Source organism: Microbulbifer magnicolonia (genome assembly GCF_035117725.1).
Lineage (GTDB): Bacteria > Pseudomonadota > Gammaproteobacteria > Pseudomonadales > Cellvibrionaceae > Microbulbifer > Microbulbifer magnicolonia.
Genome location: NZ_JAYEFD010000001.1, coordinates 977445 through 1033643, shown reverse-complemented (window position 1 = coordinate 1033643; position 56199 = coordinate 977445). Strand labels below are relative to the sequence as shown.

At 60.4% G+C, this 56199-nt stretch carries 54 protein-coding genes (2 of these 54 running past the window's edge); 34 read left to right on the top strand and 20 right to left on the bottom strand.

What is annotated here, in order from left to right; translation table 11 throughout:
• Together RRF64_RS04550 and RRF64_RS04545 are read left to right on the top strand one after the other, a co-directional pair.
• Positions 1 to 2525: the 3' portion of a TrlF family AAA-like ATPase gene (locus RRF64_RS04550; protein ID WP_323844638.1), read on the top strand. It extends 226 nt beyond the left edge of the window; only the last 2525 of its 2751 coding nucleotides appear in the window; its start codon lies off the left edge, out of view; the stop codon is at positions 2523 to 2525.
• A 93-nt stretch (positions 2526 to 2618) separates the two neighbouring features.
• Positions 2619 to 3392 (top strand): FRG domain-containing protein, encoded by a 774-nt coding sequence (locus RRF64_RS04545; protein ID WP_323844637.1) that lies wholly within the window; start codon positions 2619 to 2621, stop codon positions 3390 to 3392.
• Positions 3393 to 3682: 290 nt separating this feature from the next.
• Here RRF64_RS04545 and ppnN read toward each other — a convergent pair whose 3' ends face one another.
• From ppnN to RRF64_RS04520, 5 genes are all read right to left on the bottom strand, one after another.
• On the bottom strand, positions 3683 to 5056 hold the full coding sequence (gene ppnN, locus RRF64_RS04540) for a nucleotide 5'-monophosphate nucleosidase PpnN (protein ID WP_323844636.1): 1374 nt from the start codon (positions 5054 to 5056) through the stop codon (positions 3683 to 3685).
• A gap of 401 nt (positions 5057 to 5457) precedes the next feature.
• Positions 5458 to 5949: a cytochrome P460 family protein gene (locus tag RRF64_RS04535; RefSeq protein ID WP_323844635.1), complete on the bottom strand. Its 492-nt coding sequence runs from the start codon at positions 5947 to 5949 to the stop codon at positions 5458 to 5460.
• A 339-nt stretch (positions 5950 to 6288) separates the two neighbouring features.
• Positions 6289 to 6720: a DUF1810 domain-containing protein gene (locus tag RRF64_RS04530; protein WP_323844634.1), complete on the bottom strand. Its 432-nt coding sequence runs from the start codon at positions 6718 to 6720 to the stop codon at positions 6289 to 6291.
• Positions 6721 to 6783: 63 nt separating this feature from the next.
• Positions 6784 to 7512: a pseudouridine synthase gene (locus RRF64_RS04525; protein ID WP_323844633.1), complete on the bottom strand. Its 729-nt coding sequence runs from the start codon at positions 7510 to 7512 to the stop codon at positions 6784 to 6786.
• Between the two features lie 7 nt (positions 7513 to 7519).
• Positions 7520 to 7906: a YchJ family protein gene (locus RRF64_RS04520; RefSeq protein ID WP_323844632.1), complete on the bottom strand. Its 387-nt coding sequence runs from the start codon at positions 7904 to 7906 to the stop codon at positions 7520 to 7522.
• A gap of 95 nt (positions 7907 to 8001) precedes the next feature.
• Here RRF64_RS04520 and RRF64_RS04515 point away from each other — a divergent pair, with 95 nt between their 5' ends.
• The 3 genes from RRF64_RS04515 (at position 8002) to RRF64_RS04505 (ending at position 9913) form a co-directional block, all read left to right on the top strand.
• On the top strand, positions 8002 to 8706 hold the full coding sequence (locus tag RRF64_RS04515; protein ID WP_323844631.1) for a GDSL-type esterase/lipase family protein: 705 nt from the start codon (positions 8002 to 8004) through the stop codon (positions 8704 to 8706).
• A gap of 244 nt (positions 8707 to 8950) precedes the next feature.
• A complete protein-coding gene (locus tag RRF64_RS04510; RefSeq protein WP_323844630.1) occupies positions 8951 to 9430 on the top strand; it encodes a GmrSD restriction endonuclease domain-containing protein in 480 nt (159 codons plus the stop codon).
• A gap of 180 nt (positions 9431 to 9610) precedes the next feature.
• Complete coding sequence (locus RRF64_RS04505) at positions 9611 to 9913, top strand: hypothetical protein (protein ID WP_323844629.1); 303 nt, start codon at positions 9611 to 9613, stop codon at positions 9911 to 9913.
• Between the two features lie 63 nt (positions 9914 to 9976).
• On the opposite strand, the gene RRF64_RS04500 is transcribed toward RRF64_RS04505, so the two are convergent.
• The gene (locus tag RRF64_RS04500; RefSeq protein ID WP_323844628.1) at positions 9977 to 11602 is read right to left on the bottom strand and encodes a hybrid sensor histidine kinase/response regulator; all 1626 of its coding nucleotides are present in this window, start codon (positions 11600 to 11602) and stop codon (positions 9977 to 9979) included.
• 156 nt (positions 11603 to 11758) lie between these two features.
• On the opposite strand from RRF64_RS04500, the gene RRF64_RS04495 reads away from it, so the two are divergent.
• The 4 genes from RRF64_RS04495 to RRF64_RS04480 all read left to right on the top strand — a co-directional run bounded on the left by RRF64_RS04495 (position 11759) and on the right by RRF64_RS04480 (position 15448).
• Positions 11759 to 12073: a helix-turn-helix domain-containing protein gene (locus tag RRF64_RS04495; RefSeq protein ID WP_323844627.1), complete on the top strand. Its 315-nt coding sequence runs from the start codon at positions 11759 to 11761 to the stop codon at positions 12071 to 12073.
• Between the two features lie 117 nt (positions 12074 to 12190).
• Positions 12191 to 13624, top strand: a complete 1434-nt coding sequence (locus RRF64_RS04490; protein ID WP_323844626.1) for an amidohydrolase — start codon at positions 12191 to 12193, stop codon at positions 13622 to 13624.
• Positions 13621 to 14922, top strand: a complete 1302-nt coding sequence (locus RRF64_RS04485; RefSeq protein WP_323844625.1) for an amidohydrolase family protein — start codon at positions 13621 to 13623, stop codon at positions 14920 to 14922. Before RRF64_RS04490 ends, RRF64_RS04485 begins: the two co-directional genes overlap by 4 nt.
• 136 nt (positions 14923 to 15058) lie before the next feature.
• Positions 15059 to 15448 carry an MAPEG family protein gene (locus RRF64_RS04480; protein ID WP_323844624.1) on the top strand — a complete coding sequence of 130 codons (390 nt, stop codon included), beginning with the start codon at positions 15059 to 15061 and terminating at the stop codon, positions 15446 to 15448.
• 127 nt (positions 15449 to 15575) lie between these two features.
• Here RRF64_RS04480 and RRF64_RS04475 read toward each other — a convergent pair whose 3' ends face one another.
• The 3 genes from RRF64_RS04475 to RRF64_RS04465 form a co-directional block, all read right to left on the bottom strand.
• Entirely contained in the window at positions 15576 to 15878 is a 303-nt protein-coding gene (locus RRF64_RS04475) for a YebG family protein (protein WP_323844623.1), read from the bottom strand.
• Between the two features lie 467 nt (positions 15879 to 16345).
• Positions 16346 to 16963: a LysE family translocator gene (locus RRF64_RS04470; protein ID WP_323844622.1), complete on the bottom strand. Its 618-nt coding sequence runs from the start codon at positions 16961 to 16963 to the stop codon at positions 16346 to 16348.
• Positions 16963 to 17565, bottom strand: a complete 603-nt coding sequence (locus RRF64_RS04465) for a DUF924 family protein (RefSeq protein ID WP_323844621.1) — start codon at positions 17563 to 17565, stop codon at positions 16963 to 16965. Before RRF64_RS04465 ends, RRF64_RS04470 begins: the two co-directional genes overlap by 1 nt.
• A gap of 198 nt (positions 17566 to 17763) precedes the next feature.
• On the opposite strand from RRF64_RS04465, the gene RRF64_RS04460 reads away from it, so the two are divergent.
• From RRF64_RS04460 to RRF64_RS04440, 5 genes are read left to right on the top strand one after another with little or no spacing between them, the layout of a single operon-like run.
• Positions 17764 to 18051, top strand: a complete 288-nt coding sequence (locus tag RRF64_RS04460) for a hypothetical protein (protein ID WP_323844620.1) — start codon at positions 17764 to 17766, stop codon at positions 18049 to 18051.
• Between the two features lie 54 nt (positions 18052 to 18105).
• On the top strand, positions 18106 to 18930 hold the full coding sequence (locus RRF64_RS04455) for a DUF6249 domain-containing protein (RefSeq protein ID WP_323844619.1): 825 nt from the start codon (positions 18106 to 18108) through the stop codon (positions 18928 to 18930).
• Positions 18931 to 18954: 24 nt separating this feature from the next.
• On the top strand, positions 18955 to 19509 hold the full coding sequence (locus RRF64_RS04450; RefSeq protein WP_323844618.1) for an RNA polymerase sigma factor: 555 nt from the start codon (positions 18955 to 18957) through the stop codon (positions 19507 to 19509).
• Positions 19502 to 19891, top strand: coding sequence for a hypothetical protein (locus RRF64_RS04445; protein ID WP_323844617.1), 390 nt, complete (start codon positions 19502 to 19504; stop codon positions 19889 to 19891). Before RRF64_RS04450 ends, RRF64_RS04445 begins: the two co-directional genes overlap by 8 nt.
• A gap of 10 nt (positions 19892 to 19901) precedes the next feature.
• Positions 19902 to 20315: a GNAT family N-acetyltransferase gene (locus RRF64_RS04440; RefSeq protein WP_323844616.1), complete on the top strand. Its 414-nt coding sequence runs from the start codon at positions 19902 to 19904 to the stop codon at positions 20313 to 20315.
• A gap of 208 nt (positions 20316 to 20523) precedes the next feature.
• On the opposite strand, the gene RRF64_RS04435 is transcribed toward RRF64_RS04440, so the two are convergent.
• On the bottom strand, positions 20524 to 20991 hold the full coding sequence (locus tag RRF64_RS04435) for an LEA/WHy family protein (RefSeq protein ID WP_323844615.1): 468 nt from the start codon (positions 20989 to 20991) through the stop codon (positions 20524 to 20526).
• A 101-nt stretch (positions 20992 to 21092) separates the two neighbouring features.
• Between RRF64_RS04435 and RRF64_RS04430 the strand changes: the two genes are divergently transcribed.
• Both RRF64_RS04430 and RRF64_RS04425 read left to right on the top strand, forming a co-directional pair.
• A complete protein-coding gene (locus RRF64_RS04430; protein WP_323844614.1) occupies positions 21093 to 22262 on the top strand; it encodes a dipeptidase in 1170 nt (389 codons plus the stop codon).
• A gap of 153 nt (positions 22263 to 22415) precedes the next feature.
• The gene (locus RRF64_RS04425; protein ID WP_323844613.1) at positions 22416 to 23390 is read left to right on the top strand and encodes a mechanosensitive ion channel family protein; all 975 of its coding nucleotides are present in this window, start codon (positions 22416 to 22418) and stop codon (positions 23388 to 23390) included.
• Between the two features lie 150 nt (positions 23391 to 23540).
• Here the strand turns inward: RRF64_RS04425 and RRF64_RS04420 are convergent, their stop codons facing one another.
• The 5 genes from RRF64_RS04420 to RRF64_RS04400 form a co-directional block, all read right to left on the bottom strand.
• Complete coding sequence (locus RRF64_RS04420) at positions 23541 to 24644, bottom strand: NADH:flavin oxidoreductase/NADH oxidase (RefSeq protein WP_323844612.1); 1104 nt, start codon at positions 24642 to 24644, stop codon at positions 23541 to 23543.
• A 417-nt stretch (positions 24645 to 25061) separates the two neighbouring features.
• On the bottom strand, positions 25062 to 25805 hold the full coding sequence (locus RRF64_RS04415) for an SDR family oxidoreductase (RefSeq protein WP_323844611.1): 744 nt from the start codon (positions 25803 to 25805) through the stop codon (positions 25062 to 25064).
• A gap of 300 nt (positions 25806 to 26105) precedes the next feature.
• Complete coding sequence (gene maiA, locus RRF64_RS04410; RefSeq protein WP_323844610.1) at positions 26106 to 26735, bottom strand: maleylacetoacetate isomerase; 630 nt, start codon at positions 26733 to 26735, stop codon at positions 26106 to 26108.
• 190 nt (positions 26736 to 26925) lie between these two features.
• Complete coding sequence (locus RRF64_RS04405; RefSeq protein WP_323844609.1) at positions 26926 to 27912, bottom strand: fumarylacetoacetate hydrolase family protein; 987 nt, start codon at positions 27910 to 27912, stop codon at positions 26926 to 26928.
• A 53-nt stretch (positions 27913 to 27965) separates the two neighbouring features.
• Positions 27966 to 29096 (bottom strand): homogentisate 1,2-dioxygenase, encoded by a 1131-nt coding sequence (locus RRF64_RS04400; protein ID WP_323844608.1) that lies wholly within the window; start codon positions 29094 to 29096, stop codon positions 27966 to 27968.
• Between the two features lie 283 nt (positions 29097 to 29379).
• Here RRF64_RS04400 and RRF64_RS04395 point away from each other — a divergent pair, with 283 nt between their 5' ends.
• The 6 genes from RRF64_RS04395 to RRF64_RS04370 all read left to right on the top strand — a co-directional run bounded on the left by RRF64_RS04395 (position 29380) and on the right by RRF64_RS04370 (position 36757).
• On the top strand, positions 29380 to 29892 hold the full coding sequence (locus RRF64_RS04395; protein ID WP_323844607.1) for a MarR family winged helix-turn-helix transcriptional regulator: 513 nt from the start codon (positions 29380 to 29382) through the stop codon (positions 29890 to 29892).
• Between the two features lie 29 nt (positions 29893 to 29921).
• Positions 29922 to 31112, top strand: a complete 1191-nt coding sequence (locus RRF64_RS04390; RefSeq protein WP_323844606.1) for an amino acid aminotransferase — start codon at positions 29922 to 29924, stop codon at positions 31110 to 31112.
• Positions 31113 to 31190: 78 nt separating this feature from the next.
• The gene (locus RRF64_RS04385) at positions 31191 to 32582 is read left to right on the top strand and encodes a class II 3-deoxy-7-phosphoheptulonate synthase (protein ID WP_323844605.1); all 1392 of its coding nucleotides are present in this window, start codon (positions 31191 to 31193) and stop codon (positions 32580 to 32582) included.
• 43 nt (positions 32583 to 32625) lie between these two features.
• Complete coding sequence (locus RRF64_RS04380; protein ID WP_323844604.1) at positions 32626 to 33420, top strand: class I SAM-dependent methyltransferase; 795 nt, start codon at positions 32626 to 32628, stop codon at positions 33418 to 33420.
• A gap of 65 nt (positions 33421 to 33485) precedes the next feature.
• Positions 33486 to 34166 carry a glutathione S-transferase family protein gene (locus RRF64_RS04375; protein ID WP_323844603.1) on the top strand — a complete coding sequence of 227 codons (681 nt, stop codon included), beginning with the start codon at positions 33486 to 33488 and terminating at the stop codon, positions 34164 to 34166.
• 365 nt (positions 34167 to 34531) lie between these two features.
• Entirely contained in the window at positions 34532 to 36757 is a 2226-nt protein-coding gene (locus tag RRF64_RS04370) for a M3 family metallopeptidase (protein ID WP_323844602.1), read from the top strand.
• 128 nt (positions 36758 to 36885) lie between these two features.
• Here RRF64_RS04370 and RRF64_RS04365 read toward each other — a convergent pair whose 3' ends face one another.
• Positions 36886 to 38496, bottom strand: a complete 1611-nt coding sequence (locus tag RRF64_RS04365) for an amidohydrolase (protein WP_323844601.1) — start codon at positions 38494 to 38496, stop codon at positions 36886 to 36888.
• Between the two features lie 214 nt (positions 38497 to 38710).
• Between RRF64_RS04365 and RRF64_RS04360 the strand changes: the two genes are divergently transcribed.
• Positions 38711 to 38917 (top strand): DUF2905 domain-containing protein, encoded by a 207-nt coding sequence (locus RRF64_RS04360; protein WP_323844600.1) that lies wholly within the window; start codon positions 38711 to 38713, stop codon positions 38915 to 38917.
• A 460-nt stretch (positions 38918 to 39377) separates the two neighbouring features.
• Here RRF64_RS04360 and RRF64_RS04355 read toward each other — a convergent pair whose 3' ends face one another.
• Positions 39378 to 39863 (bottom strand): Lrp/AsnC family transcriptional regulator, encoded by a 486-nt coding sequence (locus RRF64_RS04355; protein ID WP_323844599.1) that lies wholly within the window; start codon positions 39861 to 39863, stop codon positions 39378 to 39380.
• Positions 39864 to 40320: 457 nt separating this feature from the next.
• On the opposite strand from RRF64_RS04355, the gene RRF64_RS04350 reads away from it, so the two are divergent.
• On the top strand, positions 40321 to 43845 hold the full coding sequence (locus tag RRF64_RS04350; RefSeq protein WP_323844598.1) for an indolepyruvate ferredoxin oxidoreductase family protein: 3525 nt from the start codon (positions 40321 to 40323) through the stop codon (positions 43843 to 43845).
• Between the two features lie 52 nt (positions 43846 to 43897).
• Here RRF64_RS04350 and RRF64_RS04345 read toward each other — a convergent pair whose 3' ends face one another.
• A complete protein-coding gene (locus RRF64_RS04345; protein ID WP_323844597.1) occupies positions 43898 to 44572 on the bottom strand; it encodes a ChrR family anti-sigma-E factor in 675 nt (224 codons plus the stop codon).
• A gap of 7 nt (positions 44573 to 44579) precedes the next feature.
• The gene (locus RRF64_RS04340) at positions 44580 to 45197 is read right to left on the bottom strand and encodes a sigma-70 family RNA polymerase sigma factor (RefSeq protein WP_323844596.1); all 618 of its coding nucleotides are present in this window, start codon (positions 45195 to 45197) and stop codon (positions 44580 to 44582) included.
• Between the two features lie 176 nt (positions 45198 to 45373).
• Here RRF64_RS04340 and RRF64_RS04335 point away from each other — a divergent pair, with 176 nt between their 5' ends.
• The 8 genes from RRF64_RS04335 to RRF64_RS04300 all read left to right on the top strand — a co-directional run bounded on the left by RRF64_RS04335 (position 45374) and on the right by RRF64_RS04300 (position 51665).
• Complete coding sequence (locus RRF64_RS04335) at positions 45374 to 45799, top strand: nuclear transport factor 2 family protein (protein WP_323844595.1); 426 nt, start codon at positions 45374 to 45376, stop codon at positions 45797 to 45799.
• Between the two features lie 3 nt (positions 45800 to 45802).
• Positions 45803 to 46579: an SDR family NAD(P)-dependent oxidoreductase gene (locus tag RRF64_RS04330; RefSeq protein WP_323844594.1), complete on the top strand. Its 777-nt coding sequence runs from the start codon at positions 45803 to 45805 to the stop codon at positions 46577 to 46579.
• Positions 46579 to 47829, top strand: coding sequence for an NAD(P)/FAD-dependent oxidoreductase (locus tag RRF64_RS04325; protein WP_323844593.1), 1251 nt, complete (start codon positions 46579 to 46581; stop codon positions 47827 to 47829). The genes RRF64_RS04330 and RRF64_RS04325 overlap by 1 nt, the downstream gene beginning before the upstream one ends.
• Before the next feature lie 10 nt (positions 47830 to 47839).
• Positions 47840 to 48613, top strand: a complete 774-nt coding sequence (locus RRF64_RS04320) for a DUF1365 domain-containing protein (RefSeq protein WP_323844592.1) — start codon at positions 47840 to 47842, stop codon at positions 48611 to 48613.
• Positions 48610 to 49887: a cyclopropane-fatty-acyl-phospholipid synthase family protein gene (locus RRF64_RS04315; RefSeq protein WP_323844591.1), complete on the top strand. Its 1278-nt coding sequence runs from the start codon at positions 48610 to 48612 to the stop codon at positions 49885 to 49887. The genes RRF64_RS04320 and RRF64_RS04315 overlap by 4 nt, the downstream gene beginning before the upstream one ends.
• 1 nt (position 49888) lies before the next feature.
• Positions 49889 to 50404, top strand: coding sequence for a DUF2878 family protein (locus RRF64_RS04310; protein ID WP_323844590.1), 516 nt, complete (start codon positions 49889 to 49891; stop codon positions 50402 to 50404).
• Complete coding sequence (locus RRF64_RS04305; protein ID WP_323844589.1) at positions 50397 to 51101, top strand: hypothetical protein; 705 nt, start codon at positions 50397 to 50399, stop codon at positions 51099 to 51101. Before RRF64_RS04310 ends, RRF64_RS04305 begins: the two co-directional genes overlap by 8 nt.
• A gap of 168 nt (positions 51102 to 51269) precedes the next feature.
• Positions 51270 to 51665, top strand: coding sequence for a glycine zipper family protein (locus tag RRF64_RS04300; RefSeq protein WP_323844588.1), 396 nt, complete (start codon positions 51270 to 51272; stop codon positions 51663 to 51665).
• A 395-nt stretch (positions 51666 to 52060) separates the two neighbouring features.
• Here RRF64_RS04300 and putA read toward each other — a convergent pair whose 3' ends face one another.
• On the bottom strand, positions 52061 to 55219 hold the full coding sequence (putA, locus tag RRF64_RS04295) for a bifunctional proline dehydrogenase/L-glutamate gamma-semialdehyde dehydrogenase PutA (protein WP_323844587.1): 3159 nt from the start codon (positions 55217 to 55219) through the stop codon (positions 52061 to 52063).
• A gap of 156 nt (positions 55220 to 55375) precedes the next feature.
• Here putA and RRF64_RS04290 point away from each other — a divergent pair, with 156 nt between their 5' ends.
• Both RRF64_RS04290 and RRF64_RS04285 read left to right on the top strand, forming a co-directional pair.
• The gene (locus tag RRF64_RS04290; RefSeq protein WP_323844586.1) at positions 55376 to 55885 is read left to right on the top strand and encodes an Lrp/AsnC ligand binding domain-containing protein; all 510 of its coding nucleotides are present in this window, start codon (positions 55376 to 55378) and stop codon (positions 55883 to 55885) included.
• Between the two features lie 62 nt (positions 55886 to 55947).
• Positions 55948 to 56199, top strand: partial view of a DMT family transporter gene (locus RRF64_RS04285; protein WP_323844585.1) — the start only. 663 nt of this gene lie beyond the right edge of the window; 252 of the gene's 915 nt are visible here — the first part of the coding sequence; the start codon lies at positions 55948 to 55950; its stop codon lies beyond the right edge, outside the window.

The following is a 56199-nucleotide window of genomic DNA, read 5'->3' as shown; positions in this document are numbered from 1 at the left end:
GCCACTCAATTTACGTCTTTCCGGGCGTGGAAGTCACGGCCAACTCAAATATCCATGTTTTAGGTATTTTTGATCCAAGCGCGACGTCCGCAGATATCAATGGTGTGGTCGGAGCTTCTAAATTTCGTGGCACCAAAGGTGATAGTGACTCCGTCGCTGAAGAGAGTGCTGAAAATGTAATTAAAGAAATATTGGCTGCAAGGGGCGTTGCGATCCCTGCACATATCGATATGAAGGCGGGACTTTGCCAGCAGACGTCAGCTTATACTATTCAGCAGGTGTGTGAGTACGCAAATGCCGTGGAGATAATATTTCCCGAGCAAGAAAGGGATGCTGCTCCTTTATCGAGGTATAGCAATTTAGGAATTAATCTGCCTTCAGTTATTGGCTCAGATTCGCATCTCCCGAGTCAAGTTGGAAGAGCCTATACATGGGTTAAGATGGCAACTCCGTCAATAGAGGGTTTAAAGCTAGCCCTAGTCGATGGTTCGTCTTCACTTATCAGGTCTGACCGGGAAATTTCTGATCCTAATCATGCTTCAAGTACGCTTCTCCGTTTAATAACCATAGAGAATGCAAAATATGCTGGTCGCGCGTCGCCATTAACTGTTGAGTTCAATCCTTGGTTAAATTCAATAATTGGGGGGCGAGGAAGCGGTAAGTCGTCTGTCCTTGAGTTTATACGAATAGGGATGGATAGAAGTAGAGACTTGCTTAGCTTAAGTCCTGAGAATGAAATACGCCGTTCCTTTGAAAGTTTCATAAAGGTGTCTGAGTCGAGAGACTCTGAAGGTGTGATGTTAGCGGATACAAAAATAAGCTGTGTTTACACAAGGGATGCTGATCACTACCTGCTTGTTTGGAAGAGTGGGAACCCAGCTGTTGAGATTTTTCGCCACAATGGGACAGATTGGGTTAGTGAAGAAGGAGATGCGCACTCTAGGTTTCCAGTTAAAATATTTAGCCAAAAACAGATTTTTGATATGGCTAAAAATCCAAACACTCTTTTAAAATTGATTGACGAGTCCTCGACGGTAAGTTTTCAGCAGTGGAAGATGGAGTGGGACGAGAAGTGTAGTCACTTCCTTACCTTACGCAGTCAGCAAAGAGAGTTGCAGGCTAGGCTGTCTAATAAGAGTACTCTCCTTGGCCAGTTGTCTGATGTTGAGCAGAAAATAAAAACCATAGAAACTTCAGGCCATTCAGAAATTTTACATGCTTACCAGGCGTTTAGGATAAAGAGGTTAAATGTTGATCAGTATGAGGCGGAATTTGAAAAGCTAAAAAATCAAGTTGAATCAATAGTTGATTCCGTATCTGTGCCAAATTTAGATTTGTCCGTTTTTGACCCCGCTTCTACTAGCGAGCAAGAATTGATTAACCGGCTCGAGGGGTTGGCAGTATCTGTTGCATCGTTCAAAGCGGATGTAAAAGTATCAGTTGCTTCTGCTGGTTCTGGATTGGCCGACTTTAGAGGTTGGTATTCCGGGTCTGACTTTAATCAATCTCATGTTGCGGTAAATGAGCAATACGAGAAGCTAATTGAAGACTTGGCCGCTCAGGGGATAAGTAGCCCTTCCGATTATTCGAAGTTGATTAGTGATAGAGAGGCGATTAATCAGTCTCTTCGAAGTATGAATGCAGTCGAGGAGCAATTGGGTGAGCTTGATTCCCAGATTAATGTCGCGTATCAAGAAATTATCGAGAGTAGAAAACGATTAACTCAGAATCGCATAGATTTTTTACAGCAGTATTTGACCGGAAATTCTTCAATTCAGGTGGAGCTTTCACCTTTTTCTGATATTGACAGGTTAGAAGAGTCGTTCAGAAAAATAATTGGGCGCTCAGATGGAGCATACTCTGCAGAACTCTTTGATTTGGAAAGGGAGAGTGGATTCCTCTTCCGTCTGAATAAAAATCTATCAGAAATTCCAAGTTCAACGCAGCCAAATAATCTTGACTCGGGCTTGTCCATAGTTCACTCGTTTAAAGCGGAGCTGTTTAATTATTCGTCTGGTGAGATTTTTGGTAACAGGCTCGGAAAAAGATTTGTTGACTATATGTCACAACTTTCGCCTCATAGCTTTGATGTGGTGAATACTTGGTTCCCTGAGGACAAGTTGACTATAAAGTTTAATGATGGGAATAGATTCAAAGACGTTTTGCAAGGATCTGCCGGTCAAAAGGCGTCAGCTATACTTTCTTTCTTGTTATCTTATGGGACAGAACCTCTAATCTTGGATCAGCCTGAGGACGATCTTGATAATGGATTGATCACAAATTTGATCGTATCCAAGTTGCATGAAAATAAGAGCAATCGGCAAATAATCGTTGTTACTCATAATCCCAATATTGTTGTGAATGGTGATTCTGAATATGTAGTGGCCCTAGAAGATCGTGGGCAAATTAATGCTGTTGCATCAGGCGCATTGCAGGAGAGCAGTGTCAGGAAGAATGTTTGCGAGATTATGGAGGGCGGAGAAATGGCTCTCCAACAGAGATACAGGCGCATGTTCAATGTTTAGTGTGAAGGCTGCCAGAAAAATGCCAACACAAGAAGGGGTTTCTGGATTGCTCCTGGTTAGCTGCGCTAGGCGGATTTGCGGGTCATGTAAGTTATGATTGAATATGAAATAGAATCTGTAGATCAGTTTCATAAGTTCTTTCGGGGCTATAGAAGCCATGACGGATTTGGAGCTTGGTTTAGAGGGCAGGCAGATTCTGAGTGGGCGCTTCTCCCTAAAGCTGGGCGAGAAGACTATCTTTTACCGCATAATCGTGATTTGGGGCGCTTTAGGGAGTGGCTCTCTACAGCGTTGGCTTATGAAACGTTACCGGATGACTTTTTAGAAAGTTTGGCCTTGTCCCAGCACCATGGATTAGCTACTAGACTGTTGGACTGGTCTAAAAATCCTCTAGTTGCTGCATTTTTTGCTGTTAGCGAAAATAGTGAAAAAAACGGCGCCCTTTATATTTTGGAGTGCCCTGATGATTTTTTTGTCCCCGGTCTAGATGTTGAGGAACTTTCGAATTATGACGGCGTGAGAGGATACATCCCGAGGGCAATCACTGGCCGGATCTTGAATCAGCAGGCGCTTTTTACCGTCCACTGCCCACCCGAAAGAGGAATTGAAGTTTGTGGGTCACGTATCAACAATAGCGAGCCTAACCTCAGAAGAATGGTCATTCCTGCTTCTCTAAAGGGGGAGATCCTAGACATGCTTAATGACTACGGCATAGCGGAGAATACGATTTATCCTAGCTTAGACGGACTCTCCGATGCGGTAAACCGGAAGACTAAACGCATATCTCAGCGGGCGCGAAACCGGTTGGGAGAAACTGCACATGGACAGGCTAACGTCTCTGTCTCAGGTTTGTCAGAGCTTTCGTGACGGTTAGCCTCCACTGTTCTGACGTGGTCAGTTGATTTTTAGTGGTCTGGCTTCTACACGCTGTGTCTACACAAGTGGTAATGGCAGCGTGTCTGTTGAAATTAAAAATCCTTTACAATCAATGGGTTGCTGATATCCGGTTGCTCGGAATCAGGGGCGCACTGAGTATCGAGGGTTCGAATCCTTCCGGCTACGTCATTAAAGAAAAGAACTCGGCGTGAGTAAACGGGGTCAGGAATAACCCGATGTCAATGTTTTACTCTGATCCGAACAATTTTGCGTTTTAACCATTAGCCAGCACTAATCCGATAACAGGGAATGTATGCCTTACCAGGCAGCTTCATTCTCTGCTGCTTCACAAAAGACTCCAGCAAAGTATCAATACTGCGCATGATTGCCGGATCACCGCGCAACTCATAGGGGCCATTTTTTTCCACGATACGAATACCTTCATCCTTGACGTTGCCGGAAACGATGCCGGAGAACGCGCGGCGCAGGTTGGCAGCCAGCAGGTAGGGTTCCTGGTTTTTGTGTAATGCGAGGTTGTGCATATTCTCGTGGGTGGGGGCAAACGGCCGCTGGAACTCTGTCGACACTTTCAGTTTCCAGTTGAAGTAATAGGCATCGCCAGTCTCTTTGCGGTGCTGCCGCACCTCCTGGATGCCCGCGGCCATTTGCCGCGCGACCTCCTCAGGGTCATCGATAATGATCTGGTACCTTGACCTGGCTTCTTCGCCTAGGGTCGAGGTAATAAACTGGTCGATGCGAGTAAAGTAGTCTGCGGCGCTGGCCGGGCCGGTGAAAATCACCGGGAAGGGTTGCTCCTTGTTTTCTTCGTGCAGGAGTATGCCCAAAAGATAGAGAATCTCTTCGGCGGTACCTGCGCCGCCGGGAAAAACGACAATCCCATGGCCGGTGCGCACGAACGCCTCCAGTCGCTTCTCGATGTCCGGCATGATAACCAGCTGGTTGACGATTGCGTTCGGTGCTTCTGCCGCGATGATGCCCGGCTCGGAAATGCCGAGGTACTGGCCGTGCCGGTCGCGCTGTTTCGCGTGGCCTATAGTGGCGCCTTTCATCGGGCCTTTCATTGCGCCCGGACCGCAACCGGTGCAGATATCGAGATGTCGCAACGCGAACTCGTAGCCTACCTTTTTGGTGTAATCGTATTCCTCGCCTGAAATGGAGTGCCCGCCCCAGCACACCACCAATCTGGGAACGCGGGTCCGGTCAAAGGTGCCGGCATTGCGCAGTATATGGAATACTGCGTCGGTAACCCCCTGTGCAGATACCAGATCGTAGCGCGGGTCGCCGGTGATTTCGCTGTTCACGTAGATGATGTCGCGAAGTACGGCAAAAAGATGCTCAGCGATACCGCGGATCATCTTGCCGTCTACAAAGGCAATGGCGGGGGCGTTTTTTACCTGCAGTTTTACGCTGCGTTCCGTCGGGACAACGAAAATATCGAAGTCGGCATAGGTTTCCAGAAGCTCCTTGCCGTCGGCCATAAAGCCGCCGCTATTGAGTACGGCCAGGGAGCAGTTGCGGAAAGCCTGATATTGAGGGCCGCGGCTTTCGTGGCTGAGCTTATGGATTTCGTACTTGGACAGAATGTCGAACTGCCCGGTTGGTGACACTTGTGCATCGATGAGATCCGTAGACATGCAACCCTCAAGTAGCGCTGAAAGATTCTACATTACAGGAAGTGCTGTGTAAGGGCTATAGAAGTGCCATGCTGGCCCCTGAGTCGTTGGACACTATAGCCATCGCGCTGGTAGCCAGAGCGGCAGCCGGACGGGCCATGCCTCGGGGGCGCCAAGGTGCCCATAGAATTACTTACACTCTCTTTACTTACACTCTCAATTATTTGCACACTCGCCCACGGCAGCTTCCACCGATTTTCTGGCTGAGCGGGCTGAGGTTGTCCCCGGACTTACAAATCATGGCCAACTCAGTGAACTGATTTTTTTGGCTGTTCGGGAACTTTATTTTCCATTTTTATGTTCATGTTTTCCTGCAGTACAGAGTACGGGGGCATGGCAGCGTATTTTGTACTCTCACATTATTACTGGCGGTAAGTGCTAAATACATAATCTGCGTGCTTCTGAGGTTCATGGCAAGAAAAGCACATGGTCTTTGGGTCTGTGACCACTCTTTCCCGGCTATCTCCCTTGAATCCCTCAAAACCCCAGCCGCCAGTATCCTTGAATTTCGTTGAGTCTTTCACCATTACCCCAAGAACCTTTCGATCGCCCTCCACAATAGCGTTGTTATCGGTCTTCGCTTCAAGAAGATCAAATATCAGCACAGCACCATCAGGATAGCTGACACCGTCTTTCATAGCCTTCAATGCACTGTCATTGGCATAGATATGGTGTATACCACCAAAGGAGCCATAGAGGGGATGTCCTGGCTGGATCACCATGGCCTTTACGTGGGTCCAATCTCGATACCCTTCAGGATACCCAACCTTATTCTCCTTTGACCATGTAATACCCGTCGAGAAGAAGCCCAGGGTAACCGCTATGGCCATAATGCCAATTAATTGTTTCTTCATCGCCGCATCTCCAGTTAAGTAATGGCAGCCCAGCGCCGTGGCAACCGGCGCCGGAGCGACGCGGAGGGAGCCAGAAGCGCCACACCCTCTTGGCATCCGGTTGGCCGCCCGCGGACGCTATCGGGTGGACACCACTAAAAATAGAATATCCGGCTTGGTTCAGGGGCTCGGCAGGAGTCATTTCGCCGAGCATGTCGTGATCTTGCTCCTTATGGAATTCGAGCATCCATGTTCAACCCTGCCGCAAACTGCGGATTGTTATTGCTGTGCATGGATCGGGAGGTTGGGCGGGAAGCCGGCGCCATCTCTGAAAAGGCGCAAATAATCTTGGCAGTTCCGTTACGCTGACTTGTGGAGAATTTCCAGCGTGCGCGAATCCTTCTGTCCCCGAAAGTATTTGTCGAGAACCTCATCGAACACGCTGTTGCCGTTCTTAGCGGCGGAGAACAGCGTCATCGAGGACCTGAGTTTCATATCGTCCGGGCTGCCAAAGATTTCATGGGCCGACAGGCCTTCCAATTGCAGCAGCTGCGCGCAGCACTCTCTTAATCGGGGGCCGAGAACAGGGTGGTGGAGGTAGGCCCGCGCTTCATCGAGGCCGCTGATCGCATAGCGCTGCGCCATGGCACTGAACCCCAGGCCGGTGATCTGTGGAAACACATACCACATCCAGTGGGAGCGCTTCTGCCCGGCAGCAATTTCCGCCAGCGCGGCATCGTATTTACGGCTCTGGGCTTCGACAAAGCGCTCCAGATTATAGGGATCTCCCACCGTTGCCTCCCTGTTTCCACGACTGAGTTGCAGTGCAGTATAGGCCCTCGCCGTGTTTCGGCCCTATTCGGGCAGCTGCCAGCCAAAATTTTCGATCAACGATAGAAAACAGCCCCGTGGCGGCGCGACCAGTTTCAGGCGCTCGCCAATCACCGGGTGATCCAGCTCCAGGCTCAGGGCGTGCAGCAACAACCGGCCGCAGCCGAAATGCTCGGCAAAAAAGCGGTTGTGCACCGACTTGCCGTACTTGGGGCAGCCGATCAGCGGGTGGTGGATATGTTTGAAATGCCGGCGGATCTGGTGGCGGCGGCCGGTCTTCAGTTCAATCTCCACCAGGGAGTAGCGGCTGCTCGGGTAGCGGTCGACTTCAAACGGCAGCTCGATGGTGCCCAGGCGGCGAAACAGAGTGACCGCCTCCTGCCGCGGCAACTCGGTTTTGGGGCGCTTGCGCTGGTGCTTGAAGTCGGCGACCGGCGGCAGCGGGTAGTCGATGACGCCCTCTTCGGGGCAGTAGCCGCGGCAGATGGCGATATATTTCTTTACCGATGCGTCGCCTTCCAACTGCGCCTGCACCTGTGCGGCTATGCCGCCGCTCTTGCCGAATACGATGACACCGGAAGTCGGCTTGTCCAGCCGGTGGATGGGGTACAGATGGCAGCCGGTCAGGTCGCGCAGGTACTGCAGCAGGAATCTTGTCTCGTGGTGATCGATCGCGGATCTGTGCACCAGCCATCCCTCGGGCTTGTAGGCGGCCACGAGGTAGTCGTCTTCATAGATCAGTTCCGGCTGCATGCTTGTGTTACGGCCAGCCGGGCAGCGGTTCCACATAGACCCAGCGCTGCTTGTGCAACTTGAACAGCGAGACCTCGTGCATCGAGTGCTCGATATCGTTTTCCAGGTACCACGCCTTGAACTCCACCACCGACTTCTTCAGCCCGGGTTTGCTGCGGATGACCTCCAGTCGCGTCCACTGGGTCTGCAGATCGTCGGCGTCCAGGTCAGGGCAGGTATCCGGATGCCAGGTCTTGCGCAGGTAGGGCAGGTCGCCGGTCGCGAAGGCGCTGAAGCGGCTGCGCATCAGCGCTTCCGCGGTATTTGGGTAGGCCTGGCCGGACAGGTACAGATTGCAGCAGCTGCCGAAAGGCTTGCCGGAGCCGCAGGGGCAGGATTTGCTGGGTTCAAGCATGGACGGGGGCCGGTTACTGGGGTTTGGGGCGATGCGATCAGAGTCATATTGTGGCAGGCTTGGCGCCAGCAAACCAACGTATTTGGGGAGGTTCTATGTTGAAACTGCTGTCGAAACCGCTCGCCCTGCTGGGCACATTCCTGTTGTTTGGCGCCACCGTGGCGGCCGCGGCGGACATTGCCTACGGCAGCCCGCTGAAATTCGCCGGTGAGGTGGCGAACTTCGCCAGGATTGACGCGCAGCAACCGAGCGAGCCGGGCGGGGTGGTGGTAACCGGCAGTTCCAGTGTCCGCATGTGGCGTCCGCGGATCCAGCGCGATTTGCCGGGCATTCGGGTGATTCCCCGCGGCTTCGGCGGCAGCAATATGAACGATCTGTTCTTTTACTCGGAGCAGCTGATCTCGAAATACCAGCCGCGGGCGGTGGCCATCTACGAGGGCGACAACGACATCGCCCAGGGCATAGCGCCGCGGCAGGTGGCCGACAAGTTTTTGGCATTGGGTGACAAGCTGCGCAGCGAGAATCCGGATCTGCGCATCTACTTTATCGCCATCAAGCCGAGCCTCGCGCGCTGGTCACTGTGGCCAAAAATGCAGCAGACCAATCGCTTGATCGAGGCCCTGTGCGACGAGCGCGAGGGCTATTTCTATATCGATGTGGCCGGCGCGCTGCTGGAGAACGGCAGGCCGAAGCGGGATATATTTATCGGCGACGGCCTGCACCTGAATGAAAAGGGCTACGAGCTCTGGGCCGAGGCGGTGGCGGCAGTACTGGAGAAGCTCGAGCGCGGCTACGAATAGGGTTCTCTGTACATTTTTCGGTCGCAGGTGCCTATTGCCTGCGGCTTCTTATCCGAGTGAATTGGTCGATATTCGAATAAATTAAAGTTGTGTACGATGGTGCCAGGCATTGGTTGGCAGTCGTCGTATGGGTATTCGATCAATTCTTCGCTACTTTTTAGGTTCCTTCTCCTTAGGTTCCTTCTCCTTAGTTTCCCTCTCTTTGGTTTTCCTCTCCCCGCTGGTCTGGGGGTCCGCACAGGCCATGCCTTACAAGCGCGCCGAGTGGCTGCCGCGCTGGTCGGACTTCGACGGCGATTGCCAGGATACGCGGCACGAACTGTTGATCCGCTACTCGCTGGCGCCGGTTACCTACACCCGCGCGGATGGCTGCAAGGTGGCAACCGGCCTGTGGCTGGATCCCTACACCGGCAATTTCTATCTGCGGGCGTCCGACCTGGATGTGGAGCACATAGTGCCGCTGAAGTGGGCGCACGACCGCGGCGGCGCCCGCTGGAGTCGCGAGCGCAAGCGTCGGTTTGCCGAGGACCCGGACAACCTGTGGCTGGTGGACGACGGCCGCAACCAGAGCAAGGGCGACCGGGGGCCCGACGAGTGGATGCCACCCTACGCGCCGGTGAGCCGGATCTATGTGCAGCGCTTTATGGCCATAGTGCAGAAATACGGCCTGCAGCCCAGCCTGGCCGAGGCCTCCAGCTTCCAGGCGCTCGCGGCCGGTTCCTAGCAGGCCCTCGACTTTGTGGGAGCCTGCCCTGCAGGCGAAGGGGGCGCTGGCCCGGCCGGTGTCATATCGCCTGCAGGGCAGGCTCCCACGGTGCCGAGACAATGGCCGTGTACTGGAGGAAAAATGCGCCTCCTGCTGCTACGCTTAACTCGAGTCAGAGTTTGATTTGCGGGTGAGGTTATGAGGCGGTGGTTGCTCGCCTTGGGTCTGCTTTTGTCTGTCTCCAGCTACGGTGAGACCACGATTAATATCGGCCCCGAATCGGAAGGGGGATCGAGCCCTTACCTGAGTTTCTGCCAGCTGCGCTTTTATGAGGAAGAGGATGGGCGCCTGTACTGTAACTGGGCGGTCAATTTCAGGTATGCCTGCTTTGTCAGCTACCCCAGCAACAAGATTCTGCAGGCGGGTTCGAAGATCTCCGAGCCCGAAGTGGTCGGCGAGTGCGACGACGGCGAGCCGGTGATCAAGCTGTTCCACTACTGAGGGGAGAAGGGCTGGTTTCGACTGGCTGTTAGCCAAACACTCGCTTGCGCAAGTCTGAGGCGCCTACCCCGGCAGTAGCCCCTCCGCTGTCAGGCTATCGATTTTTTCCTGCAGCTTTTCGTAAGTGAACGGCTTCTGGATACAGTCCAGGATGCCGTCAGCGAGTATTTCCTGCACCTTGCTGTCGACGCTGTAGCCGGAGGAGAGAATCGCCCTGATCTCGGGATTGATCTGTTTCAGGAAGGCAAACAGCTGCTGTCCGTCCATGCCCGGCATGATCATATCCAGCAGCACCAGGTCGATATTGCCGAAATTCTCCCGATAGTAACTGATCGCCTCTTCGGCACCGGCGAAGGTCACCACCCGGTGGCCGTGCATTTCGAACAGCGTTTTCGAGTAGCTGCGCACTATCGCCTCGTCGTCCACCACCATGATGCGGAAACGCCGCCCGCGAGCGGCCGGGCGCGCCGGCGAGCTGGCGTGTTTGGCGCAGTCCTTGGTGATCGGCAGGTAGAGATCGAAGCTGCTGCCTTCGCCCTCGCTGCTGCGGCAGTGGATCGCGCCCTTGTGCAAATGGGTGGTGCCGTGCACCGCGGCCAACCCGAGACCGGCGCCGCGCCCGCTCTCCTTGGTGGTGAAGAAGGGCTCGAAGATGCGGCGGCGCACCTCCGCCGGCATGCCGGTGCCACTGTCGCTGATATTGATCAGCAGGTATTGGCCCGGCTGTATCTCGAAATCGGCGATGGTCGTCACCCGGTCGATGGCGATATTGCTGGTGGCGAAGCGCAGGGTGCCGCCGTTCGGCATGGCGTCCTTGGCATTGATGCCGATATTGAGCAGGGCGCTTTTCAGCTGTGCGGCGTCGCCTTTTACGTGCGGACGGCTCGCATCCAGGCGCTGTTCGACACGGATGCGGCGATCGATGGTGCGCTCCAGCATCGCGCAGACGTCGCGGATCAGTTCGTGGGTGTTGCAGTCGCACAGCTGGTAATTGCCTTTGCGGGCAAAGGTGAGCAGCTGTCTGGTCAGCTCGGCGGCGTGGTGCGCGGTGGTCAGAATATGGGTGGTGTACTCGCTGATGCGCGGGTCTGTGGTCAGCTGCTGGATCACTTCGGCGTAGCCGCTGATGCCGTGAATCATGTTGTTGAAGTCGTGGGCGATACCGCCGGCCAGCTCGCCGATGGCCTGCATCTTCTGCGCCTGGCGCAGCTCCTCCTCGAGCAGCCGCTGCTTGGTAATGTCGGTGCCGATGCTGAGCACGCCGATCGCATTGCCCCGCTCATCAGTCAGCAGCTTGTTGGTCCAGGCGACCCAGACCCGCTCGCCGCTCCTGGTGATGTTCTCGTTGACGTTGTAGCGGTGCTCCTCCGGGTGGTTGCAGATGTGTTCCATCAGCGGGCGCAGGTCGCGGCCGGAGCTTTCGCTGGCGGGAACTATGGTGCCGATCACATGGCGGCCGAGGATTTCCGCCTCGGTGTAGCCGAAGAACTGCTGGGCGTATTCGTTGAAGAAGGTGATGATGCCGTCTCGATCCCAGCGCAGGATGATGGAGTTCGCGTGCTCGACCAGCTCGCGATAGCGCTCTTCGCTCTTGCGCAGGGCCTCGTAGATATGCCGGGAGTCATGCGACCGGGCGGGGAGGGCGGCGGCCTCCCAGGGAGGAGCCAGTGTATTCTTTCCTGGTGCCATCTATCCGTCCTGGATATTTTTTCACCAGAAATTGCATCACGAAGCCATTGGGAAGTCCACCGCGAAGGCGAGCGTTTTTTGGGGAATGCTGCACATTCTTACTCGTTCTAAATCGATTTATAATTTTCCGTTCACGCATGCTGGAATTTGCTGAAGATGGACTCGAGCGAGCGACAACAAAAAGTACTGGCGCAGCTGGGCGAGCATTTCCGCCGCCTGCGCCTGGCCCGCAATGTCTCCCAGGAGGCGCTGGCAAGCGAATCCGGTGTGGGGCTCAGTACCCTGAAGCGCCTGGAGAACGGTCGCGGCTGCAATCTGCTTGCACTGGTGCAGCTGTTGGCGGCGCTGCGATGCGAGGATCAGTTCGAGGCATTTTTTGCCAAGCTCGCCACCGATGCACTGGAACAGGAATCCGTCGCGGCGGAAAAGCGCCGGCGGGCCTCCTCGCCGCGCCAGTCCGCCGACGATTGAAGAGGCCGTTTTGGTAGTTTTGGTAATGGCCACAGCGCCGCAAACTGTTAGCATGCTACGCGATAACCGATAACCGATAACCGATAACCGATAACCGATAACACTGGATGATTCACTATGCAGCTGCATTCTCGAAGCTTCGGGCGCAGTGTGGCGGCCGTTATAAGTGCCGCGACTCTGCTTGGGGCCGCGGCGCTCCTGTCCGCTTGCGGGGGAGACAAGAAGGCGGACGGCGACAAAAAATCGCCGGATTTCGCCCGCCAGGACGCTTTCCCCTCCACCTACGCCATGACCCAGTCCCGCCCGGTGCTGATTCAGGGGGCGACACTGCTCACCGGTACCGGTGAACAGCTGGATAATACCGATCTTCTCTTGACCGAGGGCAAGATCGCGAAGATCGGTGAGGGGCTCAAGGCGCCCAAGGACGCCCTGGTCGTGGACGGCAAAGGCAAGTGGGTGACGCCGGGCATTATCGACGTGCACTCGCATCTGGGTAACTACCCGGCGCCGGCCATCGAATCCTCCCAGGACGGCAACGAGATGACATCGCCGAACACCGCGCAGGTGTGGACGGAGCACTCGGTGTGGACCCAGGATCCCCAGTTCGCGCTGGCGCTGGCCGGCGGCGTGACCACCATGCAGATTCTGCCGGGCTCCGCCAACCTGTTCGGCGGGCGCAGCGTGACACTGAAGAATGTGCCCGGGCGCCGCGTGCAGGATATGAAATTCCCCGGTGCGCCCTATGGCCTGAAGATGGCCTGCGGTGAAAACCCGAAACGCGTCTACGGCGCCAAGGGCACGCTGCCCTCCACCCGCATGGGCAATGTGGCCGGCTACCGCAGCGCCTGGATTGCCGCCAGCGAATACAAGGACAAGTGGGATAAATTCCGCGAGAAAGGCGGCGACGAACCCGAACGCGATCTGCAGCTGGAAACCCTCGCCGGCGTGCTGAATGGCGAGATTCTGGTGCACAACCACTGCTACCGCGGCGAGGAAATGGCGATCATGATGGATATCGCCAAGGAGTTCGATTTCAAGATCTCTACCTTCCATCACGCGGTCGAGGCCTACAAGGTGGCGGACCTGCTGGCGGAGAACAATGTGTGCGCGGCCATGTGGGCCGACTGGTGGGGCTTCAAGCACGAGGCCTTCGATATGACCGAGGCCAACATCGCCATCGTCGATCAGGCCAAGGCCTGCGCGATGATCCACTCGGATTCCGCCGTTGGCATCCAGCAGCTGAACGAGGAGGTCGCCAAGGCCATGACCGCGGGCCAGCGCGCCGGCTTCGATATCCAGCCCAAGGACGCGGTGGTGTGGATGTCCCTGAACCCGGCCAAGGCGCTGGGTATCGCCGAACAGACCGGCAGCCTGGAGCAGGGCAAGATGGCCGATGTGGTGGTCTGGTCCCGCAATCCGTTCAGTGTCTATGCGCAGGCGGACAAGGTGTTTATCGACGGCGAACTGATGTACGACCGCGCGGACGCCGCGCGCCAACCGCGCAGTGACTTTGAACTGGGCATTCTCGACGCAGAGGGGGAGCGGCTGTGAACAAGGTATTACTGATTTGCGCGCTGATCCTCGGGCTGGGTGCGGGCACTGCCCAGGCGGAATCCGTCCTGATCAAGGGCGGCAAGGTGCACACCCTGTCCGACCGGGGCAGTTTCGAGTCGGCGGATGTGCTGGTGGTCGACGGGCGCGTGCAGGACATAGGGCTGTCCCTGGATGTCGGCGCCGACCGCGTCATCGATGCCCGCGGCAAGGTGGTCACCCCGGGCGTGATAGCGCCCGTGTCCGAACTGGGTCTGGTTGAGATAGGCGCGGCCAGCGCCACCAACGACTACGCGGTGACCGGCGAGAGTATCGGCAGCGCCTTCGATCCGCTGCCCGCCTACAATCCCAAGTCCACCCTGATCCCGTTCAACCGCGCCGGCGGCGTCACCCGCGCGCTGGTGTTCCCGGGTATCAGCCTCTGGGGCGACAGCGTCGGCAACCCGCAGCGCGTGTTTGCCGGGCGCAGTTTCGCGATCAAGCTGAATGGCGATTTCGACAGCGTGGTGGCCAGGGACCTGGCGCAGAAGGCCTATCTGGGCGAGGCCGGCGGGCAGCTGGCCGGCGGCAGCCGAGCCAGCGCCTACGCCAAGATCGAGAACGCACTCGAGGAGGCGCGCGAGTATCGTGGCAACAAGGAGGCGATTCGCCGCGGCGACTGGCGCGAGCTGAACCACAGCATTGCCGACCTGGAGGCGCTGCAACTGCTGATCGACGGCAAGCAGCCATTATTGGTCACCGCCGATCGCGCCAGCGACATCCTCTGGACCATCGAGCTGGCGAAGAAATACGACCTGAAGCTGGTGATCCTGGGTGCGGCCGAGGGCTGGATGGTGGCTGATCAGCTCGCCGCCGCCGGGGTGCCGGTGGTGATCGATGCAATCAACAACCTGCCGAATTCCTTCTCCAGTCTGGGCGCGCGCCTGGACAATGCCGCGCTGATGACCAAGGCCGGTGTCACCGTGGCGATCAGTGGGCCGGAGTACGCCTCGACCCACAACGTGTACCTCGCGCGTCAGTCTGCCGGCAATGCGGTGGCCAGCGGGCTGCCCTACGAGGAGGGCCTCAAGTCCATCAGCGCCAACGTGGCCGAGATCTTCGGCATCGACGGCGGCAGCCTCCAGCCGGGTGCGGTGGCGGATATCGTGGTGTGGAGCGGCGATCCGCTGGAGGTCACCAGTTATCCCGAGCAGGTACTGATTGACGGCAAATCCCAGTCGCTGGTCACCCGCTCGACCCGCCTGCGCGACCGCTACCTGAAGCCCGAACAGGGCCATGGTTTCGGTTACAAATTCTAGGGCCGTCTGGTTGGGAAGCCAGCTGCCATCCCTGCGGGCAAATTCAATCGCCTGCAGGGCAGGCTCCCACAATGGACAAAACCAGCATTCAGTTTGTGCACTCTACGAGATGATGTTACTGGCAGGAGACAAATAGATGACTAATGTAACGGCGCTCTACGCGGGCCTATACGCGATCCTGATCATTGTGCTGGCGTTTCGGGTGGTGCAGTTTCGCCGCACCGAAAAAATCGGGCTCGGCAGTGGAGAGCGGCGGGAAAACGAGGTGCGGGTGCGGGTGCATGCCAATGCCGTCGAGAATATTCCGATCGCGTTAATTTTGATGGTGATTGCGGAGCTCGGCGGCCTCGCCGCGTTGTGGCTGTATATTCTCGGCGGTTTGTTTCTGCTGGGGCGTTTGATGCATGCCATTGGTCTTACTGTGGCGAAGGGCGGCTATCATCCGGGGCGCTTCTGGGGTACGGCAATCAGCTGGACGGTGATTCTGATACTGGCTGTCATCGATATAGGTTTCGCATTGATTTAATCGTAGGGCCGAAGGCGCCGTGAATTCCTGGAGCGGCCGCTCCTACAAGGACAGTGCAAAAAAAAGCCCGGCGCAGAGCCGGGCGGCAAGTACAGGGATGGAAACCTGAAAAACTAAACCTTGAGAATTACTGGTTCGCGGCGAAAGGGGTGACGCGGTCGTCGTCCGCTTCCTGCTGAACTTCGGCCTCTGTCTCTTCCAGCAGCACTTCCGGCCTGCCTTTGCAGGCTTTGGCCAGGTCGTCGCGGCGCTTGGCCAGCAGCAGGCCGATCTCTTCTCCGGCCTGCTCGGAAATGCCGTCGATATGGCGCTCAATCAGCGCGGTGATATTGGCGGCCAGTTCCAGCATCTTGTCGTGTTCTTCGGCGTCTTTTTTGTTGTCGAACATTGCTCCGTCTCTATCGCATTTCCAAACAGCTACTACGGCCATGTTGTGCCTCCGGTTATTTTTTGCGGCGTTTGATAGCTAGTCTCCGTGCAGCAATAGGGCCGTAGCGAGAGCGATCTGAGTGCGTCAGCTGTGCGTTACAAGGTGTTGGCGTTTAGCTGAGCCTAAATAACTACACCTTGTAGGGTGCAGATGGCGTACTCAGATCGCTCGCAGTAGGTTCTATTGCTGTACGGAGACTAGACTTGTATGTTTGTACAGTATCTGTATAAGTGTTCAGTGTCAATGGCGGGGTGGAACGCGAATGTCGGAGTCGGAGTTGCGACAAATGGAGTCGAGGTTGCGGTGGCAGGTCGGCGCGGGGTCGCCCGGGCTGTCATAATGAGTGTGGCAGTTGACTGTCTTCCTACCCCCCAATTGGACAGTCAGCTCCGACCCCGCAGTAAGACGTTTAAGGCCCGCAGAGCGGGCCATTTTTTTTTGCGCAGCAGAAATGTGAAATGGTCGGGCTAAATGCTCAGTACCAGCCGCGCCGCCAGGCCGATCAGCAGCACGCCAAACAGCTGTTGCATCCGGTGGCCGACCGATCTGCTCACCCAGCTGCGATTGCGGCCGGCGTAGACGGCGAGCGCTATCAGGCAGTACCAGCCGGCATCGATACCGGCGGCCAGGGCGGCCATGCCGAGTTTGGTGGCGAGGGCCTGATGTTCGGCGACAAACTGGCTGAACAGGGCGGTGAAGAAGACCGCGATTTTTGGATTGAAGAAGGCGATGCCGAACCCCTGCATCGCCGAGCGGCCGACGGATTGCTGCGGCGCCGGAATCCTGGCCGCATCGGCGTTGGGTGCCGGTGCGCGCAGAGCCTTCCAGCCCAGGTACACCAGCATCGCCGCCCCGGCCCATTGCAGTACGCTGAATAGCAGCGGCGAGCGGGTAATCAGCACCGCCAGGCCGAAGGCGGTGATACCGGCATAGATGGCCACGGCGGCGCCGTGGGCCAGGGCGCAGGCGAGGCCCTGGCGCAGCCCCGAGGCGGCGCTGCGCAGCACAATCAACAGGCTCGGACCGGGGGACATGGCGCCGAGGGCGCAGATACCGGCCAGGGACATCCAGCTGAGCAGATCCATCAGAAGCCCCCTCCCTGATCCAGCCACTTCTGTTCTGCCGGCGTCGATTCGCGCCCCAGGGCCGCATTGCGATGCGGGTAGCGGCCGAACTCGTCGATCACCTCGCGGTGGGCGAGAGCGTACTGGTAGAAGTTCTCGGCCTGGGCCGCGCCCTCGGCGCCGTTCAGGTAGTCCATGCGCAGCCGGTTGAAGTAGTCCACCGAGCGCTGCTGAATTGCCGGCAGTTCACTGTGTTCCAGCGGCATGCCGAGGAAGGCGCGCTGGTAGAGGCCCATTTCCAGGTCGTCCCCCCGCTCGATGACTGCCAGCGCAATCTCGAGCGCCAGCGGGTCGCCGGCATAGGCGCGGCTGGTATAGCGATAGATATTGCGGGTGAACTGGTCACAGAGCAGGACCAGCGCCATCTCCCCCTCGAGCGACTGGCGCCAGGACGCGAGCTCGCCGTCCAGGGCCGCCTCCACAGTGGAGCTGAAGTATTCGTCGATCTTACGATCGAAGTCCTCGCCGCCGGCAAACCAGCGCTGGCGGTGCCTGTCGTCCGGCGCCGCGTCCAGTTGCGGCCGGCCGAACCAGAAGGTGAGTATCTCTTTGGGTTCCGGCATCTTCTGCTATTCCATCGGTGTCGAGGGGATTATTGCGACTTTTCCCTGCAGGGGTCCAGTTCGATCTCCCGCGGGCCTTTGGCTGGGCCCGGCCGGCTGTTCGCTGAGCGCATGGCAAATTTTTGTGCGGCACTGCATCCAAACGCCGCGCTGGGGTGGTCTTTAGGCTGTACAAGGAAATTCACCCTGGAGGAGACCATGGTAACCGCAGGAACACTTAAGAAGGTACAATTCTACGCCGCCCTGGCAATGATGCTGGGCGCACTGGAGGCCGGCGCGGCCGAGCTGAAACTGCCGCTGGCGGAAGTACAGCAGCAGCTGACGCAGAAGACCGAAGAGGCCTTTTCGCGCAAGCTGGAAGAGTGTCGGGACAAGGCCCGGGAGGACAGCGGTGAAGCCCGCTACCCGGTGCGCATCGCCGAAGAGAATCCGGCGCACGGCGGCTCGCCGAGCCCCTATTCAGGCGGGCGCCTGACTGTTATGTGAGAGTTGTCGCGTTTTGCGGCATTATTGGAATAAAGCACTAGTCGAGAGCACAAAATGAGAGCGAGAAACATTCACCCTGTGCGGGCCGGCGCCCGCTGGCTGCTTGCCCTGGTGGCGGCGCTGAGCGTCGCCGGCAGCTGGGCCCAGGAAACTCCCACCGAGATGCCGGTGCCGCCCAAGCCGCCGGCCGCCCCGCAGGCCCCCGAGGCTCCGCAGTCGGAACAGGTCGAGAAGCAGGTGCGCATCACCCGCGACGAGAACGGTGTCCTGCGCATCAGGACCCGGGATGAACACGGCGACCGCAGTGAGGTGCAGGTGGACCTCGGTGAGGAGTTCGGCGGCGCCCTGAGCCGGCGGATCATCGAGCGGTTGGAGAACAAGGGCATCCTCAACGAGAAGGGGCTGATCGTGGAGGAGGCGCTCGACAGCGTGCCGAAGAACATCAATATCGGCATCTCCGGTGACCTGGATCCTTCTGGTGGCCACTATCGCCATGACAGTGAAAGTGATTTTCCGTTCGCCGGTGCGGCTCTTCTGGTACCTATCATCTCGATCCTGGCGGTGTTCGGCACCCCGATACTGATCGTGTGGCTGGTGACCCGTAACAGCTACCGCAAGAAGCAGCTGCTGATGGACAACATCAACCGCATGGTAGCCGAGGGCCGCGATATCCCGCCGGAACTGCTGGATGCGATGGAGGGGGAGTCTCCCCGCAATATGAAGGACCGCGGCTTTACCCTGATTGCGGTGGGTCTCGCCATCTTTATCTGGCTCACCGCCGCCGCCGGCCCCGAAGTCGGCAGCCTCGGCCTGATACCGCTGTTTATCGGTGTCGCCCGCTTTGTCAACTGGAAACTGGATAACAAGCCGGCCCAGTAATTAGGGGATAGGGGACAGCGGTTTATGGACCTCAATGACGAGGATTTGATCCGGCGCGTCGTCGAAGACGGGGACCAGCGGGCTTACGCCCAGCTGGTTCGGCGCTATCAGTCACAGCTGCGATTCTCGCTCCGCCAGCTGTGCGATGGCGACCAGGCCCTGGCCGACGATATGGCCCAGGAGGCCTTTATCAAGGCCTACAAGGCACTGCCGGCATTTCGTGGGGATGCGCGCTTCAGCACCTGGCTGTACCGCATCGCCTACAACCTCGTTATGAGCTATAAACGCAAGAGTGCGCCGGAGTTCGACCAGGAGGCGGTGGACCGGGCGCAGGCCGAAGAGAGTGTGGAGGAAGCCCAGCAGCTGGGTATGGCGCGGGACCTGGATTCCGCCATGAGCACGCTCAGCGACGCGCAGCGCCAGGCGGTGCACCTGTGCATGCAGCGTGGTTTCTCCCACGAGGAGGCGGCCAGCATTATGAAGTTGCCGCTCGGTACGGTAAAATCCCACGTCAATCGCGCGCGGGCCAAGTTGCAGACGCTGCTACAGGCATGGCGCGAGGAGGTAGTCAATGGATAACTTCGAACAGTGGAACCGCAGGGTCAATACCGTGAGTGATTCAGCCTTGTCGGGCAGGGATCCGGATTTCGGCGATGCCGAATTCGATCGGTGGCTCAGCCAGCAGCTGCAGTTCAATGAACCCTACCTGGATAACGATGGTTTCTGCGAGCGCGTGATGGCGCAGTTGCCGGCGCCTTCCAGGCGCGCCGAGCGTCGTGCCACCCGCGTCCAGTACGCGGCGGTAGTCGCGGCTTCAGCCATCGTCGCCTGGCAGTTCCCCTTTGGCGAGGTACTGAGCGAGGCGGTGCAGCAGTCCATCAGTCTCTACAGCCTGGTGGGCCTGGGCATACTGTCCTCACTGGCCGCGATGACCGGCGGCATTCTCGCCGCGCGGCGCTGATCCTCAGCCAGTGGCCATCGAATACCGCGTTAATCACCCCATCTCCGCGCAGCAGTTTGTCGAACTGCTGCGCCATTCCACGCTCGCCGAACGCCGCCCCGTGGACGACATGGAATGCATGCAGGGCATGGTCGAGAACGGCAATCTCAGCGTGACCGCCTGGAGCGGCGACCAGTTGGTGGGCCTTGCCCGCTCAGTCACGGACTTCCATTACTGCTGCTACCTGTCCGACCTGGCGGTGCACCGGGATTTCCAGCGGCTCGGCATCGGTCGCAGGCTGCAATCCCTGACCAAAGGGCAACTGGGCCCCCGCTGCCAGCTGATCCTGCTGGCGGCGCCGGCGGCCAACGACTACTACCCGCGGCTCGGTTACAGCAACAATCCGCGCTGCTGGATACTGGCGCCGGAACAGTCAGTCGACTGATCGCTTTGCGCAGTTGCGCTAGCGATACTGTTAACCTGGCAATTAAACAGGTCGTCCCTACCTGTTTAATTGTCGCCCGCGAAATACTGGCGGATGGCCGCCCCGCACAGATACGTGGATCTGCTGGTACTTCGCGGGCTCGCGCTGGTCTTCTACCAGCGGCGGCACATCCTTGTGCCGCATTAACCCGGCAATGTTGATTGCCGGGTTAATAGTTCAGCCGCACCTCACCACTCCTGCGCACCGTAATCGACGGCACTATTGACCTGCGCAACCCCAGTTTCGCCTCCAGCTCATAGGGCACAGTGTCGCTGCGGCTGCCGAGCAGCTCTGCGGCGGCGAACAGCGATCCGACCAGGCTCGCGGTCGCATCCACCGCGATATTGTCCTGTCCATAGGGCGCTATGACTGGCAGGTTACTGGACGTCCCGGTAATCACTTTGTGACCGGCCAGACTCAGGGTGTAGTAGAGGCCGGACAGGGCCAGTTCAGAATCATTGGGGTTGAATACCCGCAAGTGGATACGGAAGCGCAGGTCATTGCCCGGACCCGGCGGCAGTGGTTCGAGTGACGTGACCTCGACCTGGGGCTTCTGAAAGCTCGGCGAGAGTACGGCGCAGCCGCTGAGCAGAATTGCAAACATCAGCAGCAAAGTGGGGCGATAGATTGCTGTCACAAATGGTCCTTTGTCTTTTTTCGTACGGGCATTGTATTCGGTGAAAGCGGGGTGATAATCCGCGCAAACGAATAATGATTATTTATCTGCGGTGACCCCCAATGAAAAAGCTGTTCGCGGTTTTGACCACTCTGGCCCTTGTTTCGTTCGCCGGCTGGAAATGGCTGCTCTTGCCCGCTGTGGAGCAGAGCATGAACAAGCGCACCGGTCCCGAATATCCGCCGCTGTCGGCCGAGGCTGCCGCGCTGCATAAATCCCTGCTGATTGGCGATCTGCATGCGGACAGCTTTCTCTGGGCGCGGGACCTGGAGCAGGAGGCCGACTACGGGCATCTGGACCTGCCCCGGGCCCGCCGCGGCAACCTCGCCATGCAGATATTTACTGCGGTGACCAAGTCCCCGCGCGGACAGAACTACGACCGGAATTCCGGCGCGGCCGGCGACAACATCACTCTGCTGGCGGTGGCCCAAGCCTGGCCGCTGCGCACCTGGGACAGCCTGCTGGAGCGCGCGCTCTATCACGCCGAGCGCGTGGCAGAACTGCAGCGCGCGGTACCCGCTCAGGTTCAGCTAGTGCGGAGTTCCGCGGACCTCAGCCGGGTGCTGCAAGCGCGGGAGGAGGGCGGCCGGCAACTGGCGGCCATCCTCGGCATCGAGGGCGCGCACCCCCTGGAGGGCGAGACGGGCAATATCGGTCGCCTCTATGATGCGGGCTACCGGGTAATGGGGCTGCAGCACTTCTTCGACAACGAGCTCGGCGGTTCCCTGCACGGGGAGAGCGGTGCCGGCCTGAGCGAATTCGGGCGCGTCGCGGTGCAGGAGATGGCCCGGCGCTCGATCATCATCGATGTGGCCCATTCATCGGAGCAGGTGGTGCGCGATGTTCTGGGACTGGTCGAGCGCCCGCTGATTGTCTCCCACACCGGCCTCAGGGGCATCTGCGATTCGCCGCGCAATATCAGCGATGCGCTGATGCAGCAGATCGCCGCCAACGGCGGCCTGATCGGTATCGGCTACTGGGATGGCGCCGTCTGTGACAGCAGCCCGCAAAACATCGTGAAGACCCTGCGCTACGCGATCGACTTGGTGGGGGTGGAGCATGTCGCGCTCGGCTCCGATTACGACGGCAGTGTGGAGGTGGCGTTTGATGCCGGCGAGCTGGGGGTGTTGACCGAGGAGATGCTCAGGCAGGGCTTCAGCGCGGTGGAAATTCGCCGGCTGATGGGGGAAAACATGCGGGATTTTCTGCTGGCGCAGTTGCCTCAGTCGTAAAGCGCGATCGGCAAGTTTGCCAATCCTCTGTCGGGGTAGGGAAAGCGTTGAACGCTATGCCGTTTTCCCCCCGGCAGTCGCCGCTGCTCAGTCCGCGTATCCCCCGCTCAGCTATATACAGGACTGTTTCCGGCAAAAGGCTGAGCAGGCCCAGTGACAGATATTCTCTCATCACTCATAAATCAACTCTCTATCCCGCTGCACGCCCTGGCGCAACAGGAGGGCAAGGACAGCTCCAAGCTGAAGGAAATCACCCCGGAGCCCGTATCGGAAGCGGCGGAAACAGTGGCGGAATCGTTTCAGAATATCTGGAGCAATTTCCTCGCCCACACCCCGTACATCATCGCCAGCCTGATGGTTTTTTTCATGACCTGCGTGGCGGTGGTCCTGGTGCGCCGGTTTGGCAGTCGGCTATTTCGGCGCACCACATCGCGCAAATCACTGCAGGATCTGCTGGTCCGCTTGCTGAGCATCGCGGTGTGGGTGTTCGGTCTGCTGTTGGCCGCGATGGTACTTTTCCCGGGGCTGACGGCAACCAAGGCGCTGGGTGGCGTCGGCCTCTTATCGGTCGCCATAGGCCTGGCTGCCAGGGATATCTTCGAGAACTTTTTTGCGGGTATTCTGATTCTGTGGAACTTTCCATTTGAAGAGGGGGACGTGATTCAGTGCGAGGGCATTATGGGGCGGGTAGAGGCGGTCGAGGTGCGCAATACCATGATCCGCAAAGTGACCGGTGAACTGGTGGTGGTGCCCAATCTTTTTCTGTTCAAGAATCCCTGTGAAATCATCACCGACCGCGTCAAGCGGAGGATCAGCATCATCGCTGGCGTGGCCTATCACGAGGATGTGAGCACTGCGGTCGAGGTGATTCAAAAGGCCGTGGAGTCCTGCAAGACCGTGCGCGATGACGATCCGGTACAGATTTTCCCGCATGGCTTCGGCGACAGCAGCATCGATATCGAGGTTACCTGGTGGACCGGGTCGACGCCCTTGGCAGTGCGCGAGTCCACCGGAGAAGTCGTAACCGCCGTCAAGAAAGCGCTGAACGAGGCCGGTATCGAGATTCCATTCCCGTACCGCACTTTGACATTCAAGGAGGCTCTGCGCTTGGAACGGGAGGAACCCTGAACTTTTTAACGTGGTGACTCGCAGTACATGAGCATCAGTATGCCGAGACTCGTGGCGCGCAGCTGCGGCAGGCAATCTGCGACCTAGCCGGAGATCGCCGATCACAACCTGCCGGTCAGGTAGTTCAGAAACAGTAAGCCCGGTACTTGATCACGCATTGAAAAGGTCGCGGAGCTGCCGCGGCTGCGAGTGCAGGTACTGTTTGGGTGCCTTTACCGTGGCGCCCAGATGTGCTGCCGCGTGCCAGGGCCAGCGTGGGTTGTACAGTATCCCGCGGGCCAGCCCAATCAGGTCTGCATCACCGGTGCCTACGATTGCTTCGGCATGGTCGTAATCGGTGATCAATCCCGCCGCGATGACGGGCATCGAGACCGCCCGTTTGACCGCTCGGGCCAAGGGTACCTGGTAACCCGGTCCCACCGGTATCTGCTGAGCGGGATGCAAGCCGCCGCTCGACACGTTGATCGCTGCGCAGCCGCGTTGCTCCAGGGCCTGCGCGAAGGCGATAGTCTGTTCCAGATCCCATCCCCCTTCCACCCAGTCAGTGCCGGAAACCCGTACAGAGACAGGGAACGTAGCCGGAACGGCAGCGCGCACTGCCTCGAAAATTTCCAGTGGAAAGCGCATCCGGTTTTCCAGTCCTCCTCCGTACTCGTCATCTCGCCGGTTCGACAACGGGGACAGAAACTCGTGCAGCAAATAGCCATGGGCGGCATGTATCTGCACGACATCGAGTCCCAGTCTTACCGATCGGCGTGCCGCATCCGCAAATGCGTCGCGCACGGCGCTCATCGCCGGCCGATCCATCGCCAGAGGCGGCTGCTCATCCGCGAGGAACGGAACCGGGGAGGGTGCCACCGTCTGCCAACCATTGGGATTGCCGGGCGCAATCTGCCTGCCCCCGAGCCAGGGCAAGTCCGTGGATGCCTTGCGGCCGGCGTGAGCCAGCTGAATGGCGATCGGCATATCCGACCACTTCCGGATGGCTTCGAGGGTACGCGCCATCGCCGCTTCGGTCCTATCGTCCCACAGGCCGACATCGCCATAGCTGATGCGGCCTTCCGGTACTACGGCGGTTGCCTCGATGGTGAGGAGCCCGGCACCGGAAAGCGCGAGTTGCCCCAGGTGGATCAAGTGCCAGTCGGTCATGCAGCCGTCGATGGCCGAATACTGGCACATCGGTGCGATCACAATGCGATTGGAGAGGGTTAGTGAGCCGACTGTCAGAGGCTCGAATAGTTTTGGTGAGCTCATGGCTGAAACTTCGTGTTGCGAATAATGCGGCTCTGATGAATCCGCGTGCTCGTGATGCCTGTGCCCGGCTTAATCTATCGGCTCGGGGTATTCATCCACATTAAAGGTCGGTACCAACCGTACGGTTGTCAAAATTGCATAAACAATCAGGCCGAACGTTATTTTCAGCATGGAACACCCCGTTGGAAAGATCGAGACCGCCAATGCTGACAGGGGTGAATAGACCCGCCAAATGTCGGCTCTCCTGCACTCGAATACCTGAAAGTGCTTGCGCCTGGTCGTTCTCATTGATGAGAATGTGCCTTACCTGATCTTTGGCCGATCACTCTGTGCAGGGTTTTCGGCGGGCCGGGGCAGCCTGAAGGATGATTGGCCGCCCGCTACCATTGGGTGGGTCCTTAGCGTTCCGCGGATTCTTTAAAAGTCCTGGACCGTCGGTCGCAGTACGATTTCATTGATATCTACATCGGCGGGCTGCTCGATGGCGTACGCTATGGCGCGCGCAACCGAATCCGATGAGATGGCCAGCTGATAGAAATCGCCAACCATTTCGGCACTCTCCCGGTGTGAGCTGCCGTACTTGAGCTCTGATTCCACTGCGCCGGGTTCGATGGTGGTCGTGCGGATATCGCCACCGACTTCATGCCGCAGGCCGTCACTGATCGCCCTGACGGCGAACTTGGTTCCGCTGTAAACAGTGCCGCCCGGGCTGAATACCTTGATGCCCGCCACGGAGGAGATATTGATAAAATGGCCGCTCTTCTGCCGCTGGAAGACCGGCAGCGCCGCTGCTACGCCGTAGAGCACGCCCTTGATATTGATGTCGATCATACGATCCCATTCTTCCACCTTAAGCTCGGACATCGGGGCGATTGCCATCAAACCGGCATTGTTGACAATGACGTCGAGTTTTCCATAGGCGCTGACCGCCTTGTCCACTAAGGACTGGACTTCGCTCGGCACGGTCACGTCGGTCTTCAAGTACTCAGCCTGACCGCCGGCAGCGCGGATTTCGCCCGCGATTTTTTCCAGTTTGTCGGTTCGGCGCGCGCCGAGCACCACCTTCGCACCGAAGCTGGCGAGGTGGCGGGCCGTCGCCTCACCCAGTCCGCTGCTGGCGCCGGTGATAACTACAACTTTATTCGCAATGTTCTCACTCATGCAGATTCCTCGTTCGAATTGCGTTGCTGGATAGTGTTCGCAAAGCGTAGAGATCTTGGCGGCGATCTGCCATGGCGAAAACTGCAGGACACTTGCCTAAAACTACTTGGCTGGGATCTTTGATTCGCGGAATGAGCGTAATGTCAAAGTCCACTAGGAAGCGGGTTAGGTTCGTATTTTCTTAAAAATGTCTACTAATGCTCAGCCCCAATAGCCTGCCTGCTCTGAGCTGCACACACTGGCTTTCAAGGTGCACTTTCCCCTGCAATAGCAGGGGGATGGCGATGTTCGGGAAAATTGCTACAGTGTGCTGTCCGGTTGTTTCTCAGGCCGCGCTTCGACAAATGCCGGAATCTCATTGCAGGCGAGCATGATCCGGTGGATGGCCGGGTATTCGGCGATATCCATACCGAAGCGCTCGGCGCTGTAGATCTGTGGCATCAGGCAGCATTCGAACAGGCCAGGTGTGTCGCCCGCGGCAAAAGGCGCCGGGTCCAGCTGCTGTTCCAGTGCGCTGAAGCCCTCGTGAATCCAATGGCGTATCCACTCCACTTTTTCTTCGTCGCTGATGCCGTATTCCGACTGCAGGTATTTGAGAATGCGCAGGTTCTGGATCGGCTGTATATCGCAGGCGACGTTGTAGGCCAGGGCGCGGACTCTGGCGCGCGCCAGCGGCTCTTTGGGCAGCAAAGCGGGTTCCGGGTACTGGTCGTCGAGCCACTCCAGTATGGCCAGCGACTGGGTCAGGATCTTGTCGCCGTCGACCAGTGCCGGCACCAGTCCCTGGGGGTTCAGCTTGCGGTATTCGTTTTCGCGCTGTTCGTTCTTCAGCAGGTTGACCGGGCGGTAGTCGTACTGCAGGCCTTTCAGGTTGAGGCCGATGCGCACGCGGTAGCTGGCGGAAGAGCGGAAGTAGCCGTGCAGTTCCATATTTATTCCTTTTTCTATGTTTTATGTAGGAGCGGCGGGGCGGCCATCCGCCCATGGCCGCGATCGTTGGTGGTTTATTTCTCAGATTGATCGCGGCCATGGGCCGCTCCTACGGTATTTTTTCGTCATTCCGGCGCAGGCCGGAATCCAAGCGCCACGGAGCAGAGTATCTACAGGGGGACTTGCTGAATCAATCCGGGTTTGTGTATTCAACCACCCGCTGGCTGATGGTGCCGAAAATATTCATATCGTTTTCATCGAACATGGCGATCTCAATATGGTCGCCGTACTGCATAAACGGCGTGACTGCCCTGCCGTCGGCAATTATCTCCAGCATGCGCACTTCCGCCAGGCAACAGGAGCCGGAGGAGCGGTCCACATTGGATACGGTGCCCGAGCCGATAATGGTGCCGGCACCCAGAGGGCGGCTCTTGGCCGCGTGGGCGATCAACTGCGGGAAATTGAATGTCATATCAACGCCCGCGTTGGGCGAGCCAATCTTTTCGCCGTTCAGCATTGCGTGCAGCGGCAGGTGGACCTTGCCGTCCCGCCAGTGGTGGCCCAGTTCATCCGGCGTTACGGCGACCGGCGAGAAGGCGCTCGAGGGTTTGGACTGGTAAAAGCCAAAGCCCTTGGCCAGCTCGCCCGGAATCAGGTTGCGCAGGGACACGTCGTTGACCAGCATCAGCAGGCGGATGCTGTCTTCGGCCCGGCTCGCACCGGCGCCCATCGGCACATCGCCGGTGATCACCGCCACCTCGGCCTCGAAGTCGATACCCCAGTCGGTGCTGGCCATGGCGATATCCTGGGTGGGCGCGAGGAAGGTGTCCGAGCCGCCCTGGTACATCAGCGGGTCCGTCCAGAAGGAAGCCGGCATCTCAGCGCCGCGGGCCTTGCGCACCAGTTCCACATGGTTCACATAGGCGCTGCCGTCGGCCCAGTGAAAGGCGCGGGGCAGGGGGCTGTGACACTCATTGGCATCGAATGAAAAGCTGGTGACTTCGTTTTGTTGCAGCGCATCGAAGCGGGCCTGCAGTTTCGGCTGTGTGATTTCCCACGCGTCCAGGGCCGCCTGCAGGGTCGGCGCTATGTCCGCGGCGCCGCAGTAGCGGCTCAGATCGCGGGAGACGACGATGAGTTCGCCGTCGCGGCCGCGGTTCAGGGAGGCGAGTTTCATTCCTTTTCGATCCTCTTTTTCTCCATAGCCCCGCCGCTCCTACAGGAAACTATTTATTTTGCTTTCCACGAGTCCACGTATTCCTGCAGCTCCACCGCATGGGCGTCCGGCAGTATGTCCCAGGGCGTGCGGCTGTCGAGCATCACGGCCACCTCGTCGGTCTCCTTCTTGGCGTGCTTGGCGCCCGCGGCGAAGGCCTTCGGGTGCGGCCCGTGGGTAAAGCCCATCGGGTGCAGGGTCAGCATGCCCGGGTAGATATTGTCGCGGCTGAAGAAGTCGCCCCGGTGATAGAAGATCAGTTCATCGAAATCGTCGTTGTTGTGGAAGAAGGGCACTTTCAGGGCCCCGGGGTCGCTCTCGATCGGGCGCGGCGCGAAGGTGCAGACCACGAAGCCGCGCGCCACGAAAGTGGTGTGCGCCGACGGCGGCAGGTGATAGCGGTGGCTCATCAGCGGGCGTATGTCGCGCCAGTTGATCCGCACTGCCAGATTGTCGCCCTTCCAGCCGACCGCATCCAACGGATTGAACGGAAAGGTGATGGTGGAGACCTGCTGGCGGGCCTTCACCTTCACCTGCCACGCGTCCTCGCTCTGCTGCGCGCGGAACTTGTCGTCTATGTTCGGCACATCCAACATGGCCGGGTCGAAAATCGCATGCGGGCCGACCAGACCCTTGTCCGGCAACTGAAAGTGGCTGCCGGTGGCTTCCACCATCAGCAGTTCCAGCGGTTCGTCGGCATTGGGTGCCAGCCGCCACATGGTGCCGCGGGGCAGCAGTATGTAGTCGCCGTCGCGTATATGCAGGTGGCCGAAATCGCAGTAGAGATCGCCACTGCCGTTGTGTACGAACAGCAGCTGGTCGCCGTCGGCATTGCGCACCAGGTGGTCCATCGCGTCGTGGCAGGTCCACAGGGCCACCAGGCTGTCGCTGTTCTGCAGTATCGGCTTGTAGTCCCAGGGGCAGTTGCTGTTGTGGGCCATCCTGGTGCTGTCGAAGGCGTGGGGGCGCAGCGGCCCTTCGAAATCGCTCCAGCCGGTCGGCGGGTGGCGGTGATAGAAGTGGGTGGCGGGGCCGAAGAAGCCCTCCTTGCCCATCTCCCGCTCATAGGTGTTCGGGGGAAAGTCCGCGTGGGCCTGCCGGCTGGTTTCCCCCTCTACACGGGGAAAGTTGATCCAGTTTTTCATCGGGCTCTCTCGCTCTTCATGAAGCGGCGGCGGTTGCCGGTCAGAAAGTCATCGATTGCTGCCGAATCGGCCGCGCAAATATTTTGCGCGGTAACGGGCTTTCGATACCAAAAATGGCGCGCAAAGCCGTATAATGCGCGACCGATTTTGTCTGATGACCCGCACCTTCCTCGGAGAAAATTTCCGACGGCGGTGGTTACAATTGAAACCAATGTTAGTTACATTGGTAACCTGATACAACTCCGAGCCCTTATGCCGGAGTAAAACAGGTGAGTGAACAGCCATGACAATTGATAACAATGCGCCTCAGTTGAACGCCGAGGGAGCGGCCGTGGCGCGCGATGATTTGCGCCTGGAAAAGTTTTTGCCCTACCGCCTGTCGGTGCTGTCCAACCGGGTGAGCAATGCCATTGCCCAAGCTTATGGTGCGCGCTTTCATCTGACCATTCCCGCCTGGCGGGTAATGGCGATTCTCGGGCGCTTTCCCGACCTGTCTGCTGCGGAGCTGGTGGAACAGACCGCGATGGACAAGGTGGCCATCAGCCGCGCCGTATCGTCGCTGCTGAAGAACGATTACATCACGCGCAGCGAAGATCCGGCCGACCGCCGCCGCCAGGTGCTCAACCTGTCGGAGCTGGGCCGCGATGTCTACGCGCGCATAGTGCCGCTGGCGCAGCAGTACGAGAACGACCTGATGGCGTCGCTCTCCACCGATGAGCGCCGGCAGCTGGACAGCATTATTGAAAAGCTGATGGACCGCGCCCAGGCCTGGGCCGAGCGCGGCCTGATGGATTGATGGTTGAATATAGTTGAAGGAGTTTCGCGATGTTTGAGCACCTGAGCAGTCTTCCGCCGGACCCCATTCTGGGCCTGCTGGCCAGTTACCGCGCCGATGAAAACCCCAACAAGATCGACCTGGGGGTAGGGGTCTACAAAGATGAGGCCGGCCACACCGCGGTACTGCAGTCGGTCAAGGAGGCGGAGACGCGCCTGCTGCAGAGCGAGGAAACCAAGGCCTATATCGGCCCCGCCGGCACGCCCGGTTTCAATGCCGCCATGCAGGAGCTGATTCTGGGTGCCGATCACCCGGCACTGCTGGCCGGCCGCGTGCGCTCGGCACAGACGCCCGGTGGCTGCGGCGCACTGCGCGTTCTGGCGGAATTCACCAATCGCGCCAAGGCGGGCGCCACCATCTGGGTCAGCGACCCTACCTGGGCCAACCACGTGCCGCTGCTCGGCAATGCCGGCCTGCAGATCAAGAGCTATCCCTACTACGATCGCGCCACCAGCAGCCTGCAATTCGACGCGATGGTCGACACCCTGAAGAACGTTGGTGAGGGCGATCTGGTTCTGTTCCACGCCTGCTGCCACAACCCCTGCGGTGCGGATCTCTCCCGTGAACAGTGGAAGGTGCTGGCGGAGATGGCGCAAAAGCAGGGCTTCACGCCGTTTATCGATATGGCCTACCAGGGCTTCGGCGACAGCCTCGATGACGACGCCTACGGTCTGCGCCTGATGGCGGCATCGGTGCCGGAGATGCTGGTGGCAGCCTCCTGCTCGAAGAATTTCGGCCTCTACCGCGAGCGCGTTGGCCTTGCGATGGTGATCTACAACACCGGTGCCGAGGCGGACAAGGGCCAGAGCCAGATGCTCAATGTCGTGCGCGGCAACTACTCCATGCCGCCGTCGCATGGCGCCGCCATCGTCGAGTCCATCCTGACCGACGCCGGACTGAAAGCCAATTGGGAAGCCGAACTGACCGAGATGCGCGAGCGCATCAACGGCCTGCGCGCGGGACTGGTAGAGAGCCTGGCCGCCGCCGGCGCCGCCGGTGATTTCAGCTTTATCCAGCGCCAGAAAGGCATGTTCTCCTTCCTCGGCATTACCGCTGAGCAGGTACAGCGCCTGCAGAAGGAGTACGCCATCTATATGGTCGATTCCAGCCGCATCAGTATTGCCGGCCTGAGCAAGGGCAATATGGAGTATTTCTGTAAGGCCGTCGCCAGCGTCCTGTAAAATTCTCTACAGACGTTTATCCCGGGGCGAACAGTGGTTCGCCCCGGCAGTATCTCCCCCGCGAAGTAAGAGCCGAAAATGGAAGTTGAGGTAGATATCCCCGTGTCCGCATCCCCCGCCCAAGCCTGGACCCCGCAAAGCTGGCGTAATTTCGACGCGAAGCAACAGCCGCACTATGCATCCCCCGAACAGGTGGAGCAGGTGACCGGAGCCCTGTCCGGCTACCCGCCGCTGGTATTTGCCGCCGAAGCGCGCGAGCTGCGCCGGCAACTGGCCCAGGTGGCAGAGGGCAAGGCCTTCCTGCTGCAGGGGGGCGACTGTGCCGAGTCTTTTGCGGACTTCAATGCCAATCGCATTCGCGACACCTTCAAGGTGCTGCTGCAGATGGCGGTGGTGCTGACCTTCGCCGGCAACCTGCCGGTGGTGAAAGTCGCACGCATGGCCGGGCAGTACGCCAAGCCGCGCTCTGCGGATACCGAGACCATTGGTGGCGTCGAGCTGCCGAGCTACCGCGGCGATATCATCAATGGCATCGAGTTCACCGCCGAGGCGCGGGTGCCGGATCCGCAGCGCATGCTGACTGCCTACAACCAGTCGGCGGCCACGCTGAACCTGCTGCGCGCCTTCGCCCAGGGCGGCCTGGCGGATCTGCACCAGGTGCACGGCTGGAACCTGAGTTATCTCGAGAGCAATCCCCAGCGGGAGAAATACGCCCAGCTGGCGGAGCGGCTGCAGGATGCGCTGGAGTTTATGGCCGTGTGCGGCGTCACCTCGGAAAACACGCCGGCGATTCGCGAAACGGTGCTCTTTACCTCCCACGAGGCGCTGCTGCTCGATTACGAGCAGGCCCTGACCCGCACCGACAGCCTGACCGGCAAGTGGTACGACTGCTCGGCTCACATGCTGTGGATCGGCGAGCGCACTCGCCAGCTGGATGGCGCCCACGTGGAATTCCTGTCCGGCGTCTGGAACCCGATCGGCGTAAAAGTCGGCCCGAATATGCAGCCGGATGAACTGCTGCGGCTGATCGACAAGCTGAACCCGAACAACGAGGCGGGCCGTCTGACCCTGATCACGCGCATGGGCGCCGACACCCTCGGCGACAAGCTGCCGGCGCTGGTGCGGGCGGTACAGCGGGAAGGGCGCACGGTCGTCTGGAGCGCCGACCCGATGCACGGCAATACCGTCAAGGCCAGCAGCGGCTACAAGACGCGCGATTTCGACAAGATACTGCGTGAGATCCGCGACTTCTTCGCCGTGCACCGCGCCGAGGGCAGTCATCCGGGTGGCATTCACCTGGAGATGACCGGCCAGCACGTGACCGAGTGCACGGGCGGCGCCTGGCAGATTTCCGAGGCGGACCTGGCCAGCTGCTATCGCACCCAGTGCGATCCGCGCCTGAATGCGGACCAGGTGCTGGAACTGGCCTTCAACGTGGCCGAGTGGCTGCGCGCCGGGCGCTCGGGCTGAGCGAAGAGGTATCTACTCGCGAACGGCAGATTAGGGAGGCAGTATGGATCGGGAGCTGGATTTCTATACCGAGAGCACCATCGCCTCCTGGGAGGAGGCGGCGCCGATTCACCGGCAGATCAACCGCGACCTGCTTGAGAAGGTCGCTGCGCCGGACTTCAACGCACTGGAAGCGGACTTCGATGCCCTGGTCAGCGGTTTTGATCTGCACGGCAAGTCCGTTGTGCAGGTCTGCTGCAACAACGGCAAGGATCTCCTGTCGATCAGGAAAAAAGGCGCGGGTCGCTGCCTCGGCATCGATGGCTCGTACCTCTTTATCGAGCAGGCGAGGGAGCTGGCCCGCGCAGCCAGCTGTCCGGAAATGGAGTTCGCCTGCCACAATATTTACCAGCTGCCCGAGTACTACCGGACTTCGTTCGATTTCGCGGTAATTACCGTGGGGGTGCTGAACTGGATGCCGGACCTTCCCCGTTTTATGCAGATCTGTGCCTCGCTTTTAAAGCCAGGTGGCTGGCTGTTGATGGAAGAGCTTCACCCGGTACTGAATATGTACGAGGAGGGCGAGCCCTCTCACCTGGCGCAGTCGTATTTCGACCGGCGCCCCTTTCGCGATGACAGCGGACTGGATTACTTTACCGGCAGAAAATATCAGGCCAGGGAAAACTATTATTTTCACCATACTCTCGCCGATATTCTGACTGCGGCTATTTCCAGCCAGCTGGCGCTGCGCAGCTTCAGGGAGATGGGTATCAATGTCGGCAACTACTGTGCCGACCTGGAGAATGCGGAGTGCGTCCCACCTATGGCATTCGCAGCCAGTTGGCAGAAATCTTCCTGACTGCCGCAACGCTCGAACCCTGGAAGATTTACCTATCGATAGACGCTTAATCAAGGACGGCAATCATGTACGAGCTATTTATCGCCAACAAGAACTATTCCTCCTGGTCGCTGCGCCCCTGGGTGCTGATGCGCCAGCTGGAGATTCCTTTCGAGGAACAGCTGGTGACTTTCGAGGAGGGCGGCAGCCGGGACAAGTTCAGCAGTTTTTCTCCCACCGGGCAGGTGCCCTGCCTGATCGATGGCGATGTCTCCGTGTGGGACTCGCTGGCAATTGTCGAATACCTGGCGGAAAGCTATCCGCATGTCTGGCCGCAGGATAAGGCGGCCCGCGCCTGGGCGCGCTGTGCCGCTGCGGAAATGCATGCGGGTTTCTCCGTACTGCGGAATATCTGCACCATGAACTGCGGTGTCAGGGTGCAGCTGGCCGAGTTTCCCAAGAGCTTGCACAGGGAGATCGATCGCATTGACGATCTGTGGCAGGAGGGGCTGCAGCGTTTCGGGGGCCAATTCCTGGCTGGTCGGGAGTTCACCGCGGCAGATGCCTTCTTCGCCCCAGTGGCTGTCCGGGCCAGGACCTACGATCTGCCGCTGAGTCATACCTCCGCGGAGTACGCCGAGCGGCTGCTGGAATTGCCGGCCATACAGGCGTGGATCGCCGACGCTTTGCAGGAGCCCTGGCGCGAGAAAGAGCACGAAGAGGAACTGCGGCGCGCCGGCACCGTCGTCGAAGACCAGCGCCAGTAATCCGGCGGGATCCGGGGTGTTCTACACAGGAGAGCGCCCAGGCGCCCCCGAGTCTCTTTCCTCTGTTCACAGAGGCCTGTCGCTTGCTCCCCTGTACTGGTAATCACAATGCGGTCATACAAATAATTACCCAATAAAAGAATACACTTAAAAAGTCGTTATCAAATGAGCGTGCCCACCGCCCACTAGCTGGTTTCGTCGCCGAACCCCTGGTTGGCCAGGGCAGGGCGCTCGTCGTGAAAAGCCTTCTGCCCATCGTTCCCAGCGACGGGCGGCGGGGCGGGGATTGGCGGTGGCGGGGCAACTGGGGTTACACTCGGCCGGTTAAAAACTATTACAAGACCGTATCTAAGAGGAGATAGCCGATGCGTCAGACACTGATCGCGCTTTCCGTTGCTGCCGCCCTGGCGGCCGCGGCTGGATGTAGCAAAGAGGCCGGGCAGAGCCAGGCCGCACAGGACAACCTGCAGGCTCAACAGGTCGCAGTGGCAGAAGCCGGCAGCGCCACCGCTGCCAGCAATATCCTGCTGGCGGAGTGGACCGGGCCCTACGGTGGCGTGCCGGCATTCGACAAGATGCGCGTCGAGGACCTGAAGCCGGCCCTGGAAACTGCGATGAGCAAGAACCTGGCCGAGATCGATACCATCGCCAGCAATCCCGCGGCACCGACCTTTGCCAACACTATCGAAGAACTCGAGCGCAGCGGCGGTGACCTGAATCGCGTATTTGCCTACTACGGCATCTGGAGCGCGAACATGTCTTCGCCGGAATTCCGCGCGATCCAGCAGGAGATGGCGCCGAAGCTGGCCGACTTCCAGTCCAAGATCGTGCAGAACGATAAGCTGTTCCAGCGCGTGAAGGCGGTTTACGACCAGCGCGATTCGTCTGATCTGAACGCCGAGCAGAAGCGCCTGGTCGAGCTGACCTACGATCAGTTCGCGATCAACGGCGCAACCCTGAAGGGTGAAGGCAAGCAGCGCTATGCCGAGATCAATCAGCGCCTGGCCGAGCTCTACACCAAGTTCGCCAACAACATCCTCGCGGACGAAGAGGGCTACGACATCTTCTTGCGCAGCGACCAGCTGAGCGGCCTGCCGGAATCCTTTGTCGCGGCGGCGGCAGCACTGGCTGAAGAGAAAGGCCAGAAGGGCAACTACGCGATCGCCAATACCCGCTCGTCCATGGATCCCTTCCTGACCTATTCCGACAACCGCAAGCTGCGTGAGCAGGTGTGGAAAAACTACTACAGCCGCGGCGATAACGGCGACGAGCACGACAACAATGCGATCATCGCCGAGATACTGAAACTGCGCGACGAACGCGTCGGCCTGCTGGGCTTCGACAACTACGCCGAATGGCGTTTGCAGGACCGCATGGCGAAGACCCCGGAAAATGCCACGGACCTGATGGAAGCCGTGTGGCCCGCCGCCGTCGCCCGGGTGAAAGAGGAAGTCGCGGATATGCAGGCGGTGGCGGATGCCGAGAAGGCCGGCATCACCATCGAGCCCTGGGACTACCGCTACTATGCGGAGAAGGTGCGCAAGGCCAAGTACGACCTGGACTCCGACGAAGTGAAGCAGTACCTGCAGCTGGATAAGCTGCGCGAGGCGATGTTCTTCGTTGCCGGCGAGCTGTTCAACTTCACCTTCAGCCCGGTGAAAGCCGGCAGCGTGCCGGTCTTCCACGAAGACGTGAAAGTCTGGGAAGTGAAAGACAAGACCAGCGGCGAGCATATCGGCCTCTGGTACCTGGATCCGTTCGCGCGCGCCGGCAAGCGCTCCGGCGCCTGGGCGACCATGTACCGCGATCACACCACCTTCGACGGCAAGAAGACTGTGCTGGCCTCGAACAACTCCAACTTTATCAAGGGCGCCCCGGGCGAGCCGGTACTGGTGAGCTGGGATGATGCGAGGACCTTCTTCCACGAGTTCGGCCACGCGCTGCACTTCCTCGCCTCCAATGTGTCCTACCCGACGCTGAACGGCGGTGTGCGCGACTACACCGAGTTCCAGTCGCAGCTGCTGGAGCGCTGGCTGTCCACCGATGAAGTGATCGACAACTACCTCGTACACTACAAGACCGGTGAGCCGATCCCGGCGGAGCTGGTGGCGAAAATCAAGAAGGCGGCCACCTTCAACCAGGGCTTTGCCACCACCGAGTACCTGGCCTCCGCGCTGATCGATATGAAACTGCACACCACCGATCCGGAGGGCATCGACCCGGACAAGTTCGAGCGCGAGACCCTGACCAAACTGGGCATGCCGAAGGAGCTGGTAATGCGTCACCGCACGCCGCATTTCGGCCATGTCTTCTCCGGCGAGGGCTACGCCACCGGTTACTACGGTTACCTGTGGGCCGACGTGCTGACTTCCGACGCGGCGGAGGCCTTCGCCGAGTCCGAGGGCGGCTTCTACGACAAGGAGGTTGCCGGCAAGCTGGTCAAGCACCTGTTTGCACCGCGCAATGCGGTGGATCCGGCGGAGGCCTACCGCGCCTTCCGCGGCCGCGATGCCAAGATCGAAGCGCTGATGCGCGATCGCGGCTTCCCGGTGCCGGGTGAGAAGAGCACCACCGTGGCCGTGAAAGACTAAGGTCTTTCCGTTCCACTAAAAAAGCCGCACCACTGACGTGGTGCGGCTTTTTTTATGGTTCGGGTTTTATGGCTCAGGGTTGTTGTAGGAACGGCGGATGGCCGCCCCGCCGTTCCTACAATGCCCCATCAGCGGGCGAAGACTTTCTCGCCTTCCACCCAGGTTTCCACTACCTGCGCCTGCCAGATCTCCTGCGGATCAATGGTGAAGATATCGCGATCGAGCAGGATAAAGTCCGCGAATTTCCCCGGCTCCAGGCTGCCGATCACTTTTTCCTGGTGGCTCGCATAGGCGGCGTCGAGGGTGAAGGCGCGCAGCGCCTGTTCCAGGGTCATGGCCTCGTCGGCGCGCCAGCCTTGGTCGGGTGCACCCTGACGATCTCTCCGCGTAACGGCAGCATGAATACCGTAGAGGGGATTGGGCGGCTCCACCGGGAAATCGGAGCCACCGGCGATGCGCGTGCCCTGTTGCAGAAACGTCTGCCAGGCGTAGGCACCGGCGAGGCGCTCCTCGCCCAGGCGGTCGCCGGCCATATTCTTGTCGCTGGTGGCGTGGGTGGGCTGCATCGAGGCGATCAGATTCAGGCGCGGAAAGCGGGGGATATCTTCCGGCGTCAGAACCTGGGCGTGCTCCACGCGGTGTCGCAGTGCCTTCTGGTCCCGGGCTTTGTTCAGCGTCTCCAGGTGGTTCAGCACTATGTGATTGGCCCGGTCGCCGATCGCGTGCACGTTGACCTGGAAACCGTTATCGGTCGCCAGCTTTAGCAGCGACAGTATCTCCGCTTCCGGGTACAGCAGCAGTCCCTTTTCGCCGGGCCTGTCGTGATAGGGTTCCAGCAGCGCCGCGCCGCGGCTGCCCAGTGCACCATCGGCGGACAGCTTGATACTGCGCACATACAGTCGCTCTGCCGGCGAGCCGATATGGCCGGCCTGCAGCAGTTCGCTGAGACTGTCATTGTCGACCGAGATCATGGGATACAGGCGCAGCGGAATGGCCTTTTCGCGGGCGAGTTCCCGGTAGGCGCGCAGGGTGCTGGCATCGATACCGGCATCGTGTATTCCGGTGAGGCCCAGTGACAGGGCGAGGTCGAAGGCCGATTTCAGGGACTCCTTGTCCTGCGCGAGACTCGGCGCCGGGATGGCCTTCTCGAGCAGCGCCATGGCATTGTCGATCAGTACGCCGGTCGGCTGGCCGTCGCTCCCGCGAATGATCTCACCGCCGTCGGGCGAGCGGGTGCTTTTATCGATACCCGCACGCTTGAGTGCGGCAGAGTTAGCCCAGCCGGCGTGGCCGTCGATGCGGCGCAGCCAGATCGGCTGGTCGATATCCAGCGCGTCGAGCTGCGCGCTGGTCGGGAACTGTTTGCCGGGCCAGAGCACCTGGTTCCAGCCGCGGCCGATCAGCCATGTGTCCGGCTCAAGCTTCTCCGAAAATTGCTTGATGGACTGCAGTGTCTGCGGCAAATCCAGATCGCGCAGTTCCAGCTGTTGCTGCAGCCTGCCCAGGCCGAGCACATGGCCGTGTGCATCGATCAGCCCCGGCAGCAGTGTCTTGCCGCCTGCGTCGATTCGCTCTGCCTCAGGGTAACGACGGTTCAGCGTTGCGTAGTCACCGGCTGCGAGCACCTTGCCCTGGTCGAATACCAGAGCGTTGAACTTCTCGAGGGCGCTGTCGGTTGTCTGGTAGCCCTTGAAGTTGTGGATCAGCGTTGCCGCCTGGAGATGCCATGAAACGAGCATGAGGGACAGAAATGCCAGGCTTTGAAGAAGGGTTTGAAAGAGGCGCATAGTTGTTAGCCTTATTGTGAGCTTCGGTCGGGGAGCCGATTCGATGGTATCAGTGGATTGAAATTGCTGCCAAATCGCGTGTTTCCCCACCTTGGCGCCACGGGGCTTTACACTGTTAAGGGGTGCCGTATGGTCGCGGTGCTTAAGGGTAAGGAGGGTAGTGGATATGGCGCGCTGGCTGATCGTCGCCGGAGCAGTCTTGGTCGCAGTGGGTGTGCTGATGCACTACGCGCCGTGGCTGTTCAATTGGTTTGGGCGCCTGCCCGGAGACATACGAATTGAGTCAGAGCGCAGTCGCGTTTACATCCCCATCGTGTCGATGATCATTCTGAGCATTGTGCTGAGTGTCATTATCAATTTTTTCCGGCGCTGAAAAAAACAAATAGGCCGCGGTGCCGACACATTAGTTCAGCGGCCAGAAACTGGAGCAGGTGGAGAAGCCATCCTGCGATGACAATTCACGGATCTATCTGTGGCTGCTGTTGCTGGGAATTGTGTTCGCCGGATTTGCCAGCAACTGGGTCGAGCGGCGGCCCGTAGGCGATGGTGCAGGAGCACCATCAAATCTGGCGGGCAGGGGGGAAACCCTGTCCGCCCGGGCACTTCGTAGCAAGAGGGCGCAGCTGCGGCCACCCGGCAAAAAACCTGACCGGTAAATATTTGCCGGGTGGCCGCCGCTGTGCTTTTGGTGATGCGACCGGCGGTTACTTCCTTTTCGGAAAATGCGATGAAGGTTGGTGGCGCGGTGAAGGCCCTTCGGGAAATATTTACCGATCAGGTTTCTTCCCGAAGGCCATCACCGCGCCTCCCAGAAGCCAAGGTCCCAGCACTACTTAGCCTTTTTCCAGCAACTGATCCAGCGGCAATTCGGTGCGATAGCGCACCTGCTTCAGGGAAAAGCTGCTCTTGATATGATCGATGCCCGGCAGCTCGGTGAGCTTCTTGTCGAGGAATTCCTGGTAGGCCTGCAGGTTCGGCACCACCACCCGCAGCAGGTAGTCGAAGTCGCCGGTCATCAGGTAGCACTCCATCACCTCCGGCCACTGGCCGATCACCGCTTCGAAATCCTGCAGCTCTTTCTTCACCTGGTGGTTCAGGGTTACCTGAATAAACACACTCACCGGCAGGCCGACTTTCTCCGGCTCCAGCAGGGTGACCGCGCGTTTGATAAAGCCCTGTTCGTGCAGGTTTTTCACCCGGCGGGAGCAGGGGGAGGGAGACAGGCAGACTTTCTCCGCCAGCTCGATATTGGGGATGGTGGCGTCCTGCTGCAGAATTTCCAGGATTTTTTTGTCGATGGCGTCCAGTAAATAGGCCATTGTGCTCGTCCGTTTCTCGTCATTAGGTGGATGCACCAGGCTCCCGGCTAACTCTAGCAGGTTGTTGAAAAAGGCCATCGCGGCCTTTTTCAACCCGGGTTTGCGGCGCATGTCCGCAAACCCTCCGCGACAAATCAAGCACTTACGCGCTTGATTTGCGGCCGGGCCGTCTCTGGCCCCGCCTGGCAGGCTGTTTTACAACAGCCTGCTGGTTCCCTGGAACGGGCTCGCCGGAACCTCGCGCAATCGGGGAATGGGGCGTCAGTCGCCTTTGACTTGCATTCCCGAAATTGCTGCGAATTGAGTGATTTATTGCCAGTGCTGGTCAGTCTTTGGTGACTTGTGCCGGCATTATGCCCTAAGGGGGCCTATTTTGGTATGACCTGCTTCGCCGCGCGGTGGTAATTTTACCGACCAATAAGAAACCAAAAACGATTTAGCTGGTGAGGTAGTACCCATGGCGATGGTCGAAAGCGATCAGGAGCTGGGCTTCGATCGCGAATATTCCCTGAAGGCCGCGTTTACCCGCGATGCGGGACGCGTGTTTCTGACCGGTATCGATGCGCTGGTGCGACTGCCCATCATGCAGAAGCGCCTGGACGAGCGCGCCGGGCTCAACACCGCCGGCTTCATTTCCGGCTACCGCGGCTCGCCGCTGGGCGGCTATGACCAGGCCCTGTGGCGACACAAGAAGCTGCTGGCCGAGCGGGATATCCATTTCGAGCCGGGTATCAACGAGGACCTGGGCGCGACCAATATCTGGGGCACCCAGCTGCTCGACCACTACCGGGCGCAGGCTACCAAAGAGGGTGTCTTTGCCATCTGGTACGGCAAGGGGCACGGTGTGGACCGCAGTGCCGACGTCTTCCGCCAGGCAAATGTCCAGGGCACCTCCAAGCTGGGCGGCGTACTGGCCCTGTGCGGTGACGATCACACCGCCGAGTCCTCGATGTTCTCCCACAACACCGACCAGATCTTCGAGTCGGTGATGATGCCGCTGCTGTTCCCGGCCACCATCGACGAATACCTGACGCTGGGCCTCGCCGGCATCGCGCTGTCGCGCTTCTCTGGCCTGTGGGTCGGCTTCAAGACGATCACCGAGACCGTCGAGGCGGGCGCCTCCCTGGTGGTGCCGCAGCTGCCGCAGTTCATCCTGCCGGCGGACTTCCCGCTTCCGGCCCACGGCCTCAACTACGACCCGCACCTGAACTGGCCCGCGGAGCGCCTCGAATACGAGCGGCGCATGCTGGAAGAGCGACTGCCGGCGGCGCAGGCCTTCGCCTATGCCAACAAACTGGACAAGACTGTCGTCGAGGCGCCGCAGAAGCGTTTCGGTATCGTCACCGTGGGCAAGGCCCACGGCGACCTGCTGGAGGCGCTGGAGCTGCTGAACCTGTCCGAGCGCGACCTGCACGACGCGGGTATCTCCGTCTACAAGGTGGCCATGAGCTGGCCGCTGGAACCGCGCGGCATGAGCGAGTTCGCCGACGGCATGGAAAGATTGCTGGTCGTGGAAGAGAAGCGCCCGCTGGTGGAAGACCAGTTGAAGAAACTGCTCTACGGTTGGGCCGACAGCAAGCGCCCGAAGGTGGTCGGCAAGAAGGACCTGGACGGCACCGACCTGCTGCCGGCCATCTGGGGCTTCGGCCCGGACCGGGTGGCCAAGGCCATCGCGCGCTGGCTGGCCGATACCGAGCTGGCGGCCAAGATCGCACCGCTGGCGGAAAAGCTGGGCGGCAATGTGCCGGCCAAAGCCAGCGGCCTGCTGGCGCGCGAACCGATATTCTGTGCCGGCTGCCCGCACAACACCTCCACCAAGCTGCCCGAGGGCAGCCTCGGCAGCGCCGGTATCGGCTGCCATATCATGGCCCTGGGCAAGGGCCTGCGCACCGACACCTACTCCCATATGGGCGGCGAGGGCGCGCACTGGGTCGGCCTGCACCGCTTCTCCACTGCCGGCCATATTTTCCAGAACATGGGCGACGGTACCTACAACCACTCGGGCCTGCTGGCGATCCGCCAGGCGGTCGCGAGCAAGGTCAATATCACCTACAAAATACTGCTCAATGACGCCGTGGCCATGACCGGCGGCCAGCCCGCCGACGGCGAGGTCACCGCACCGAGCCTGGCGGCGCAGCTGCTGGCCGAAGGGGTGCGCGAGGTGATCCTGCTGAGCGAGAACCCGGATCACTGGCTGAAGCACCGCAGCCAGCTGCCGGCCGCGGTCGAGATACTGCCGCGCTCGGAACTGGACGCGGTGCAGCGCCGCCTGCGCGAAACCGCCGGCGTGACGGCGATCATCTACGAGCAGGTGTGCGCCGCCGAAAAGCGCCGCCGCCGCAAGAAGAAGCTGATGCCCGATCCGGCCACCCGGCTGCTGATCAACCACCGCGTCTGCGAGGGCTGTGGCGACTGCAGTGTGCAGTCCAGCTGTATCGCGGTGGAGCCGCTCGAAACGCAGTTTGGCCGCAAGCGCCAGGTGAATCAGTCCAGCTGTAACAAGGACATGCGCTGCGCCGATGGTTTCTGCCCGAGCTTCGTCAGCGTCGAGGGCGGTGAATTGAAGAAGCCGCCGGTGCAGTCACTGGCCGATTCCCTCGACGTGGCCATCGCCGGACTGCCGGCGGCGCCGATGGCGAGCCTCGACCAGCCGCTCAGCATTCTCGTCGCCGGTATCGGCGGCAGCGGTGTGCTGACTGTGGCCGCGCTGCTGGGCATGGCCGCGCACCTGGAGGAGAAGGGCAGTACCACGCTCTACTTCACCGGCCTGTCGCAGAAGAACGGCGCCGTGGTGGCGCACGTAAAAGTGGGCGCGCGCCCGGAGAGCATCACCACCGCACGTATCCGCGATGGCGCGGCGGAGCTGCTGCTCGGCTGCGATATGGTGACCGCGGCGGGCCAGCGGCCGAAATTTGCCGAGGGCAGGATGCGCGCGCTGATCAACACCGCCGAAGTGCCGGTGGCCGCGTTTATTCGCGACCTTTCACAGGGAGGGGAACTGGCGTTCCCGGCCGACGCGACCCAGCAGAGCATCGAGTCGCTGTGCGCGGAGTATTTCGCCTTCGATGCGAACAAATACGCCCAGGCCCTGTTTGGCGACACCGTCGCCAGCAACCTGATGATCATGGGCTACGCCTGCCAGAAAGGCCTGCTGCCGATCGGCCAGGCGGCGCTGGAGCGCGCCATCGAACTGAACGGCGTCGCCGTGGAGAACAACCTGCGCGCCTTCCGCGCGGGCCGCCTGCTGGCGGTGAATCCGAAGACGGTGGAGCAGCTGGCAGTGCCGGCGCAGCCGGTCAAGCTGGTGCAGCCGCAGGAGACGGTCGAGCAGCTGATCGCGCGACTGGCCGCGGAGCTGACCGAGTATCAGAGTGCCGGTTACGCGCGCTGTTTTACCCGCGCCATCGAGCGACTGCATGCGGCGGAGAAACTGCTGTCGCGCTCTGACGGCAGCCTGACCCGTATCGCCGCCAGCAGCCTGTACAAGGCCATGGCCTACAAGGACGAGTACGAGGTGGCGCGCCTCTACAGCGGCGAGGATTTCCAACGTCAGCTGCGCGAGACCTTTACCGGCAACTACAAGCTCAAATTCCATATGGCGCCGCCGGTGATCGCTCGGCCGGATAGCAGCGGTCGCGTGCGCAAGATGCAGTTCGGCCCCTGGATGGGCAAGCTGATGCCGCTGCTGGCCAGGGGCAAGGTGCTGCGCGGCACCGTGCTGGATGTGTTCGGCTATACGCGGGAGCGGCGCGCCGAGCGCAGCTGGGCGCGCCAGGTGGAGCGGGCGGTCAGCGCAGTTGCGGCGCAGCTGAGTGCAGACAATATGGCTGCTGCCCGGGAGCTGTTGGAGCTGCCGCTGCAGGTGCGCGGCTACGGCCATGTGCGCGAGCAGAAGTTCGAGCAGGTGCACGGGCGCTGGAATGTACTGCTGAATCTGTTTGCACGCGACGACGCGCAAGCGGAGGCGCTGGCCGCGCGTTGACAGTGCGGCAGATGGCGGTGGCACCTTGCGCCGCCATCTGCACCGCCGACGCTCAACCGGGCCGGAACGACAGAAACGGGTTGATCAGCCAGCCCAGCAGCCCGGTGACCGCCACCGGCGCTTCCACTACCGAGAAGCACAGACACTCCTGGTCCTGAGTGGCGATGGGACGGTGGACTTCACCGGGTTCGCGCACCAGGAAATCCCCCGCACTGTAGATACCGTCCTTATCCGAGAAGCTGCCGTAGAGCACCAGCGTGATCTCGCGGCCGCGGTGGTCGTGTTCGGCCACCTTGCCGCCGCTGCAGATACGGTGAAAGGCGACCTCGTGGTGGTCCTGTCCGGTTTGCAGGCGCGACATTCTGAGCGCCGGCGTTACACGCTTCCATTTCATAGGCGCATTACCGTCCACCAGCTTGCGGATAACCCGCGGCAGCCCGGCGAAGACCGGATCGCCGACGTCGCGCGGCTCGGCGACTGCGGCAATGGCCGTACCCTGTTCTTCCTTATCGATGCGCCCCATCAGGCGCTGCAGGGCATCCGCCGGCAGCGGCTGCGGTTCGCTGTCCTGGAGCAGGGAGCCGCCGACCCGGTTCATGGTCTGGTACTGCGAGCGGCACTGGGGGCACAGCTGTACGTGGGCGGCAACCACCAGGCTCAGCGCCCAGGGCAGGCTGCCCGCGGCGTACTCCAACAGCAGATTGTTTTCTGGATGGTGGCGAATCATGCTGTGACTACCTGCTCAATATCGCTTGTAACTTCTTCAATGCCAGCCGCACCCGGGATTTGACCGTACCCAGTGGCAGGCCGAGTTCCGCAGCAATCTCACTTTGCGACTTGCCCTCCATGTAGGCCTTTTCCAGTACGTGGCTCTGCTCCGCCGGCAGGGCGCGCAGGCCCGCGGCGATATCGCGCTCGTTGCGCCTGTGTTGCAGGAACAGCAACGGCTGGCTTTCCGGTGACTCATCCCAGATATCGTCCACCTCGACGCCGCCATCCTCGTGCTGCCGGTGGCGGTTGCGGCGCAGCATATCAATGCGGCAGTTGCGCATGATGGTGTAGATCCAGGTGCTCGCCGACGCCTTGCGGGCATCGAAACTGGGCGCTTTGCGCCAGACCCGGAACATCACCTCCTGCACCAGCTCATCCGCCGCTTCGGCACTGAAAGCCTGGGTGTTGCGGCTGTGGTGGAAGCCCTTGATCAGCGGGGCGAAATGGTGAAACAGCCGCTCGAACGCGGCCCGGTCGCGCTGTGCGCCGATCTGCGTTAACAGTTCGCTCCAGTCATCGTCGCGACTCTCGGGGGCCTGCACTCTTTTTCCGCCGCTGTTGAGGTGGGTTATCTGCGCCATCTTAGCGATCTTTCACTGCTTGTCGAACCCTACTACGCTCGAGAAAAAGGATTGGATCTCTGCCGCAGAAAAAGATTGTGGTGCCCGCCATTGGTGGTGCAGCGCAATCCTGTTGTGATCCGCTCCGTCGTCGCTGGCGTATGAGTTGGCAGTTCAGTTCAAGAATGGAATAGGACATGAGCGGGCTGATACAGGACCTGCAGCAGTACTACAGCGACTATCTCGCCGGGGACCCGGTGCAGCTGGCGCGGCTCTACCGGGAGGACGTGATCTTCCGTGATCCGCTCCACCGGATCGAGGGTCTGCCGGCACTGCAACGCTACTTCGCCGCGATGCGCTCGGGACTGCTGGAATGCCGCTTCGAGTTCGACGATGCCTCTGTGGCCGACCACAGCGCCTGTCTGCCGTGGCATATGCACTACGCCCACCGCTCCCTGAACGGCGGTCGCCCGCTCAGCCTGCGGGGCTGCAGCCTGCTGCGCTTCGCCGACAAGGTGTACTACCAGGAGGATTTTTACGATCTGGGCGCCATGGTCTACGAGCGGGTGCCGCTGCTCGGCGCGCTCGTGCGCGGCGTCAAATCCCGTCTGGCCGGGGGCTGAGCGATGGCATCGATACGAGACAAGACCATCTGGGTGACCGGGGCCAGCTCTGGAATTGGCCGCGCCCTGGCGCTGCGACTGGCGGAGCAGAACAACTTCGTGATTGCCAGCAGCCGCGGCCGCGACGCGCTGGCCGAACTCCAGCAGTCTTCCCCCAGGCGCATCCGTATCCTGGACTGCGACGTCGGCGATGACGAACAAATGGCGCGCGCCGCCGCGCGCCTGGCGGAGATGACCGACCACCTGGATATGGTGATCGCCTGTGCGGGAACCTGCGAGTACGACGACAACCTGCAGCTGGATACCGCGAGCTACCGGCGGGTTTTCGATGCCAACTATTTCGGCGTCGTGAATACCCTGCGCTGCGCCCTGCCGCTGCTCGCCAACAGCCGGGCGCCGGTGTTTGCCGCGGTGGGCAGCCTCTCATCGGTGGTCGGCTTTCCCCGCGCCGAGGCCTACGGCGCGTCCAAGGCGGCGCTGGGCTACTTCCTCGATGCCGTGCGGGCCGACGCCTGCCGCACCAGCCTGCGGGTGGTGCATATCCGGCCGGGCTTTATCGACACCCCGCTCACCGAGCGCAACGATTTCGATATGCCGTTCCTGATGAGCGCCGAACAGGCGGCCGGGTGCATCGAGCGGGGGCTGGCTTCCCGCAGGCACACCATCGACTTTCCGCGCCGTCTCAGCTGGCCGCTGCGGTTTCTCGGCTTTTTTCGTCCGCTCTGGTTTCGCTACTGTGCGCCCAGAATGACCAGAGTTCGCTCTATAAGGAAAACCTGATGCGCATCGCGATTATCGGCAGCGGCATTTCCGGACTGACCGCTGCGTATCTGCTCAACCGCAAACACGACATTACGCTGTTCGAGGCCGCGGACCGGCTTGGCGGTCATACCGCCACGGTGGACGTGGAAGAGGGCGGTCGCACGCTCGCCGTCGACACCGGCTTCATCGTCTACAACGACTGGACCTACCCCAATTTCATTCGCCTGATGCGCGAGCTGGGGGTCGAATCCCAGCCCACGTCGATGGGTTTCAGTGTGCGCTGCGACAAGCAGGGCTTCGAATACGCCGGCAACAATCTCAACAGCCTGTTCGCGCAGCGCGCCAACCTGGTCAGCGCGGGACACTGGCGCATGCTGTGGGACATAGTGCGCTTCAACCGCAATGCGCTGAAAGACTGGCAGGCGGGCAGGCTCGATGGCGGACTGACCCTCGGCGAATACCTGCCGGCCAATGGCTACTCGGCGGAATTCGCCAACCGCTATCTGGTGCCGATGGGGTCGGCGATCTGGTCGGCGAGCATGGCGCAGATGCTCGAATTTTCGGTGAGCTTCTTCGTGCGTTTCTTTGTCAATCACGGTCTGCTCAATATCTTCAATCGGCCGCAGTGGCGTGTGATCCGCGGCGGTTCGCGGCAATACATAGGTCCACTGACCCGATCGTTTGCCGACAGCATCCGTCTGGCGACGCCGGTGCAATCGGTGCTGCGCCTGGCCGATGGCGTGGAACTGTGCACCGTCGGTGGCGAGCGGCAGCTGTTCGATGAGGTGGTCTTCGCCTGCCATTCGGATCAGGCGTTGCGGTGTCTCGCCGATGCCAGCGACGCCGAACGGAACATTCTCGGTGCCATCCCCTATGCGAGCAATTCCGTCGTGCTGCACACCGACACGAATCTGCTGCCGCGCCACCGGCGCAGCTGGTCGAGCTGGAATTACCGCCTGCGCGAGGAGCACGACCAGCTGCCGGTGCTCACCTACAACATGAACATCCTGCAGGGGCTTCGAAGCGACAAGACCTACTGCGTGACTCTGAACGCAGAGCAGCGCATCGATCCGGACAAGATTCTGCAGCGCTTCGAATATGCCCATCCGCAATTCTCCGTCGCCGGCACGCGCGCGCAGGAACAGTGGGCCAGAATAAACGGGGCCAACCGCACCTGGTTCTGTGGTGCCTACTGGGCCAACGGCTTTCACGAAGATGGTGTCAACAGTGCCCTGCGCGTGGCGGAAGGGCTCGGGGTGAAATGGTGAGGATGCAGTAGTGGAGAGCGCCATCTATACGGGCTGGGTGCAGCACCGGCGTTACTCGCCGCGCTCGCACCAGTTTCGCTATCGGGTCTTTATGGTGTACCTGGATCTTGCCGAACTGGATGACGTCTGTTCACAGTCGGCGTTCTGGTCGCAGCGACGCTGGGCGCCGGCGCGCTTCCGGCGTGCGGATTTCTTCGGCGATCCGGCGCTCAGTCTCGATGAAGCGGTGCGGCGCCGCGTCGCGCAAGCCGGCGGTGAACGACCGGATGGTCCGATCCGCCTGTTGGCGAACTGGCGTTACTTTGGCTGCAACATGAACCCGATCAGCATCTACTACTGCTTCGACCGCACGGGCACGCGGGTGCGCTGGCTGTTGCTGGATGTGCACAACACGCCGTGGAACGAGCGCCACAGCTACCTGCTGGATTGCCGCGCTGAAGCGGCGGTGCAGAAGGCCGCCTTTGCCAAGAATTTTCACGTGTCCCCGTTTATGCCGATGGCGCAGGGCTATCGCTGGCGCAGTGCGACGCCGGGACGGCGGCTATCGGCTTTTTTGCAGTCCAGCGACGGCGGCGAGCGGGTCTTTGATGCGACGCTGAGTCTGCACCGCCAGGAAATAAGCGCCCGCTCGCTCAACGGAATACTGATCCGCTATCCATTGATGACCGTAAAAGTGCTAGGTGCCATTTACTGGCAGGCTCTCAAATTGTGGTTCAAGCGCGTCCCTGTATTTCCGCATCCAGGTCGCGGCGCTGAAGTTCGGGTAGGAGACAAGCGACGATGAAGTCATTCGACAGCGCGGTCCAGGCGCGTTTGGTCAGGGAAGCAAAAGCCGGCGGGCAGCAAAGCTGGCTGGCGCGACTCGCACGCAAGCTGGTGCTGGGCAAGCTCGGCGCTATCGAGCGCGGACACCTGGTGGTGGAGGAAAACGGCGAACGGCTGACGTTCGGCCAGCCCGCCGACCAGGCCGCCATCTGCGCACAGATCACTGTGCACGACGACAGCACCTATGTGCAGGTGCTGCTGAACGGCACCATCGGTTCCGGTGAGGCCTATATGCAGGGCGCCTGGAGTTCACCGCAACTGGTGAACGTGATTCGCCTGATGGTGAACAACATGCCGCTGCTGGAAAACATGGATTCCCGCTGGAGCTTTCTACACAAGGCCGTCCTGCGCGTGCTGCACCGCCTGAACAACAACAGCCGCAGTGGCTCGCGCAAGAATATCGCCGCCCACTACGACCTCGGCAACGATTTTTTCCGCCTGTTTCTCGACAGGACCATGCTCTATTCGTCGGCGGTGTTCCCGCGAGAGGATGCCAGCCTGCACGAGGCATCGCGATACAAGGTGGAGCAGATCTGCCGCAAACTGCAGCTGCAGCCGTCCGATCACCTGCTCGAGATAGGTACCGGCTGGGGCGGTATGGCGGTGTATGCGGCGAAACATTATGGATGCCGGGTGACGACGACCACCATTTCCCGCGAGCAGTATGAATACGCGAAGCAGTGGGTGGAGCGGGAAGGCCTGCAGGATCGCATCACGCTGTTGCTGCAGGATTACCGCGATCTCACCGGGCAGTACGACAAGCTGGTATCGATCGAGATGGTCGAGGCCGTCGGGCACGAGTACTACGCCGAGTTCTTCTCCCGCTGCAGTCGCCTGCTGAAAGTCGATGGCCTGATGGTGATGCAGGCAATCACCATGCCGGACCAGCGCTACCACAGCTATCGCAAGCAGGTGGATTTTATCCAGCGCTATATCTTCCCCGGTGGCTGTCTGCCGTCCAACCAGGTGGTCGCCAATCATATTGCCGATGACACAGATATGCAGATCGTCGGCCTCGAGGACATCACCGCACATTACGCACGTACCCTGCGCGCCTGGCGCGATGGCTTCTTTGCGGAAATAGGGCAGGTGCGGGCACAGGGTTTCGACGAGCGCTTTATCCGCATGTGGGATTTCTATCTCTGTTACTGCGAGGGCGGCTTCCTGGAGCGGGTGATCAGCACGGCCCAGTTTGTCTTTGCCAAACCGCGGTGCAGAGCCGCCGCTGTCTGATATGTGGCGATTTGCCGCCAATGCGCTGCTGTTTGATATCGCCTGGCCGCTGTGTGTGCTGGTCGACAGCGTGGCGGTGATCGCCGTTTTCACGCTGGCGAACCTGTTTATTCACCTGCGTTTTGTCGCGAACAAACCGAACGAATGGCTCTGGATACTGGTGATCTGGTGTTGCGGCGCAACCATAGATACCGCGGTGTTCTCCAGCGGCCTGCTGCGCAATGACAACGGTTCCCCGTTTCCGCCGCCCTGGCTGCTGTTGCTGTGGGTCAACTTCGCCACCGCCCTGCGCTACAGCATGTTCTTCCTGCAAAAGAGTGCCGCGCTGGCCGCCGTACTCGGGGGCGTGTTTGGTCCATTCAGCTACTGGACCGGTGCCTGGCTGAACGGGACGGTCGAATTTCAGCAGCCGGTGATCCTTCCGGTGGTTGTCCTCGTAATAATCTGGGCCCTGTTTCTGCCATTCACGACCTGGCTCGCACGCCGGAGGATCTTTACCGAGGCCAGCTATGCTTAGCCTGCTTGCCGCCGCGGCCCTGAATACGGTTGCTCTCTGTGGTTACGAAGGGGAGGCACAAGTTGTCGGCCTGGCACGGGATCCGCGCACAGGTAAGCTCGCGTACTGCGAGTATTACCTGCCTACTGAGAATGACCGCACCCGGGTGCTCTATTACAGTCCTGCAGGGTATCGGATCGCCGAGAAAACACTGTTTACCAGGGGGGCAGACCTGCCGCGCAACAATCCAAAGCCCGAGATGTTGCAGCGCGACCACCGGCTGGGCGAGGAGCGGGCGGTGCGCCGCCGGGGCAACCGGTGGGAGTTACGCTATCGGGCTTCGGGCTCCGCCGACTGGGAGAGCGCGCTGGTCGGGCAAAGCGACATCGATGTGATCGACGCCGGCTTTGACGCCTTCGTGCGCCAGAACTGGCGGGAGCTGCTGTCCGGCCGCCGGTTGGACTTCAACTTTGCCTCGCCGGTACACGGTCGTGTAATCGGCCTGCGTGCGCGCAAGGTCGATTGCCGCGGCGAGGCTGCGCGCGACATTTGCTTTAGTGTGGACCTGGCACAACCGCTGTTGCGCCTGTTCGCCGGTGACCTCTATCTGGAATACGGCGCTGACACGCGGCGCCTGCAATTCTTCGAGGGCGTGGTCAATCTGCTCGACGGACGCGGGCAGAACCAGCGGCTGCAGATTGACTATCGCTACCAGTAGCCATTTCCTGCCTTTCATCTGACTAAAAAGTCGGAATTTTCTCGGCGCCCGGCTGGCGCGCCCTTCTACCAACAGCTAAACCTAAAGAAGAACTAAGCGACATATGTGGCGCGCGGTCTGCCTGCGCTGTGTCGGCTTGAGTTTGCTTGAGCTTGAGAGGAGCATCCGATGAAGTTTGGAGCTGTAGCAGCGATGGGCCTGGGCGTAGTGCTGACATTCGGCTGTGCAACGCAGCGGGAGCAGGTGCCCGGCGCCGGTAGCGTTGTCATTGATACGCAGGGCGTAAACATGAGCCAGTACCAGGCGGATCTGGCGGACTGTCGCGCCACAGCCAGCATCGCCAGGGCGGATGCCGGGCGCCGCGGCGCGACCCGCGCCGCCGGCGGCGCCCTGTTGGGCGGCGCGCTGGGCGCGATTATCGGCGATACCAGCAGGGCGGCCGCGGCCGGCGCGGCCAGCGGAGCGCTGGTGGGCGGCGTTTCCGGTGTCGGCAGCGCCAGTGCCGAGGAGAGCTATATCGTCAGAAACTGTCTGCGCGGTCGCGGATATCGCGTGCTGAATTGATCTTTTTTTGATCGGCAGGGTCAAAAGAGCATTAAATCCGTTGCAATACGGCAATCTCACAGGACTTATATTGAGCCGGGAAATTCCCGGCTTTTTTTTGGCGCCTGAAAAGGTGGAAATAATGACAGGAGCGGCCGCTGGCCGCGATCGCCGGGAGCGCCGAGCCCCAGCTCGGCATGCGGGCCGCCGGCCGGCCCCGCCGCTCCTACAGAGGGTATTTCGGGTACAAAAAAGGGGCGAACCAGACGGTTCGCCCCTGCAGATCTGATGAGCGGGCCTTCGGCCCGCAGGCCGAGCTGGAGCTCGGCGGTGACTCGCGCCTTCCATGGCGCTCGGCCTTACGGCCAGCTTAAGCTGCCCAAATCGGCAATCCTGCCGATTTGTCCCAGGGGGGCTTACTGCCCCAGGGTAAACAGCTGAGTGTTGCCGCCGGTGGCCACCACGTTGACCGTCTTGGTCTTCTCGTTGGCGAAGCGGAACAGGTAGTGCGGGCCGCCGGCCTTCGGGCCGGTGCCGGACAGGCCCTGGCCGCCGAAGGGGTTTACACCCACGACCGCGCCCACCATATCCCGGTTCACGTAGCAGTTGCCGACGTTCACGCGCTTGAACACCGCATTGGCGCGGCCCTCGATGCGCGAGTGCAGGCCGAAGGTCAGGCCGTAGCCGGTGGCGTTGATACGGCGAATCACGTCTTCCAGTTCTTCTGCTTTGAAGCGCACCACGTGCAGGAAGGGACCGAACACTTCGCGCTTGAGCAGGGACAGATCCTCGATCTCTACCACCTGCGGGCCGAAGAAAGTGCCCGCGGCCGGCTTCTTGCTCTCGTCGAACGCGAACAGCGGCTTGGCTTCCTTCTGCATGCGCTCGCGGTGGGCCTCCAGCATGCCCAGGGCCTTCTCGTCGATCACCGGGCCGATATCGGTTGAAAGCGCAGACGGATCGCCCAGGGTCAATTCGTCGCAGGCGCCCTTGAGCATGTTCAGCAGGTTGTCCGCAATCACGTCCTGCACGCACAGGATGCGCAGGGCAGAACAGCGCTGGCCGGCGCTGAGGAAGGCGGACTGGATGACATCGTCCACCACCTGCTCCGGCAGGGCGGTGGAGTCGACGATCATGACGTTCTGGCCGCCGGTCTCGGCGATCAGCGGCGTGATCGGACCTTCCTTCGCCGCCAGCTGCTGGTTGATCAGGCGCGCGGTCTCGGTGGAACCGGTGAAGACCACACCGGAAAGGCGCGGATCCTCGATCAGCGGTTTGCCCACGGCGGCGCCGGTGCCGGTGATCAGGTGCAGTACCTTGTTGGGTACTCCGGCTTCGTGCATCAGCTGGATGGCGCGCGCGGCGATCAGCGGCGTCTGCTCGGCCGGCTTCGCCAGCACCGCGTTGCCCGCCGCCAGTGCGGCCACCACCTGGCCGGTGAAGATTGCCAGCGGGAAGTTCCACGGGCTGATGGCGACGAAGACGCCACGGCCGCTCAGGTACAGCTGGTTGGCCTCGCCGGTCGGGCCCGGCAGTTCGGTCGGTTCGCTGAAATGCTGGCGCGCGCCGTTGGCGTAGTAGCGGCAGAAGTCCACCGCCTCGCGCACTTCACTGATGCCGTCGTTCAGGGTGCGGCCGGCCTCCAGGCAGATCAGTGCGGTCAGGTCGTTGGTGTGCTTCTCGTACAGATCGGCGATCTTGTCGAGGATCTTCGCGCGCGCGTCACCGCCGAGACGGTCCCAGGCGATCTGCGCTTCGGTCGCGGACTGGTAGGCCCGATCGATCAGGTCTTTTTCGGTATTCGCGGTATGGCCCACCTGCTCTCCAGTAGCCGGATTGACGACGGGTTCCTCTGCCTTGCCCATCACGCCGTCCACGATCGGACCGCCTAGGAAGTGCTTGCCGCGCATCTTTTCCACCGCTTCCAGCAGCGGCTCGACGGCCTGCGGATCGGTCAGTTCGATGCCGTGTGAGTTTTTCCGTGGCAGAGCCTCTGCGCCCATATAGATGTCCTCCGGTACCGGAATTTGCGGGTGGCGATAGGGGTTGCAGTTCTCGCTCAGTTCGAGGGTGTCCTGCACCAGTTCTTCAATCGGGGTCTTCTCGTCCATAAAGCGGTTCACGAACGAGCTGTTGGCGCCATTCTCCAGCAGGCGGCGCACCAGGTAGGGCAGCAGGTCCTTGTGCGCGCCCACCGGGGCGTAGACGCGCACCGGCACGCGCTTGCCGTGTACCGCTTCCAGCTGTGCGTAGAGCAGGTGGCCCATGCCGTGCAGGCGCTGGAACTCGAAGTCATTGCTGTCGCCGGCCATCTCCAGGATCAGGCCCACGGTGTAGGCATTGTGGGTGGCGAACTGCGGGAAGATGGTGTCGCGCGCATCCAGCAGTTTCTTCGCGCACACCTGGTAGGACAGGTCGGTGTGGCTCTTGCGCGTGTACACCGGGTAGTCGGACAGGCCCATCTGCTGGGCGTGCTTGATTTCGGTGTCCCAGTAGGCGCCTTTCACCAGGCGCACCATGACCTTGCGGCCGGTGTCGCGGCCCAGCGCGATCAGCCAGTCGGCCACGTGCGGGGCGCGCTTCTGGTAGGCCTGCAGCACGAAACCGAGACCCTGCCACTTCTTCAGCTCCGGGTCGCGGGCCAGGGCTTCGAAGATGTCCAGGGACACGTCCAGGCGCTCGGCCTCCTCGGCATCGATGTTGAGGCCCATGTCGTATTTGGCCGCCGCCATGCACAGGCGCTTCACCTGCGGTAGCAGTTCGGTCATCACACGGTCCCGCTGAAGCACGCTGTAGCGCGGGTGCAGGGCGGAGAGCTTGATGGAGATGCCGTTGGCCTCCACCACGTCGCGCTTGGTGTTGTCCTTGCCGATCGCCTCGATCGCCATCATATAGGCGTCGAAGTAGCGCTCGGCGTCCGCCATGGTGCGGGCGCCCTCGCCGAGCATATCGAAGGAGAAGCGGGTGCCGGGCAGGTTCTCCGCCGGGCCGCGCTTCAGCGCCTCCTCGATGGTGCGGCCCAATACGTACTGGCCGCCCATGATCTTCATCGCCTGCATCATGGACGTGCGCACCATCGGCTCGCCGAGGCGGCTGACCAGGCGCTTCATCCAGTGGGAGGGCTTCTCGGTGATGTCGGGGTCCAGCTCGACGATGCTGCCGGTCAGCATCAGGCCCCAGGTGGAGGCGTTCACGAACAGGGAGTCGGACTGGCCACGATGGCTGGACCAGTTGCCGGAATGCACTTTCTCGGCGATCAGTTTGTCGGCAGTATCCGCATCCGGAACACGGAGCAGGGACTCCGCCAGGCACATCAGCGCCACGCCCTCCTTATTGGAGAGGCCGAACTGCTGCAGAAACGCATCCAAAGTGCCGCGCTTGCTGCGGTGCTGGCGGGAGTGGCGCACCAGCTCTCGCGACGTGTGCAGTATCTTCTTGCGCAGCGTGTCGCTGGGGCGCGGGGCGGCCAGCAGTTCGCTGACGCACTGGTTTTCGTCGGCGTGCAGATACTCGCGGGCCCGCTGGCGGGCACTGTGCAGCTCTTTGGTGAATTGGCCGGCGACGTTTGTCGACATATTGTCTCCCAAGCTCTGTAACTCAGATTCTGTGTTTAGGGGGCAGAATAAAAAACCGGATTATGTGCGAAACCGCTCAGAATTAATCGCCATTTTGCCGCCTGTTGTGGTTAAATATCACGCCTCGTTGCGTGATTACCAGTAGGGTATGTTGCTATGTCTCGACAGTTGGAAGATCTGGACCGTATCGACCGCCAGATACTGCGCATCCTGCAGCGCCACGGGCGCCTGCCGAACGTGGAGCTGGCACGCCGGGTAAACCTGAGCCCCACGCCGTGCCTGGAGCGGGTCAAACGCCTCGAACGCGAGGGCTTTATCCGCGACTATGTCGCGCTGCTGGATCCGCTCAAGGTGCACGCCGGCCTGGTCGTCTATATCCAGGTGACCCTGACCGATACCGCCACCGAGGCCCTGGAGGCCTTCAACAAGCATGTGTCCAGCCTGGAAGAAGTGCAGGAGTGCCACATGGTTGCCGGTGGTTTCGACTATCTGATCAAGATCCGCATCAAGGACATGCTCGGCTACCGCCGCTTCCTCGGCGAGAAACTGGCGTCCATTCCGGGCGTGCGTGAGACCCACACCTACGTGGTGATTCAGGAGGTAAAGACCGACACCGCGGTGGCGGTGCCGGACCCCGAGCCCAAGGGCAAAGGCGGCAAGCGCTGAGCCCCGCTGGCGCACAAAACTCTTGTAAAGCTTAGCCCCGGAAATGATGGCTGTAGGGATCTATGGGTAATCCTCCGACGGTCGACAACCGCCGCGCCGTGCTGCTGGCCCTGGCGGCGGTACTCTGCTGGTCCACGGTGGCCAGCGCCTTCAAACTCTCGCTGCAGTATGTATCGCCGCTGCAGCTGGTCAGCATCGCCGCGCTGGTGTCCACACTGGTCATGAGTGCCGTAGTTACTCGCGAGGGTCGCTGGAGCGAGCTGCGCGGCACCTGGCGGCAACACTGGCCCTGGTTCCTGGCGCTCGGCTTCTGC

Excerpts from the sequence above, each read along its gene's own strand:
- RRF64_RS04545 (WP_323844637.1), top strand. The coding sequence starts at position 2,619 with ATGATTGAATATGAAATAGAATCTGTAGATCAGTTTCATAAGTTCTTT.
- ppnN (WP_323844636.1), bottom strand. The coding sequence starts at position 5,056 with ATGTCTACGGATCTCATCGATGCACAAGTGTCACCAACCGGGCAGTTC.
- RRF64_RS04535 (WP_323844635.1), bottom strand. The coding sequence starts at position 5,949 with ATGAAGAAACAATTAATTGGCATTATGGCCATAGCGGTTACCCTGGGC.
- RRF64_RS04525 (WP_323844633.1), bottom strand. The coding sequence starts at position 7,512 with ATGCAGCCGGAACTGATCTATGAAGACGACTACCTCGTGGCCGCCTAC.
- RRF64_RS04520 (WP_323844632.1), bottom strand. The coding sequence starts at position 7,906 with ATGCTTGAACCCAGCAAATCCTGCCCCTGCGGCTCCGGCAAGCCTTTC.
- RRF64_RS04515 (WP_323844631.1), top strand. The coding sequence starts at position 8,002 with ATGTTGAAACTGCTGTCGAAACCGCTCGCCCTGCTGGGCACATTCCTG.
- RRF64_RS04510 (WP_323844630.1), top strand. The coding sequence starts at position 8,951 with ATGCCTTACAAGCGCGCCGAGTGGCTGCCGCGCTGGTCGGACTTCGAC.
- RRF64_RS04505 (WP_323844629.1), top strand. The coding sequence starts at position 9,611 with ATGAGGCGGTGGTTGCTCGCCTTGGGTCTGCTTTTGTCTGTCTCCAGC.
- RRF64_RS04500 (WP_323844628.1), bottom strand. The coding sequence starts at position 11,602 with ATGGCACCAGGAAAGAATACACTGGCTCCTCCCTGGGAGGCCGCCGCC.
- RRF64_RS04495 (WP_323844627.1), top strand. The coding sequence starts at position 11,759 with ATGGACTCGAGCGAGCGACAACAAAAAGTACTGGCGCAGCTGGGCGAG.
- RRF64_RS04490 (WP_323844626.1), top strand. The coding sequence starts at position 12,191 with ATGCAGCTGCATTCTCGAAGCTTCGGGCGCAGTGTGGCGGCCGTTATA.
- RRF64_RS04480 (WP_323844624.1), top strand. The coding sequence starts at position 15,059 with ATGACTAATGTAACGGCGCTCTACGCGGGCCTATACGCGATCCTGATC.
- RRF64_RS04475 (WP_323844623.1), bottom strand. The coding sequence starts at position 15,878 with ATGGCCGTAGTAGCTGTTTGGAAATGCGATAGAGACGGAGCAATGTTC.
- RRF64_RS04470 (WP_323844622.1), bottom strand. The coding sequence starts at position 16,963 with ATGGATCTGCTCAGCTGGATGTCCCTGGCCGGTATCTGCGCCCTCGGC.
- RRF64_RS04465 (WP_323844621.1), bottom strand. The coding sequence starts at position 17,565 with ATGCCGGAACCCAAAGAGATACTCACCTTCTGGTTCGGCCGGCCGCAA.
- RRF64_RS04460 (WP_323844620.1), top strand. The coding sequence starts at position 17,764 with ATGGTAACCGCAGGAACACTTAAGAAGGTACAATTCTACGCCGCCCTG.
- RRF64_RS04455 (WP_323844619.1), top strand. The coding sequence starts at position 18,106 with ATGAGAGCGAGAAACATTCACCCTGTGCGGGCCGGCGCCCGCTGGCTG.
- RRF64_RS04450 (WP_323844618.1), top strand. The coding sequence starts at position 18,955 with ATGGACCTCAATGACGAGGATTTGATCCGGCGCGTCGTCGAAGACGGG.
- RRF64_RS04445 (WP_323844617.1), top strand. The coding sequence starts at position 19,502 with ATGGATAACTTCGAACAGTGGAACCGCAGGGTCAATACCGTGAGTGAT.
- RRF64_RS04430 (WP_323844614.1), top strand. The coding sequence starts at position 21,093 with ATGAAAAAGCTGTTCGCGGTTTTGACCACTCTGGCCCTTGTTTCGTTC.
- RRF64_RS04420 (WP_323844612.1), bottom strand. The coding sequence starts at position 24,644 with ATGAGCTCACCAAAACTATTCGAGCCTCTGACAGTCGGCTCACTAACC.
- RRF64_RS04415 (WP_323844611.1), bottom strand. The coding sequence starts at position 25,805 with ATGAGTGAGAACATTGCGAATAAAGTTGTAGTTATCACCGGCGCCAGC.
- maiA (WP_323844610.1), bottom strand. The coding sequence starts at position 26,735 with ATGGAACTGCACGGCTACTTCCGCTCTTCCGCCAGCTACCGCGTGCGC.
- RRF64_RS04405 (WP_323844609.1), bottom strand. The coding sequence starts at position 27,912 with ATGAAACTCGCCTCCCTGAACCGCGGCCGCGACGGCGAACTCATCGTC.
- RRF64_RS04400 (WP_323844608.1), bottom strand. The coding sequence starts at position 29,096 with ATGAAAAACTGGATCAACTTTCCCCGTGTAGAGGGGGAAACCAGCCGG.
- RRF64_RS04395 (WP_323844607.1), top strand. The coding sequence starts at position 29,380 with ATGACAATTGATAACAATGCGCCTCAGTTGAACGCCGAGGGAGCGGCC.
- RRF64_RS04390 (WP_323844606.1), top strand. The coding sequence starts at position 29,922 with ATGTTTGAGCACCTGAGCAGTCTTCCGCCGGACCCCATTCTGGGCCTG.
- RRF64_RS04385 (WP_323844605.1), top strand. The coding sequence starts at position 31,191 with ATGGAAGTTGAGGTAGATATCCCCGTGTCCGCATCCCCCGCCCAAGCC.
- RRF64_RS04380 (WP_323844604.1), top strand. The coding sequence starts at position 32,626 with ATGGATCGGGAGCTGGATTTCTATACCGAGAGCACCATCGCCTCCTGG.
- RRF64_RS04375 (WP_323844603.1), top strand. The coding sequence starts at position 33,486 with ATGTACGAGCTATTTATCGCCAACAAGAACTATTCCTCCTGGTCGCTG.
- RRF64_RS04370 (WP_323844602.1), top strand. The coding sequence starts at position 34,532 with ATGCGTCAGACACTGATCGCGCTTTCCGTTGCTGCCGCCCTGGCGGCC.
- RRF64_RS04365 (WP_323844601.1), bottom strand. The coding sequence starts at position 38,496 with ATGCTCGTTTCATGGCATCTCCAGGCGGCAACGCTGATCCACAACTTC.
- RRF64_RS04360 (WP_323844600.1), top strand. The coding sequence starts at position 38,711 with ATGGCGCGCTGGCTGATCGTCGCCGGAGCAGTCTTGGTCGCAGTGGGT.
- RRF64_RS04355 (WP_323844599.1), bottom strand. The coding sequence starts at position 39,863 with ATGGCCTATTTACTGGACGCCATCGACAAAAAAATCCTGGAAATTCTG.
- RRF64_RS04350 (WP_323844598.1), top strand. The coding sequence starts at position 40,321 with ATGGCGATGGTCGAAAGCGATCAGGAGCTGGGCTTCGATCGCGAATAT.
- RRF64_RS04345 (WP_323844597.1), bottom strand. The coding sequence starts at position 44,572 with ATGATTCGCCACCATCCAGAAAACAATCTGCTGTTGGAGTACGCCGCG.
- RRF64_RS04340 (WP_323844596.1), bottom strand. The coding sequence starts at position 45,197 with ATGGCGCAGATAACCCACCTCAACAGCGGCGGAAAAAGAGTGCAGGCC.
- RRF64_RS04335 (WP_323844595.1), top strand. The coding sequence starts at position 45,374 with ATGAGCGGGCTGATACAGGACCTGCAGCAGTACTACAGCGACTATCTC.
- RRF64_RS04330 (WP_323844594.1), top strand. The coding sequence starts at position 45,803 with ATGGCATCGATACGAGACAAGACCATCTGGGTGACCGGGGCCAGCTCT.
- RRF64_RS04325 (WP_323844593.1), top strand. The coding sequence starts at position 46,579 with ATGCGCATCGCGATTATCGGCAGCGGCATTTCCGGACTGACCGCTGCG.
- RRF64_RS04315 (WP_323844591.1), top strand. The coding sequence starts at position 48,610 with ATGAAGTCATTCGACAGCGCGGTCCAGGCGCGTTTGGTCAGGGAAGCA.
- RRF64_RS04310 (WP_323844590.1), top strand. The coding sequence starts at position 49,889 with ATGTGGCGATTTGCCGCCAATGCGCTGCTGTTTGATATCGCCTGGCCG.
- RRF64_RS04305 (WP_323844589.1), top strand. The coding sequence starts at position 50,397 with ATGCTTAGCCTGCTTGCCGCCGCGGCCCTGAATACGGTTGCTCTCTGT.
- RRF64_RS04300 (WP_323844588.1), top strand. The coding sequence starts at position 51,270 with ATGAAGTTTGGAGCTGTAGCAGCGATGGGCCTGGGCGTAGTGCTGACA.
- putA (WP_323844587.1), bottom strand. The coding sequence starts at position 55,219 with ATGTCGACAAACGTCGCCGGCCAATTCACCAAAGAGCTGCACAGTGCC.
- RRF64_RS04290 (WP_323844586.1), top strand. The coding sequence starts at position 55,376 with ATGTCTCGACAGTTGGAAGATCTGGACCGTATCGACCGCCAGATACTG.